The organism is Photorhabdus machadonis, assembly GCF_052657765.1.
Map to the genome: position 1 here is coordinate 3,287,278 of NZ_CP199761.1, position 57,671 is coordinate 3,344,948.

Sequence of the window (57,671 nt, forward strand, 5' to 3'; positions counted from 1 at the left end):
TTGGCGGATTAATGGTAACAATTTTTGCCCTGCTCTATGTCGGCAGTGGCAATGCCTGGCAAGGATTAGTTGAGGTTTACCAGACTAACCCTGATAAATTTAACTCGATCGGCAGTGAGGATTCGCTGGTTCCTTTCTCCACGTTATTTACCGGCTTAATTATTTCCAATATGTTTTTCTGGTGTACTAATCAATCAATCGTTCAGAAAGCCCTTGGTGCAAAAAATCTGGCCGAAGGGCAAAAAGGCGTCATGTTATGCGCTTTCTTTAAACTCATCATTCCATCCATTATTATTCTGCCAGGCATTATTGCGTTCCATATTTTCAAAGGACAAATAGACAACCCGGATAATGCCTATCCACAATTGGTACATCTGGTTCTGCCTGAAATATTAGTGGGCTTTTTTGCGGCTGTCGTTGTCGGTGCCGTATTCTCCACATTCAGTGGCGGACTTAATTCATCTGTGACACTTTTTATCGTTAATATCTACAGACAACGAATCAACCAAAAAGCAACCGAAGCTCAAACAGTCACTGTCAGTAAATATCTGGGACTTGGGTTGGCTTTAACAACCATGATTGTTGCCCCATTAGTTGCTAATGCGCCGGATGGTCTGTTCTATCTTATTCAACAATTGCAGGGAATTTTTAACGCGCCAATTCTTAGTGTGGTACTGGTCGGTTTAATGACTAAACGTGTACCTCCTATTGCCGCTAAACTTGGCTTGTTATTCGGTATGTCCGCTTATATTATCTGTAACTTTATTTTAAAAATTGATCTGCATTTCTTTCATTTGGTCGGTATTTTATTTACCCTCAATGTTATTTTCATGCTGGCTATTGGCTATTTCTTCCCAGCCAAGCCATTTGAAGATGTTTATACCGAACAGGTAGATATTACGCCGTGGTCTATAGTAAAGCCAGTTGCAGGGTTAATTATTCTGGGGTCGATTTCTATGTACGTATTTCTCGCACATAATATTCCCACAATAATAATGATTATTTATTATCTGATGGTTGCATTAATACTGTTTTATGTATTCTATAAAATGGGCAGTGCTCTGTTTAGAAAAAAATAGAAAAATTTCTTCCCTGCAATAAAGGGAAGAGATGACTTAATTAAAGCCACATAATACACTTTCCATATACACCAAAATAAGATGAAATAAAAATTTCATCCATCCACTTATTTTCATCTTTTATCCTTGGATAATGTGCAACTTATTAAAAAATTAACTATATATAACGCTATGTTACCTCAAAAATCCTGATCAGATCACAAATTGAAATTAATATTTCTAATTGTATTGAATTTGAAATAAATATTTCATATAACAATTACGCAACAACAATCAAGGTTAACAAACACTCAGGAACCTACTGCACACAACAAAACGGCTTGTCAGCTTTAATTCGGAGAAACAGTGATGAAAGAGATTCGTATCGGATTAATTGGTACTGGTTACATCGGGCGCACACATGCAATTGCTTATGCACAAGCTCCAACTGTTTTCCCTCTGGCTGGCAGACTCGTTCGTGAAATGGTGGCGGAAGTGACGACTGAACTTGCAGCAAAACGATCTGAAGCATTCGGTTTCCGGCGCTTTACCGATAATTGGCACGAATTGGTGGCAGATCCTAATATTGATGTTGTCGATATCTGCTCACCCAATTTCCTTCATAAAGAGATGGCGCTCGAAGCGATCAAACACGGCAAACATGTTTATTGCGAAAAACCGCTGGCACTCAATTCAACTGATGCAAAATTAATGGCCGAAACAGCCAAAAAAGCCGGAGTGAAAACACTGGTAGGTTTTAACTATATGAAAAACCCCACAGCACAACTGGCTAAAGAGATCATTTCAAATGGTGAAATCGGTGAAGTCGTTCATTTCTACGGCACACATAACGAAGATTATATGGCGGATCCACTCACGCCTATTCACTGGCACTGTTTCAAAGAAAAAGCTGGATTAGGTGCATTGAGTGATCTTGCTGCTCATATCATCAATATGGCGCAATATCTGATCGGTGATATTCAAACTGTTTGCGGGGATATGAAAATCGTCGTTAAAAAACGCCCGGAAGAAACAAGTTCCGACATCATGGTGGCAGTAGAAAACGAAGACCAAGCACATACCATGGTGCGTTTCAACAGCGGAGCAATGGGTATTATTGAAACTTCCCGGGTTGCCTGTGGCCGGAAAATGGGATTGAACTACGTCATCACAGGAACAACAGGTACTTTGAGTTTCACACAGGAAAGAATGGCCGAATTAAAACTTTACCGCCACGATGAACCTGCAAACCGGCAAGGTTTTAAAACTATTCTTGTCGGTCCGGAACACCCTGATTACGCCCCATTCTGCAACAGCGCAGGTCATGGCATCGGCTTCAATGATCAAAAAACAGTGGAAATCAGGGATTTGATTAACGGTATCGCCAACAATCAAGAGATGTGGCCGGATTTCACCGAAGGCTGGAAAGTCTCGCGCATTCTAGATGCTATTGCCCATTCGTATAAAAAACAACGTTGGGTGAATGTCACTGAAATTAATTAATCTTTCTTATTAACTTTCCACTATCGGAGCACACCATAGCAACACTTGATGTTGTACTCAATAAGGAGTTGTTCAATGGATCAGCCAAAAAAGTTTGATGTTATCTGTATGGGAAGAATAGCCGTTGACCTGTATGGTCAGCAAATCGGGGCTCGACTGGAAGACATGGGAAGTTTTGCAAAATATCTTGGTGGATCTTCCGGTAATGTCGCCTATGGTACTGCTCGTCAGGGACTTAAATCTTCCATGCTAGCCAGAGTCGGTGATGAACATATGGGGCGTTTCCTCCGAGAAGAGTTACAACGTGTTGGCTGTGATACCAGCCATCTAATCACTGACAAAGAGCGTCTTACTGCGCTGGTACTGCTGGGGATCAAAGATAAAACAACTTTTCCGCTGATCTTCTATCGTGACAACTGCGCCGATATGGCAATGACTCGCGATGATTTCAGCGAAGAATACATTGCATCAGCCCGTTGCCTGGCAATAACCGGAACACACCTTTCTCATCCAAATACCCGCGATGCAGTCTTGACTGCTCTAAACTACGCCCGCCGTAATGGTGTGAAAACGGTTATCGATATTGATTATCGCCCTGTACTTTGGGGGCTGACTTCTCTGGGAGATGGTGAAACCCGCTATATCGAATCGGAACGAGTAACAGCCCAGTTACAGGAAGTGTTATCTCTGTTTGACCTGATTGTTGGAACGGAAGAAGAGTTCCACATTGCGGGTGATTCCACCAATACCATCGAAGCACTCCGTAATATCCGTCAACACACTTCGGCTGAACTGGTCTGCAAACGTGGAGCTCTGGGATGTTCTGTTTTTACCGCTGAAATCCCTGATAATCTGGATGATGGCATTACCGTACAGGGCGTTCAGATTGATGTTCTCAATGTGCTGGGTGCGGGGGATGCTTTCATGTCCGGCCTGTTGCGGGGCTATCTTAATGACGAAAGCTGGGAAAAAGCCTGTACCTATGCGAATGCCTGTGGTGCATTAGTCGTTTCCCGTCATGGGTGCGCTCCGGCCATGCCAGATAAAAAAGAACTTGATAACTATCTGTCACGAACCAATCAAGTACTACGCCCTGATTTGGATGAAACACTGAATCACCTTCACCGCATTAGCGCCCGTAAAAATCAGTGGGATGAACTGTGCGTGATGGCATTTGACCATCGTATCCAATTTATCGAAATGGCCCGTCAAGCAGATGCCAGTATCAAGCGTATTCCATTATTAAAACAACTTTTACTGCGCGCCAGCCAGAAAGTTGCTAGAGAGGCCGGATTACAAGGGAAAGTTGGCCTGTTGTGTGACAGCACCTTTGGTCAGGATGTTTTAAATGAAATAACTGGACAGCATTGGTGGATAGGCCGTCCAATTGAACTGCCGGGCTCCCGCCCGCTCTGTCTGGAGCATGGCAACATCGGTTCCCAACTTATCGACTGGCCTCTGGAACAGATCGTCAAATGTCTGGTGTTTTTTCATCCAGAAGATACTCACTCACTTCGCCTGGAACAAGAAAAAAAAGTTCAGGAAATTTATGCCGCATGCTGTAAATCTGGCCATGAACTTTTATTGGAAGTGATTTTACCTGCGGAAATGGAACATTCAGATGAATACTATATCCGTGCACTCAAACGCTTTTACAACCTCGGCATTAAACCAGATTGGTGGAAACTTCCTCCTCTCAACGCCGATAGCTGGGACCAGATTAACCATTTAATCCAGCAACGGGACCCATATTGCCGCGGCGTAGTTATTCTTGGTCTTGATGCTTCACAGGAAGAGCTAAAAGCGGGTTTCAATGCCGTCGCCGGAAAATCTATCGTCAAAGGTTTTGCTGTCGGAAGAACTCTATTCGGCCAGCCATCTTTACAGTGGCTAAAAAATGAAATTGATGATAACGAACTGATTCAACAAATAAAAATTAACTATCACAACCTGATTAGTTTGTGGCGTCAGCGTGGATAGGAACATAACAAAATTATTTGATCTTACAGGAGATTCATCATGACTGTGCAACTTGGTATCAACCCTCTAACCTGGACCAATGACGACTTACCCACTCTCGGCGCAGAAACGTCCCTGGAGACCTGCTTAACTGAAGGCCGTCAAGCAGGCTTTACCGGTTTTGAACTGGGCAATAAATTCCCTCGTCAGGCCAGCATATTAGGCCCTATACTTGCCGTACACGATCTAAAACTGGTATCCGGTTGGTACTCCGGCGAATTACTTACCCGTTCGGTAGCAGAAGAGATTGCAGCGGTACACTCTCACCTGACACTGTTACGCGAACTGGGGGCTAATGTGATGGTATTTGCTGAAGTAACACATTGTATTCACGGCGATCAGAGCAAACCGGTTCATCTTCGCCCTCAATTTCCCGCTGATCGCTGGCAAGAATATGGTAAAAAACTGACTGAATTCGCCCGTTACACTCAAGAACAAGGGGTTCAAATTGCTTATCACCATCATATGGGAACCGTAATCGAAACTGCGGAAGATATTAATTATCTGATGGAAAATACCGGAAATGAAGTTGGATTGTTGCTGGATACCGGCCATCTGACATTTGCTGGCGCTGATCCATCGGTGGTCGCAGAACGCTGGGCGAAACGCATCAACCATGTTCACTGTAAAGATATCCGCCTTGATGTACTCAAGGATGTGAAAAACCGCAAAACCAGTTTTCTTGATGCAGTGCTGAGTGGCGTATTTACCGTACCGGGAGACGGTTGTGTTGATTATCCCTCAATTTTTCAGGTACTAAAAAAACACCACTATCAAGGTTGGCTGGTCGTTGAAGCAGAACAAGATCCTGCCGTTGCTCACCCACTTACCTACGCAACTATGGGTTATAACAATTTACACAAATTTGCCGGAGATGCCGGATTGATTTAAGACTTGATTCACGCAAAAGCAATGCTGAGGCAGGTAATATGTCCAAATTATTATCAAAATATCATGCACCGGATTGGAATAAACGAACTCAACATATCACACCGGAATCTGCGAACTGGAAATATGTCCACTTTGATGTTTATGAGTTAACCACAGGTGAGAAAATCACATTACCCGCATCAGAAAATGAGGCTTGTCTGGTGCTGGTGGCAGGAAAAGCCACGGTTATCACACCACATCAGAAATTTGAGCATATTGGTGATCGCATGGAGCCATTTGAACGCCAAAAACCCTATGCCGTCTACATCACCACAGGTGAATCCATTGAGGTTATTGCCGATACGGCTCTCGAACTGGCGGTGTGTCAGGCTCCGGGTAAAGGAAACCACCCGACTCGCCTGATTGCACCACAGGACATTGACGCAGAACAACGCGGGAGCGGCTGCAACCAGCGCTATGTTCACAATATCCTGCCAGATAACAAACCTGCTGATAGCTTATTAGTGGTCGAAGTCTTTACCGATGAAGGCTGCACCAGCTCCTATCCCAGCCATAAACACGATACGGACAATGAACCACAGGAAACCTATCTGGAGGAAACCTATTACCATCGCCTGAATCCATCACAGGGATTCTGTCTGCAACGAGTCTATACCGATGACGGTTCACTGGATGAATCAATAGCGGTTTATAACAAGGATGTGGTAATGGTTCCAAAAGGCTACCACCCAGTGGCAACCATCGCCGGTTATAACAACTACTATCTCAATGTAATGGCAGGACCAACCCGCAAGTGGCTATTTACCTGGGAGAAAGACCATCAATGGGTTAACAATGAAGAATATGCTCACAAGCATAAGAAATAACCAACATCAAGAAAAATTAACTTTTCCCAGCGCGCTCAATTGGGCCCGCTGCTGCCTGTACGGCAGTGAACGCCAGAAGGTGTAGGCGCTCGTCTGGCTAAGTTTTCTAAGCTGCCTGTACGGCAGTGAACCGAGCGCAGGACAATTGTTCGTGGCGAGATTGTTTCTAAGCTGCCTGTACGGCAGTGAACCATTAGATATCGTAGACGGTACCATCGGGTTCTTTCTAAGCTGCCTGTACGGCAGTGAACTCACACTGCAGCTGTCCCGTTTTACCGATAATTTCTAAGCTGCCTGTACGGCAGTGAACCGAACGTAATACAGCCGCGGCATATTCTAGAGTTTCTAAGCTGCCTGTACGGCAGTGAACCTCAGACCCCATTGTTTTCCATGCCAGACCACTTTCTAAGCTGCCTGTACGGCAGTGAACTTCTCTTTGGCTTTGCCCAGCGCTTTCTCTTCTTTCTAAGCTGCCTGTACGGCAGTGAACAGATAGAATTAATTTCTATCGGGGGCTTTGTTTTTCTAAGCTGCCTGTACGGCAGTGAACATCATTCTGTTTTTCAACAAAACATACATGACTTTCTAAGCTGCCTGTACGGCAGTGAACAAAACTAAGTCTAAGGGCGAGCATAAATAACATTTCTAAGCTGCCTGTACGGCAGTGAACAGACAGAGGTGTCCGGACTGACCGTTCATGATTTTCTAAGCTGCCTGTACGGCAGTGAACCGATGATATTAATGTCTGCATCGCGGAAATTGTTTCTAAGCTGCCTGTACGGCAGTGAACAAAAAGATTTTTTAGACAACTTAGCCCGTTATTTTCTAAGCTGCCTGTACGGCAGTGAACTGCGGTAGGCGTCAGCTTCTCTCATGGGGCGAATTTCTAAGCTGCCTGTACGGCAGTGAACGAGGAGCACGGCCACAGAAACTAGGCACACGCTTTCTAAGCTGCCTGTACGGCAGTGAACTAATCGTTTCTGCGAAATATTGGGTGTTCAGGTTTCTAAGCTGCCTGTACGGCAGTGAACTGTTAAATACTAGCTTTAACCTACTGATTATTAAAGAGCATAGTTAAAAAAAGCGGAAAAACCCTTTTTATAAGCAGCGGCTAATCTCTTAAATAAATCAAAAGGTTATAATTAACCGCTAAAAAAGGGTCAAAACCAGGGGATGGTAGCTGATGCACTTAATCCATAAGAACTAAAAGCTCCTGGTGTTGGTCTGTCTTCTATTGGTCCCTGTTCGACAAACAATGGAAAGCTTTGTCCTGATGACAAACTCTTAAGGCTCAGAAACGGTAAATCAGTACGTTGCTCTTTGCTTATTGGGATGCATTGCCGGGCTTGTTCCTCAGTTAACCACCTCTTTTTGATCGAACGACGACGAAGCCGCTCTGCGTTGCTTTTAACCTGTACCCGGCTAACACAACGATATTGCGTGTCTTGAGGTACTGGCTGGCTATCAGTCACCTCAGTATAATCCCTGAGCCCTTTTAACCAGGGTAACGCCTGTAAATCCTGCAACGCTTCGTTTGAGCCGTGAATCCTCAACGTGTTCCCCAACGTTTTTCCCGCACGGGGAAAACTGACACCAATCCGCCCATGGCCCGCCTGCCCCAAGGCTCGATGCAGCTTAGCAAACAGCGCATCCATAAGCGTTTGCGGGCTGAACTCAAGATCAGGAAGGACGCGGATTTCAAGGTAATAATCCATCGTATCCCCTTATTCACCTTTTTCACCAAAAACACCACCACGAATCAGAATCGCCATAACGTAGTGTTGTTGCTCTACTTCTGGCGCTTTTCCTTTGACAACCCAGTTATCCAGCAGAGTATAGAAATCCATTTTTAATTTAGGCTGACGATAAGCCTTACCCCGGCTGGTTACAGAGCCATAGGGTTCAACAGCAATTGGGCCAAGATCCAACTCAGATGCATCAGGATACCAAGTATCAATAGTGCGCAGCGCATTACCTACTTTCTGTGAGTGCAACGCAGCAATCTCATTGACCTGATACAACACTTTGCTTTTCTTACTGTTACTGTCAAGAACTAACTCTTGAGAAGGGAAAACTTCCTGACCATGACCTAAACGAACAAAAGCTTCAACGTTGAAGAATGTTGATCCACCGCCAGCCAACCCTTCTTCAATTCCAGCAGCAAGTTTAGCTAAATTACCTTCTGCCTTACCGAATGCACGTAAACTGAAATCTTCGCAATTAAACTCCCACCATTCGCCACTTTTACCCTTCACACAAACCTTAATTTCTTCTGCGCCAACCCGGTTACGCCACAAAAACCGTCCATTAGCCAGATTTTCTGCATAACGGGCAGCAAGTGTTTTAAAACCATGCTCGGCAATGTAACCGTTGATTACATTTGCCAGTTCAGCCTGATAATCCTGATCATTACATACAGACGGTATAGCAAGATTACCTAATACCCGTAATGTAAAGCTGACTTTCAGGGTATCAGCATCAAAAGGCAGTGCAGCGACATCAACACGTTGCAGGTTTGCTTTTTGAATCTCCGCATCCAGTTTAGCGGGATCACTCGTCAATGCATTTTTCAAGCGGTTAGAAATCGTACCTCTGACTGCTTTTTCCTGAATAGCAATAGGCTTCCATTCGCCACCGTTCTGCTCCCAATTTCCAGCAAACATTATCGCATCAGAATTAGAAAGTTTACGTTCAAACGCCAGTACAGAAGCCGTTTTAATGGTTGATTTAGACATATGAATATCCTTGTTTAAATTAATCAGTCGATTCTTACTTTTTTATTGGGTTTAGATTGACGGGCAACAGCCTGCTGATTGCAGCATCGGTAGATACCCTCTTGGTAATGATGACACCAAAGTAACTGGCGAATATCATTAATACGGTGTGGGCTTCTCCACTCGCCTACCCCATAAATTGCTTCAACAAAACAAAATGGCGTATTGGGATCACGGGTTTTTTCTACTTTCCCAGCGGGATATAACGGCGATATAGCCTGGTAACCTGTCATCAAAGGGACTAGATATCCAGAACCGGGTTTGGGAACATATTCCCAATATGCCGGGTCACCAATTTCAGGTTGCTTATCTTCCTGCTTAGGAATAGCCCGCATTTTAATCGCGGAAAAATCAAGCCAGGCATCAATCATTTCTGCCTGTGGGTTACTTTGCTTTAATGCATCGTAGTGATTGGCTAATAATTCTGAACGATCCAACAAAACAAACCCCGGCAACAGGCGACGCATTAATTTACGGGTTTCCTGTTCTCGCTGCGGAAAAGCAATAACATCTACTTTAGCAATTTCAGTGATAGTCCCACCAGCTAATCTCTGAGTTTGGCAGATCTCCCATAAATGCTTTTCTAAATTTCTAGCGCCTTCGTCACCATTTTCAATTTCACCAAGGCATTCAATTAATAAAGAAACCGTCATATGCATACGGCCTTCTTCATTAAATGCCGCCGTTTTTGCTTCTTTAGTTAACGGGTTTCGGGTTAATGCAAAAACTTTATCTCTAATAGGATCAGATTGATAAGCATGTAATTGATGGTTATGGCAGATAACGCCGCAATTTTCTAGTCTTAAATCATGGCTCTGCTGTAATTTACGTGAAAGTGCATGAGTAAACCCAAGAAAATGAGTAATTGCCGGAAAACCATAGGTTAAACCTGCAATTGCATTCGCGTTTTCCACTTTAATATGGCGCAAAACAATTAGATAACTCATGGCATCACCTCCGGCAATTCATCCTCAAATTCACGTAACCGTTTCTTAAACTCAGAAGCCCACTCACGACGTTCAGGTAATTCCATTTCCAATCGCTCATGTTTCAAACTCTGGTTCAGCCAGTAACTAAAATCTGCGGCTATTTCTTTTTTCCAGTCGCCGCCTTCACGTTCAAATCGGAATTCATTATCCAGTTGGCAACGATAAGGATCAAGCCAAAGCTGTTGAGCACGTTTTAACTCACAATCATCACTGGCACTCCAGCCTTTAAGCTCAACCTGATTCTGTACACTAGCAACATAGTTAAATAAAATATCAATAATTTCTTCAACATATGCCTGACGACTTCGCCGAGTTTCTTCCGTACATTTCTGTGCACTAAATAGAAATTGCCGCATCAACCTGACAGTGGCATAGGACAACAGAGCGAACTGACTACGCTGTTCAAAAATAGATCCGTGCCGTTTCGGAAGCTTAGTGCTACTTTGCCAGTTGGGGGCAGAGCAAGATAAAAGCCAAGTTCGTCCACCTCGTATGCTATTAAGATAAGAGATATTTTGTGGTTTAGTTCCACCTATATTCTGTATAGCAGTATTAGGATAGATAACTCTGGCTTCAGGATGCCAGTATTCTTCTTTCTTCGCCTTATTAATATCTTTAGATGACTCACCAAAACGGGCTTCGATAATATGCTGATGTATTGTATTCGCCAACGATGAAGAAAAAAGCGGGCTTAATACATGATATTCACCGGGGCTGACGGGGAAATAGAGTTGTTTTGCCAGTTTATGTGAAGAAAGTGTTTCATCTAACAAAACTTGTCGGAATCCGTTAATCCACCTCTCAAGTTGTTGCTCGTCTTCCACCAGTTCAGCCAGTGCCGAATAATCACTCCGATTTAGAGACGCCACTAATGAATCTCCTTGGTATTCTGTTTGCAATAATTTTGCAACATCAAGAACCGCAGCATTTCCTACAGCATCTATTGCAGGTTTATTCAAAGTGGTAATAGAAAGATACTCAATATTTTCTTTTCCGCTTGCTGATGTTGCAAAAATACTACTGCCTTTTGCATCGCTATGAGTAAATTTCAAAGCATGCGTTACCAAGCTAATTTGTTTTGCCCGATTTGCGGCATCATCTAGCCAATTTCTTACCTCAAAACGTTCTTCCAATGCTTTGAGCTGTTCGGCAATCTCTTGTTGAGCAACAGAGATCTCCTCTGCTGAGGTTAACTTCGCCAGTTTCTTTTTTGCCTCTTTATCAAAAACCGCCAGCTTTGACTGCTTACGACTTTCGATATAATCGACAATAAATCGACTCAATCCATTTTCATTCATAGGCTTTTACCTACCTTATCAAAATGATTATCCAGGTGCCCGTTAAATTTAGCGCAAAAAAATGCTTTGGTACATCATCAACCAATAGATATCTTCAACCCTGACTATCATCCCATGAGCAGCAAAGTATCCAGACATCCCATCATCAATAGCTATTCATAAGATAGTTTATTTCTTTAAGAGTTCAACTTATTGTTAAAAAAATGCAATCCCACCTTTCCACTAAGTCTATGTATTAACTCCCAACTTCGGTGCAAAATAATATTTAATATAATTACTTTTTAAGGAAAATCTACGATTTTATATAGAATTTAATCCTCTAGACATCTATAATTTAAAAACTGCCGTACAGGTAGCTTAGAAATATTTTTATGTCTATTATCTTAAGACAAAAAACAACTGCCGCGCAGGCAGCTTAGGCAGCGCCACTCAGTGCGCTGCCATACACATTCATTACAAGCTACCAATATCTTCATAAAGCCCCTGTCTATAGCGACAAAATATATACACTTTCCGACCTCTTACCATATTCAACTCATTATGAGAAATATTTGCACAATTTAGCCAGATAACAAAGAATAAAACATACCCCCAAAACCTCCCCATCCCGCTCCCCTTCATTTCATATCTCCTCATTCAAATGTGTTCATGGAACCAAATCAAAGTGATTACTTATTGATCTTTATAGGCATGATAGGTGCCAGAAATCAATGATTTTTTAAAATTTTCACACATAAAAAATTTTAAAATACATATAAATAGGTTAAATTAAATATCAAAGCACCAATGAATAGAATTTTGAAATGCCAAGAGGCACCCATTCTAAGTGCCTCTTATTTTGGACTGCTCTAATGACCTTATGTGTGGGTCTTAACCCACCGTAATCTGAACAGGTTTCCTTATACGGTTTAACATATTAACCAATGCTCAATAGTGAATTTACTTACCTTTTTATTCACAATATCAGATACTCTTGCACGAGAAATGTATAACACCGTTCCTATTTCAGTTTGTTTCATTCATTAACCGTTCTTTACTTTGCAGTGTGTTTTCTATTTCCCATAGAGAGGTTACATGAAGTTGTTGAGCCTCTTGTTCAGTAAACCTAATTCAGAAAATATATTATATCTGGCTGGAGTTACCCTACGAATTCCAGTGTCAATTTTAGTGGTCATTTGATATTTCTCCGTTGCTGGATAACTACGTTGTATCGTACTTAACAGCATATCACCAAATTGGGTTTTAGGTGTTTAGTCCCAACATTTGATTATCAAGTTACTAAAAAACCCATTTAAAAAGAGAGTTGAAGAAGTATTTAAGCGTTAAAAGATCGCAAAAACGGTTTGAAAAGTAACGATATGAGTTGATTTTAATATCAAACCACATTTCATAAACCAGACTGATTAAAATAGCGTAAAAGCAAGTTTAATCTGGCGTATTTAAGGTATTATATTCCGTTAACGCATTCATTTGAAAACTTTCTTATAATCTATTATTTAACTGGCTTATGAAAAAGTTTATTGCCAGTTGAAAACGTTATTAAAACCGGTCCTTTTGGTAAAATAGATTGTCTGATTAAACTATTCATATTCTTATTTATCCTTCTTTCAAAGGGATATGATCCTGGATGAAACCAATTTTTATTTCTCATTTTTCGCTGATAGTTTTATAACAAACAAGCAAGTTTTAAACTGTTATTAAAAGTCATTTTCTTAACCTCTGGTTTTAATCGGTATAAAGTTTTAACCTTTGCTTTTACCACTTTTAACCTCTGATTTTTATTAAGTTTAATCATCATGGGGCATCGTATTTTATGTTTAACCTTCGTAAATCATATCCGCTTTTTATCTTTACTGACGCTATTTTACTGGCAATCATGAGCGGTTTTAACAAGTCATCACCCGCTGTTTTCTCTTCATAAATCAGCCGGTAAATGGCCTTATGATATAAATATACTCCTTTATGTTTTTTCAGATAACCATCCCATTTTTTCCGGATCTAAATCCTGCCAAATTAACTGTTTTACTATTTTTTTATTACATTGTTTTTATGGCTTGTTTCATAAAATAACAGCGAGAAAAAACTTTAATATTAACCCTTTATCTTCGTGCCAATTTATTTTCAACTTTATTTTAATATTTAATTGGATTAGATTAAACGCAGTTTACTATCCATCTGAAAAGTTTATTTATTAAGTTAAATCCGCCTTTTATATAAAAGTGTTGATTTCTTTATATTCACGATTTTATATATTCAAGCTGGTATAAACAAACGTAGAATAACATCGCCGATAAATTAATTAAACGTAACAGAAAATAATCTGTTTTCAGTCACATCGTCTTTTTTTAAAATCGGGTATTAATAGGGGCCTATTTATTTACTATTACCTAACGGATATCTGATTTAATCGCCAAAACAAAGGGTTTTCATTGAGCAGTTTTTTTAATCTAATCGTTTTTCTGTTTCCTGCCTCGTATTCAGACTTTTCCATTCTTATTAAACTGATACTCAGGTTTTCTCTTTTTCCGGTATTTGATTTTTAAGTTTAAAACCAACGAGGGTAAAAGACATACCAATAGGATTAAAATCAAAACCCATTGTTTTAATTGTTTTTAATACGGCTAAACGCTATTTTTTCACTATGCGATTAACCCCATTAAATGTTTTAATATAATCTCATATTTTTGTTATTAGGTTAACTTTACCTCCTGGTTAATCTATTTAAAAATCGTTTTAAAAAAACCTTAATCACGGTTTTCACCTTTGATGATTAAAGCTTTTACCTGTTTTTTTCATGATACGCTTATCCTTATTTACCAGATTTTAAAAACACCGCATATTATTTCAGCCAATTTCGTCAAACACCCCTAAAAACGGATGATAACACCATGCTTCTCCGTCATCTTTTTCCCTAAGACGGATCTCACCAAAACGTAAACTAACATCCTTTAACTCTATCTCATAAGTATCAGCCAAAGGCTGATAAATCGTCTCAGTATCAAGTTCAATCCAGCTACTCACCCCCGGCGCAAACGATAATTCCGATATATAATCAAAAGCTCCATTTGCTTTCATTCCCGCCGGGCCGCTGTCCAGAGCCACAAACTTCGCGGTTTCACCCTCTTCTTCAAGCCATAGATAATGCAACTCATCGGGCTCAGACTGACGAAACGGTTTATGACGCTGTAATTCTGCACACCACGAAGCTTGTTCACGCCACCAGAAAGCAGCACAGTAACGATAATCATCATTAGGATCACCTTGAAGCTCTTCCCACAAACGTTGATGTTCAAGATCGACCAAATTTTCAAAAGGTGAACACTCTCCAGCATTATCGCGTTTCTTTATTCTTGGTAATGCACTGATTAGCTCATACTGGTCATGTTCTAATAACTCCCCTAAATCATGACTGGCAAGGAGGTAATCTTTCGACTCAAATCCCGGCCGACAATAAACCGGATGTTCTAAATTAGTCGCTTTAAGTGCCTTATAGTTTTTCGCCAGAATATGCAGATTGGGTATCTTTGGCTCTTTTTGCCGATGGCGTTGAATACGTCCGGCAAGTTGTATCAGCGAACGCATTGAACTCGGTTCAGCAATACTCCAGTCATAATCGTGATCCCTACCAACCTCTGCAACAGACGTTGCCACCACTACGAAAATATGATGCTTTTCCGGCATCTCCTCCAATGCCTTACGGATTTCTGCCACCTGCCACAACGCCTTTTCATCGTAACGCGTTAATGTGGAATCCAACCGATGTTCAAGATGGGAACGTATCGCCAGTGGATGCTGGCTGTGATAGACACAGTAATGGATATGTACATTTTTAGAAGACGGTATCTGCAATAACCGCTGTGTTACGGCAACGAGTGGATCGATATTTGCCATGCGAATCAAACCGATAGAAACGGTTTTGCCCGATGGGTGGATTTGATGGTGTTCCTTACGTAGTCTCAACATGGAGTGATGCATCACCTTTGCCATGGCTTGAATCACAACCTTGTCTTTATGCTTTTCAGCCGTTATCGGCACTAATTCAGCTGTACGTAATGGCACCTTTTTTTCTAAACAACCAACGCGCTTAACGATAAAAGCATCATGCTGATCTTTAAACTGTTGCGCATTGGTAACATCCAGTTGCGCCACATTATATTCATCAAACCAGGCACAACAGATATTAACCGGGGCACCTGGCTGACCACATGCCAGCAGGTAATCCTGACGTCCAGCCCGATAAGCGTTGAATAATGTCTGAATTAACGCCGGCGGCAATGTGGCCGATGAAAGCAATACCCGCGAGCCCAACAAGCCTGCCCAATTCACCAATCGGCATAAAGCCGGTAAATCGTTAATATCAACATCATCCGGTTCATCCAACACCAGATCAGAAGTGAGTAATCTCAACATAGGTGCAATTTGCTTCCCGCCACGAGTGCCTTCAGTAGCCGGAATTAAATGATCGATGGTCGCCACCAGCACAGGGGCACTAAGCAGTTTATTCAGTTTATTGTCTTTACTCAGCCAGTGGCTTAAGCGACCATCATCCAAGCTACCGTCATAACTGACATATTGGTGCTCAGCAAACAGTGCTTCAGCGGATACACTGCCAGTATCAGGCTCAAGCCCTTTATGACGAAGCTGATGTAGCTCTTTCACTGCCTGCGAGCCAATAAGTACCGCCAAGTCATCTTCTTCCAGATGCAGTTTTTTACGTAACGCATCACCGGTTTGCAGTGTTAACGTCCGTAACCCTAAAGCGACAGAAAAACGGCATCCCTGTTTTTCATCAGCTAGCCCATACATAATCCGAGCATTGGCAAAGGTTTTACCACAACCAGTAGAGGCCATGTTAATGCCAAAAAAGCCCTGTTCTGCTGAACGTTTGCGTAAAGCACATGCGGCATCGAACGCCTGATCCTGCCAGCGGTATTTTTCATCTTTGCTGCGTTGCTTAAATCCTTTATGACGGGTAATCGAGGGTAGCGTTTTACGAAGATGTGGCAAGCTTCTCCCCAATAGCATAGCATTCTGCCCAACACCAATATTGTGTTCATCTAACCGTTGTTTACACTTCCCGGTGGTTCTATCGGTATTGGCAAATGCGCCATAGTTAATATCTTGCCAACCAAGGGTTGCAGGTAATGATGAATAATGATGATCGGCCAGCATTAAGACTAATCGGGACATATGGCTGGTGAAACACTGGTTCAAATCGCCATATTGCAATAATGATGTTGATTGCCGCGCTCTGTTCGCAAATTTCTGTGCTTTCTGGCGCCAAGTCTGACTACGGATAGGTGTACCATTTGGGAATGTCCAGACATCACGTTTATCCTGATTACTCCAGTTTTTAGCCGTCATGTTGACTGAGTTCCATGATGACTCTAGCTGTTTGGTCAGCCAACTCTTAATACACCCTAACTGTGGTTCACTTGTGTATCGCTCATTATCACGAGGATAAACGGGAAGACGATGATGCGAGAGGATCAACCAGGCGACCGTAGTTGCTAATGGCGGTAAGTTAATAAAAGGGTTTACATAGGTATCAATACCATCCTTAATCAAGCGGGAGAGAACGCTATCCTCATCACCAGCATCTATCTGACTTAACGAAGTCAGCCACTCCCTATCATCTTGTTCCGCAACAAATGCCTGAAACAGCCGCAAAGATACCCACTCATGCCGATACGGTTGAAACCGCCCATCTCCCTGTAAACCTTGCTGGAACAACGCATTAGCTTTACCAAAATCATGGAATAGCCCAGCGATAGCGGCCAATAAGCTGATGGCTTCAACACTGTGCCAATGATTTTCATCCTGACTTTTCAGCACATCACGTTGTGTCGTATTAGTAGGTACAACTCCTCGCGGGTTAAAGCGCCGTAAATTCCCGACGATCCATAACAATTCAGTCTGGTTTCCACTCTTTATCCAATGACAGGCAACTGCGGTATTACGGCGCGCGGTTTTACGCAATAACTTGCGCAAAGTATTTAAACCTTCTAATGTAATCGCCGTCTGCCAAGTTCGATCACCTTTTCGTTCAGCAAATTGATCCAATATTCGGCGGGTTTCAGTTAATGCTCGTTTATTGCATTGGGATACTAAAAGAATATTCATCGCGACACCTGACTCAGTTGTTGAGCGGTTGTTTGCAGTGCATCAATCATCGTGTCCAATGCATCAGATTTTTGAAATCCACCGATGCAACGTTGGCGAAACTCCTGTTCATCTTCTCCAGCCATTGCCGCGATAAATGCTTGCGGCAATACCAACGCATCTTTAATCAGATCAGCCACATCGAAAACCAAACCTCCGCGACGGGTTTTTCCATGCAACACAGCCAGACCATGTGGTAAACCAATTACCCAAGTTGCCACAGCCGCTAATCCGTAAGCCAGATAATTACCGTGATCGAGAAAACGGTTTGCTAAATCTACACCACCACCTCGTTTTGCCCGGAGAAAATCGCCATAGCTCACTGCCTCCGCTGCCAGCTTATATAATGCCTTAGTCATCACAGCTTCTTGTGCCATTAGCTCCTGATTATTGCGGCAATTTTCAAGATTCTGCTCATAACGGGTAAGTAATGACAATAAACGCTCACGATTAAGCATAAAAGAGCTGTCCCGAAGCATTCGACTACTCAGCCAATGTTCACGAATTTGTGCAATGCGAACTTTCTGAAAAGCAATCGCGGCTGCTAATCGTTTTTCATCATCAAACCAGAAACTCACCCAAGCTTGTAAATATTCAGTAGGACGATATTCACTTTGTGGCGTAAGCCAAGACACATCAACCTCAACATCGTTAGCCGCGAACAACGGTGTTCCTCCGCCACCACAAAAACCGACTAAAACACCCGCTCTGGCGAATTCACGCATTGCTGCCTGAGTAATAGAAGTCCCCGTCCCCAACATGATAACGGTGGTATTTGCGATTGGAATATTCCAATACAGTGATTGCTTTCCCTCATCAGTGACATATTCAACACGGCCACCATTCACTAATACCCGACAATATTGCAGGTAATAAATATTCGAACGTTTGGAATGTAAAATCGTTTTAAGATCACTCGGAGAGAAGTTGTTATCCATCATTATAAGAATCACCTAAATAATTAATTTTATTTATGGTAAATATTATGCATAAATTTCACACAAGGTAAAATATAGCAAAATACTTCGGTCAAGATAAAGATATCCTTTTGGGTTATCTATTAGTTTAAGAGACCTTCATTACCAGACGAGGGTTTAGGTGCCTTGACAATATCTGCTTCCAAAGGTGTGCAGATGTACCACAGGGAACCTCTAAAAACTTTTCACCGCCACAAAACTGAGTAAAATGTAGGCACGGTACATCTCTGTAAGGTAACGCCATCATGATACCGATTCGTTCCGCGTTAAAAAAAGACAAGCTGGCCGCTGAATATCACCGTCGAAAAATTGATGCATTAGGTGATCCGCTCCTTGTTCTTGATAAGTATGTTGATTTCTCCGCACTGGCAGACACCGTAGACCGTGTCGCGCCACGAACTATTTCTCCCAAAGGCGGGCGCCCACCCTTCCCGACTGAGGTGATGGTTCGCATCATTATCCTGAAACATTTCCATAATCTTTCCGATGAAAAGATGGAATATCAATTACTTGACCGAATGCGCTGGCAACGTTTTTGTCGTCTGACCGATGTCATTAATATTCCAGACCGTAACACGATTTGGTGTTTTGAAAAACGGATTGGGCAAGCCGGTGCCAGTGCATTGTTTGAAGAAGCGAAGCATCAACTTTCGGCACAGGGATTCATTCCCAGAGGGGGACAAATCATTGATGCCACGTTGCTCCCCGTGCCTAAGCAGCACAATAAGAAGGAAGAGAATGAACAAATCCGTCAGGGTAAAACCCCGGATAACTGGACGGCAAACAAGCGATGTCAGAAAGATACCGACGCAACCTGGACGAAAAAGCACGGTAAAAGCTATTTTGTGATGACGCTAAAGGCAACCTGCTATGATTTACAGCGTTTAACTTATTTTGGAAAATCCGGCATTCATGCCTTTTAATCCTTAAAAAAGTCAGAATGCATCACGTTCAATAAGGTCAATTTTATTACGGATGGGGAAAAAATTGATTTTGTTTTTTTGAGGGGTTTTTAGAGGTTCCCCCCTATATATACCCCCTGACTGGGGTACATTGCAATAGATGCCAGTAGACGTTATTAGCGCTTTATTTGGGAATTTTCGTTGATTTTACTGGGGAAAGTAGACTTTAGGCGATGTTGCTAGAAGTGTTAATGGCGGAGGAGGAGAGATTCGAACTCTCGGATGGTTTCCCATCGGCGGTTTTCAAGACCGCTGCCTTAAGCCGCTCGGCCACCCCTCCGCAATGGCGTGCACTATAAACAGCACTAAGACAGATGTAAAGCCCCCTCTTGTTCGATTGCCGTAAATTTACTCTTTTTCACTGTTATTGGCTTATTTTCTCCTCATATACCCGTAATCATTGAAGATGCTTGATTTTATCCGAAATGGAGATCATTATCCTCGCTATGAAAATATTTATTACATCAGAACAAAAAATCAAACTTGAACGTCTTCACGACACCACTCGTGATGGCCAAGTACGAGACAGAATAAAAGCGATCCTTCTGGCTTCTGAAGGGTGGAGTTCTGTGATGATAGCCCAGGCATTGCGACTCCATCAGACCACTGTTGACCGCCATATCAGTGATTATCTTAATCAAGGTAAACTTAAATCTGATAATGGGGGGTCTGATAGTTTGCTTTCTCGAGAGCAAACTGATTTTTTAATCAACCACTTATCTCAACATCTTTTCCATCACACCCATGAAATCGTGGCCTATGTTGCTCAGCTCTGGAATATTACCTTTAGCATTCCCGGCATGAATAAATGGCTACACCGTCAGGGTTTTTCTTATAAAAAACCTTGTGGTGTCCCTCATAAATTCGAGGCAGAAAAACAGATACAATTTATTGAATATTATGAAAATCTTAAAATCACAGCGAAAGATGAACCCATCCTTTTTCTTGACGCTGTTCACCCGACTCAAGGCACCAAACTCGGTTATGGCTGGATGCGAAAAGGCGAGAAAAAAACCGTCAAGACAACAGGAAGCCGAACTCGCCTGAATATATTGGGCGCGCTCAACCTGAATGCCATTGGTCGTACGGTGTTCCAGGAATATCAAACCATCAATGACTACAACATTTGCTGTTTTTTCAACGAAATAAGGAAGTCTTATCCTGACTATCATCAAAAAATTCATCTTATTGTGGATGGGGCGGGTTACAACAAAGCTCATCTTGTGAAGGAGTGGGCTTATGTTAGCAATATTGAGTTACATTATCTTCCTCCCTATAGCCCAAATTTAAACCCGATAGAGCGATTATGGAAGGTCATGAATGAACATGTTCGAAATAACCGTTATTTCGCTGATAAACATGAATTTCGAGACAAAGTCTTCAAATTTTTCACCACAACGCTACCGGATATAGCGGACTCGCTGATGTCTAGAATTAATGACCATTTTCAGGTGCTAAAAACTGCATCTTGAAGTTTCTTGGGTATATATACATACGTCCTTGGGTATAAAAGTGTTTTTTGCTAAATTACTACCCTCTTTTTTTGATGGTTAAACGATTATGTTGGTATTCGAAGGTCGTGAGATCGAAACCGATGCACAGGGTTATCTGAAAAACAGCAGTGATTGGCAGGAAGCAATGGCTTCATTACTCGCCGAACAAGAAAATATTGATTTGAGTGAGCAACATTGGGAAGTCATTCGTTTTGTCCGGGGATTTTATGAAGAATTTAATACATCCCCGGCTATCCGTATGCTGGTAAAAGCAATCGCACAAAAGTATGGAGAAGAGAAAGGAAACAGCCGCTATCTTTACCGCCTGTTTCCCAAAGGGCCAGCAAAACAGGCAACTAAAATTGCCGGGCTACCAAAACCGGTAAAATGTATCTGATAACAATCTGGCTCAGTGGCGGACGCTAAAGTCTGCCACATCCTCCATTGCGCAAGCCTGAGACGAAAAACTATCAATCCGCCCCCCCAGTGGCCCACCCTGTTCTAACCAATGGGTTAAGTTATCCAGTTGCTCACTTTCACCATAAGCGACAATTTTGACACGACCATCATGCAAATTACAGACGTAACCTGTCAGCTTATTGGATTTCGCCCAACGAACAGTTTGATAGCGAAATCCAACCCCTTGGACCCTGCCATAAACATAAATAGTTAACCCATATTTCATCATAATGATCCCTTATCTACCTCAGCCACCTTGCGGTATCGCTCACATATATAGTTAAGCACGCCATTCTCGGTTGTATTTTATATTGACTACAGCTAACCTGAAAATTAGGTGAAGTCGCTCTCGCAATTATTAAAGCAAGAAAATGGCTTCAACTACCGGGTATGCTCTTGTAATTCACCTTACTGCCCTCATATTTCGTATCAATGCAAGGTTTTTTTGGAGGTGGCTATGATTATTGCCAGCAAATTCGGTCTCGGCCAACAAGTACGTCACAAGCTTCTAGGTTATTTGGGCGTTATCGTAGATATTGATGTGGAATATTCTCTGGAACACCCCCAAGAAGATGACATTGCATCCAATGCAGCCTTGCGTTCTGCTCCCTGGTACCATGTTGTGACGGAAGATGACGACGGCCAGCCTGTACATACTTATTTAGCCGAAGCGCAATTATCCTATGAAGCATCCGATGACCATCCAGAACAACCTTCTCTGGATGAGTTAGCAGAATCCATACGTAATCAGTTACTCGCCCCACGACTACGCAATTAACCCATGTTATATTCCTCGAAAGGCAGTTATTGTGCTTTTAAACTGCCTGTACGGCAGTGCACCAAGGGAGGCTTTACAGTGGATGCTAGACGATTTTCTAAGCTGCCTGTACGGCAGTGCACATTTGCTGTTTAGGTGCCGTTTTCCACAGCGGTTTCTAAGCTGCCTGTACGGCAGTGCACTCAGAATAACGGCATCGAAGACGTTTCCGGACTTTCTAAGCTGCCTGTACGGCAGTGCACCGGATTTACGCAAACCTATTCGCCGTCAAATTTTTCTAAGCTGCCTGTACGGCAGTGCACGTTTGTGGGACGATATTGCATAATCATGGCCATTTCTAAGCTGCCTGTACGGCAGTGCACGGGCTGCGATGACCGCCGTCTGGCTAGATGCTTTTCTAAGCTGCCTGTACGGCAGTGCACCTGCACCGATGTGGCAGTGTCAGGCGCAAGATTTTCTAAGCTGCCTGTACGGCAGTGCACGTGATGACTCGCCCCAATTCAATGTAAACTGATTTCTAAGCTGCCTGTACGGCAGTGCACTATAAAATATGTTGTGCGCGTCTCTTCGCTTTTTTCTAAGCTGCCTGTACGGCAGTGCACCGTCATTATTACCGGCATACCGGTGGCCTGATTTTCTAAGCTGCCTGTACGGCAGTGCACCAACTTTCCAAAAATGCTATAGCCCAGCTTGATTTCTAAGCTGCCTGTACGGCAGTGCACTCAATGTACCTGTTAATGTGCCGCCCGATTTTTTTCTAAGCTGCCTGTACGGCAGTGCACTTTTTCACCGGTTATTTTGCAGGGCTCATGGATTTCTAAGCTGCCTGTACGGCAGTGCACAGTTGCATATTACCTCTAACCTGCTGACTATCAAAGAGTATAGTTATAAAAAGTGAAAAAACCCTTTTTATAAGGGCTAATTTATTTTACTTTAAAATCAAACCGTTATTGATTGACGATAAAAAAGGGTCAAAATAAGGGTCCGTAGAAACACGGTATCTTATGGCAATATTTGGAACCTAAGCGCCATTTTGTCATCTAGCGCCTTAAATTCGTGCAACTTAGACATCAGTGCCAGATTCCTTTCACTCATTGATGAACAATAGAACAGAGGTAAACCAAAAGATATTACTTTTCCAGCCCTAATCTTGGGATTTCAATTTTCGGACAGTGATCCATAACAATTTCCAGACCTGCTTCCTCCGCCAACTTTTTCGCTTGTTCGTTAATAACACCACGTTGCAGCCAGAGCACTTTTGCTTTGATATCTATAGCTTCTTGCGCGATTCCATATGCAGCTTCAGCGTTGCGAAATACATCTACCATATCAACAAGCTGGGGAATATCGGCTAATTGCCCATAAACGGGTTGCCCAAGCAATGTTTGCCCGGCAAGTTTTAAATTGACAGGAATAACCTGATAGCCTTGTTCCAATAAATAAGCCATAACTTTATAACTTGGACGATCAATTTTCTCACTGGCCCCTACCAACGCAATAGTTTTCACTCGTCTCAGTATGCCCGCAATTTGCTGGTCACTCATTTATTACTCCTTAACAGAATCCAGTATTTTCACTTTGTCTATTTATTCAGCCAAAACGATACCTTAAGGTTTACGCTGAACAGGTACATTTAACCGCTCTAGTTGATGCACAAACACAGATGGATTTTTCTTGTCCTGCATCAACCAAATCTGCTTCTTCGCCCGGGTTAATGCAACATACAAAAGACGACGTTCTTCCGCATCAGGAAATTCCTCCGGTTGTGGCAATAAAACCAGCTCCATCACCGATTCCCTTGCCGGTGCAGGAAAACCCTCTTTACCCTGATGCAATCCAAGAATAATCACATAATCCGCTTGTTGTCCTTTCGAAGCATGAATAGTCATAAACTCTATTTTAAGCTTAGGCCAGCGAGTCGCTGCTTTTCTTAGTAATTCAGGTTGCAAGTGGTGATAACGTGCCAGCAATAGAATTGTTTCCTGCTCAGTGACATAGCCACTCATTTTATTCAACAAAGGTTCAAGCTGATCTTCTGGCAGGATGACAACAGACTTTTTGTTACCTTTAGTCAAACTGTTTAGTTGCTTCCTCAATTGATTTGGGTTTTGTTGCACAAATGCGTTAGCAACCTCACCAATCCGATCATTAAACCGATAAGAGGTATCCAGTATACATTCAGTACCTTCGCTAAAATAATCAGCAAATGCAGTAGTCAACACTAATTCAGCACCATTGAAACGATAAATTGCCTGACAGTCGTCCCCTACGGCAAACAAGCAACTTTGGCTGTTTTGCGCCCGCAATGCAGCGAGCAATTTGGCCCTTAATGGTGAAATATCCTGAAATTCATCGACCAGAATATGCTTCCACGGGCTGATAAACCGCCCTTTCTCCAAAATATTCACTGACTGGTGAATCAACCCGGAGTAATCAACAGCACCTTCTGTTTTCAATTCAGATTTCCACGCTTTTAATAAAGGCCCCATCAAGCGAATACATTTTTGAAACCGCTCCAGATACTCTTCCTGTGCCTGCTCTGTCATAGCTTTCTGGCTACCACCGTGCATGCGCATTAAACCCAGCCAGCGCTCAAGCCTGTCTGACAAACGGTTAGCAAGCTGTTCATCACGCCAAAATTCACCTTCCGGCACTTGCCATTCAAGCCCCTCAGTCAGCCATTCCCGCCAACCCTTAGCTTGTGCTTTTTTCTCACTGCATTGCTGTTGCCAGTGTTTAATCAGAAAATCTCTTCTTTTTTGCCCGTCAGTTTCTAATATACTGATTTTAGGCGCTTTATTGCTTGCTTGTTGAATGATATACAGCGCCAGCGCATGAAACGTCTTCGCTTTGATATCTTTCACACCAAGACGAGTCTGAATCCGTTCATTCATTTCATCGGCTGCCTGATGACCAAACGCTAACAGTAATATCTGTTCAGAAATCGCCTGTTGACGAAGCAACAGCCACCCTGCTCTCGCCACCAGCACAGATGTTTTTCCACTACCCGCACCAGCAATAACTAGCACTGAATTTTCACCATTCACAACAGCCAGGCTCTGGGAAAGGTTTAAAGGAGATGTTTCTACCCGCTGAAAAAAGTCACGGTGTTGTTCCAACATGCGTTCTGTCCATTGCAGATTGATCTTTTCAACAGCCTTTTCACCATTCTCAAGCCAGCGTAAGCAAATTCGATACCCGTCCCGGCAATTATCAAATTGCTCCAGACGCTGTAATGGCAACGGTAAAGCCTGAAATGCTGCCTGAATCCGCTGCTGTAACTGGAGCAAATCCGCTTTTTTAAACCAATGATCCTGCTGCTCAATTTTATCGATTTCATTAACCTGAACCGCCAGTACATCAGCACTGACATCACTCATTTCCTGGCTCCATTTCTGCCATTCATCAAGCAGATAATGGTAAAAACGCTGAGTCTGCTGCCACTCAGTACCATGAAGGCGAATAGCTTGTCCACCGGGCAGTTCAAATTCCAACTCACCCCAGACAATGCCCCGTTTGCACTGAATATCAATTAGCTGGTTAAATGGGATAAAGTATTGATGCTTCTCACCACTGACTTCGATACCCGCATTCAGCAGACGCACCCGGTTATAAGGATGTTGAGCAAGGCGTTGACCAATTCGTGTTGCTTTAAGTTCCATTATCGTAGCGCCATACCTGAAAAATAGTTGAACTCTGTCCTATAAAGGTTTTTTATCACTAATAAACCTTTTATCATAATGGTTATTTATGACCGTTATCATTACCTCAGAGGTATTTTGTGCTAACTGTTTCCCCCGGTCCGCGCCGTTTTCTTTATAACAGTCATCTTCTCTATTATATCCGCATCCTGATCGCCCTGACTGGAACAACGTTAGTGCCTTGGTTTCTGGAAAAAGAACCTAAAATAACCATACCATTGACCTTGGGCGTTGTTGCCGCAGCACTGGCTGATCTTGATGATCGTCTGATTGGCCGTTTACGCAATCTGGTGATCACGCTGATTTCTTTCTTTGTCGCTTCCGCCTCTATTGAGTTACTGTTCCCTTATCCTTGGCTTTTCACCATCGGGCTGGCGTTATCCACTTGTAGCTTTATCTTACTGGGCGCCCTTGGGCAGCGCTATGCAACTATTGCATTTGGCGCATTGCTGATTGCGATTTATACCATGCTGGGCGCGTCTATTTTCCCACTATGGTATCAGCAGCCGCTATTACTGCTGACAGGGGCAATCTGGTATAACCTGCTCACCCTCACCGGTCATTTATTATTCCCTATCCGGCCGTTACAGGACAATCTGGCGCGTTGTTATCAGCAACTTTCAGCTTACCTTGATGCTAAAGCTAGCCTGTTTGATCCTGATATGGAAGAAGGATACCAGCAATCTGTCGTTAATGTGGCAATGGCAAACGGTGATTTAGTGAACACACTGAATCAAGCCAAAGCCTCCCTGCTAACCCGTCTGAAAGGCGATCGCGGCCAGCGGGAAACTCGCCAAACTCTGCATTATTACTTTATTGCACAAGATATTCATGAACGGGCCAGTTCATCTCATGTGCAATACCAAAGCCTACGGAATATTTTCCGCTATAGCGATGTTCTGTTCCGGTTTCAACGTCTTCTCACCATGCAAGCCCGTGCTTGTGAACAAGTTGCTCAGTCGATACTTTGGCATAAGCAATATCGGCACAATCCGCGCATTGAACGGGCATTTAACTATCTGGAAAGTTCCCTGCAACAACTCAACAAACAACAGAAACATAATCGTAAAATGACTGCATTATATAACCTGCTGAAAAACCTGCGGGCGATTGATGCGCAATTATCAAGCATCAGTTCTGGTCAGTACAATCCTGCCAAAGAAAGAAAAGATGAGACCCAACTATCTGATGAACATTTAACTGGCTGGCGCGATATCCGTCTAAGGATCAGCCGTCATCTGACGCCACAATCAGCTTTATTCCGCCATGCAATCCGTATGTCTGTTCTGTTGTGCAGTGGCTACGCCATGATCCAATTGCTGGATTTGCAACGCGGGTACTGGATTTTACTCACCAGTCTGTTCGTTTGCCAACCCAACTACAGCGCTACCCGCCGCCGTTTGGCACTGAGAATAATCGGCACTGTTGCCGGTGTATTAATCGGCTTACCAATCCTCTATTTTGTGCCATCTATTGAGGGGCAATTGGTACTGATTGTTATCTCTGGGGTGCTATTCTTCGCCTTCCGTAATATCCAATATGCACACGCGACCCTGTTTATCACACTACTGGTATTACTATGCTTCAATTTACTGGGTGAAGGCTTTGAAGTCGCCTTACCAAGGATTGTTGACACATTAATTGGCTGTGGTATCGCTTGGCTGGCAGTAAATTTCATTTGGCCAGACTGGAAATTTCGCCCGCTGCCACAAGTGATAAGCCGGACGATGGACACCAATTGCCGCTACCTTGATGCCATTTTAGTTCAATATTGTCAGGGAAAAGATAATGGCTTGAACTACCGAATTGCCCGCCGGGATGCTCACAATAGTGACGCAGAGCTGGCATCAGTTATTTCAAACATGTCTGCCGAACCGAAAAGTTACCAAACTTCCCAAGAAGAAGCATTCCGGCTACTGTGCCTAAATCACACCATGCTGAGTTATATCTCTGCACTGGGAGCGCATCGGGATAAATTGGATAACAGAGTTATTCTGGATATTCTTAATGATGCTATTTGTTATGTCGATGCAGCATTAAAACCGGTATTAATAAATAGTGATAGAATTGAGCAAATATCTGTCAACATAACGACAAGAATTGAGCAAATCCCGGCGGAAAGAGACAGTAAAGAACAGTTGGTATTGCAACAAACAGGTTTATTAATAGGATTGTTGCCTGAAATTGTCGATCTGATTAAACAAATTAATCAATAATAGCCAGGTTGATATACTGGGGCAGTGAACTGCCCCTTTTATTTAGCTGTTCACGATAAAGATCTAACAAGCCAATTCCTTATGCCAGCGTAATAAATCATTACGAATCTGTACCGGTAAAACGGCTGAATGGCATCCTTCAATTGCACCAGCCAGAGCAAGTAACAAACTAACATTAGATTTTCTTTTATATTGATGCAGTTTTAAATAACTGGCTTTCGCGCCTAACAGCCGTAAATCTTCAACTTTACATATTCCGACTTTCCATAACTGACGCTCAAGAGACATTCCAAGATTAGGCAAATCTTTCAGGCGTGTTGGCATCTTCTTTTTACCCGTCATTTCAATTAATGAGTAGTGATAAGCCAAATACGCATATTGAGATAATAACTCTTGATCTTGCCAAAGTGATTCAACAACCTGGTAATAACGCAAAGTTACCGGCACTCCCTTTTTCGAGTAAATATAGTTTTTCATCCCTCTGGCTTTAAATAATACTTCAGCATGGCCATTTCCCCGTAAATATAATTCGCCATCAGCAATAATAGCGAACATAATCCCGTCAGCCAACAGGCTGTAACCGCCGAACTGTGGCTTCCTTGTCAATCTTCCAAATGAAGAAAAACCATTTTTGAGTTGAGTAAAACGCACTTCAGACAACAACATACAGATCACTCCATGAGTTTTGTGCAAATAAATCTTTTATCCATAGATTTGTCCCAATTATTAGAAAAATAAATAACAGGAACAAGCAATTGAAAACATACGCAATTCAATTTTCCCTGCCAATGGTTAAATGAGTTTCAAGCCATTTATCGTAAATATTTGCGAAGCTCTTTGAAAAAATAGACTTGATCTTAGCCTGACATGAAGATACTGTATATTAATACAGTTACTTGTGGTGGGGTTCATTATGGGCATTCAATCATCCTGGGTTTACCTTCCTAAACATCAGCTAACAGAAAAGCGACTATCACCCTCTTCACCTGCGCAAGATAATTCAGCCGGACGTGGTGGTATCGTGAGTGAATTGATTTATAGTGATAACCAAGCCGTCATTAATCATATATTGCTACCTTTGTTACGCCAGTCAGGAAATGAAGCCCGCTGGTTACTATGGGTTAGCCCACATAAAAAACTGAGCCGCCAATGGCTAATTCGATCAGGATTACCCCTAGATAAGATTGTGCAATTAAATCGCATCAACTCCATTACAACGGTAGATGCAATGGAAAGAGCATTAGCAAGTGGTAATTACAGCGTGGTACTTGGCTGGCTGCCAACGTTATTAGCAAGAGATACGGTAAGATTACAGTCTGCGGCACAAAAAGGTAATGCATTGGCCTTTATTATGCGCCCACAAAATGTAAATAAAGGAGTCCATGGCACTGAATCGCAATCAAATTTACTAAAAATTCATTCCATTTACTACCATTAACCAAAATTCAGAATTATTTCAATATTCATGACATAAAATAACCAACTCAGGTTCAAAATCACTAATCACAAATAAAATCAATTAATTAAGATAGGATTAGTTGTAAAGAATAGTAAAGTTTTTTTAAAATCATACATTATCTTTTAAATTTTTTGCTCTATTAATCAAGGGCCACTTGTAACTTTTTAACTTCGTTGTAGACTTTACACCATTAAAGGTTACTGCCCTTAGTCCCTTATGTATTGTTTGGTCCATTGATTTGATGAAAGTGCAGTATTCCTAACTGAGTTTTTTAATCAATATGGCTAATAACCTATCTCAGTAGATATAATTTAGTGTAAGCCATTCTTATGGATAAATAGTGAACATGGATAGCGTACAAAATTCAAAACGTACATGCAGTAACAGTGCATGAAGAATTTGAACCCTGTTCAGTGATCGCTTTTATTACTAAAGAATGGCGAATGCAATAACCTAATGGGATAGGCAGTAAGTAAAAAGGCTCCTGAAGCCAATTGCCTATTGGGTGATGATAATAACGAGGCGTTAAAATGAAAAAGACAGCTATCGCGGTAGCAGTGGCAGTGGCCGCTTTCACAACTGCAACGCAAGCAGCTCCAAAAGACAATACGTGGTATACCGGTGGTAAATTGGGTTGGTCTCAATACCATGACGTAAACTTCTACGGTAACGGTTATACCAATGAAATCGGTAATGGTCCTACTCACAAAAACCAACTGGGTGCTGGCGCTTTCTTAGGCTACCAAGCTAACCCATATTTTGGTTTTGAAATAGGTTATGACTGGTTAGGCCGTATGCCTTATAAAGGTAACGTCAACACCGGTGCCTTCAAAGCTCATGGTTTCCAACTGGCGACTAAATTGAGTTATCCAATTATGGATGATCTGGACATCTATACTCGTCTGGGTGGTATGGTTTGGCGCGCAGATTCTAAAGCGAATTACGGCGCCACCAACACTCATCTGAAAAATCATGATACCGGTGTTTCCCCACTGGCCGCTATTGGCGTTGAGTATGCTCTGACTAAAGATTGGGCTACCCGCCTGGATTACCAATGGGTTAACAATATCGGCGACGCAGGTTCAGTCGGTGCGCGTCCTGATAACGGCCTGTTGAGCGTAGGCGTTTCTTATCGCTTCGGTCAAGATGAAGCAGCCGTTCCTGTTGTTACCCCAGCTCCCGTTGTCGCTCCAACACCAACCCCAGCGCCAGTTGTTGAGAACAAACGTTTTACTCTGCGTTCTGACGTTTTATTCGCATTCGCCAGCGCGGAGCTGAAAGCAGAAGGCAAGCGTACTCTGGAGCAACTGTATACTGAATTGGCAAACATCGACCCAACTCAGGGTAAGGTGCTGGTTCTGGGTTACACTGACCGTATCGGTAAAAACGAATACAACCAGCCATTGTCTCAAAAACGCGCTCAAAGCGTAGTTGACTATCTGGTAGCTAAAGGTATCCCTGCCGGTAGCATCAGCGCAGAAGGCCGTGGTAAAACAAATCCAGTAACCGGTTCTACTTGCGACAAAATCAAAAAGCCGAACCTAATCAACTGCCTGGCTCCAGATCGTCGTGTAGAGATCGAAATCCAGGGCATTAAAGAAGTTGTTACTCAAGCGCAAAAAGCCGCTCATTAATCGCCTTTATTGATTACATGAGTCATTAAAAGCGCAGAAAGCCCCATTCTCAAATGGGGTTTTCTTTTAGCTATCGATTGAAATCTTATCTCAATTTGCTAAGAATCTCGTTGTAATACCAACCCATAACAACTGAGATTACTCGTTCTTACCCAGAATAGCTTCCAAGTCATGCTTCAAACTGGACATTTGGTTAGCATATTTCTCTTTACGTTCAGCATCTTCAATTAACTGTATGATTGTTTCGGACAGCGTGTTACCCCGCCTCTGAGAAAGTGCAGATAAACGATGCCATACGGGAAAATCTAAATCGATAGATTTCTTGCGTGTATGCTGATGCTCCGCATTAAAATGCCGTTTACGCCGGGCACGGATAGTTTGTTTCATTCGGTTGAATAAATCAGGATTCATATGCTGCTCAATCCATTTAAGTACCCTTAGAGGGTCACTCTCAAGTTTGATGAGTTTATCAACCGCTGCATGAGCTGCGCTGTTTTCTATATATTTAGTAATTGGCTCACCTTCCTGATGTTTTCTGATCAGATAAGCCCATTTCCAGCCACATTCCAGATTTTCCAGTTGTTGATATTTCATCTTACTTTCCCGGTGACAGCGTAACGTAAAAATAAGCATAGCAACTATTTAAGTAAATTGCTTATAACCAAACTGTTTAATGCCTATTTTTCACTCAAAATAATGCTTTACATAAAGCGTCTGAAATAGCAAACATTCAAGCATGTTGGTTTATATCTTAATCTTGTATAATCGGCGCTTTCCTACTTTACAATATATAGCGATCACTTTGACCAATAACAAACTAGACTGGCAGGCATTACTGCCGAATTGCGCACCCTATGAAGCGCTTTTTCATTCTGCTTCCCAACAGACGCCTGCCGGTATGGAAGCCGTTCAATCACGGCTGCATAGTGGTTTGCAGCTTTTCTGCCGGATGGATTCCCGCCAGCCTTTTATGCTGTTGAAAGCCGAAGAATGTGATACTTATTTGTCTGCATTGGCTGAATCTATCCATCCATTACTCCCTAAAGAAATTCCCCAAATTGGTGGCGACTATCAGATAGAGCAACAAAAAATCAGTTGGCAACCCTCAACAGAAGGCCATTTCACACCTGAGTTGCAAGTAGCCTATCGTGAATGGATAGAAGCAGAGCAATTATTTGGCTGCGTCCATTCTCACCACGGAGAAATTCATCTACAACCCGGTCTGGTCCATCAGGTAAATGGCAGCGTACTTATCCTGCCATTACGTACCCTGTTATCTCAGCCATTAATGTGGGTTCGCCTGAAACAGATGATTATTCAGCAACGTTTTGAATGGTTATCTCAGGATAATAATAAACCTTTGCCATTACCAATCCCCTCCATGCCATTAAATCTGCGTTTGATTCTGGTTGGGGATCGTCTGAGCCTTGAAGAGTTTCAGGTTATAGAGCCTGAGTTAGCGAAAAATGTGCTATATGGTGAATTTGAGCTGGATATGCCACTGCATAATGAGCAAGATTTAAGTCTGTGGTGCAGTTATATCAATGGGCTTATTCAGCAGTGGCAATTGCCACCATTGAGCGATAATGCCTGGCCTGAGTTTATCCAACAAGCAATCCGCTATGCAGAAGATCAACACAGCTTGCCTTTGGATATTCTCTGGCTGCAACGGCAACTGACCGCTGCGTCACTCTATCAGCAAGAAAATCAAATTACAGCGCTATCAATTAAACAAGCAGAAGAAAATCGTCGCTGGCGCCACAACTATCTGCCCAAACGTGGTTTAGACGATATTCATCAAGGTCAGATTCTTATCCGCACCCAAGGCATGGTCATCGGTCAGATTAACGGATTATCTGTACTGGAATATCCCGGCCACCCAGATCCCGTCGGCGAACCATCCCGTATTACTTGTGTGGCTCATATGGGAGATGGGGAATTTATTGATGTCGAACGTAAAGTCGAGTTAGGCGGTAATATCCATGCGAAAGGTATGATGATTATGCAAGCCTTTCTGATTTCCGAGCTAAAGCTGGATCAACCACAACCTTTCTCTGCCTCTATTGTATTTGAACAGTCCTATGGTGAAGTTGATGGCGACAGCGCTTCACTTGCTGAATTATGTGCACTGGTAAGTGCGCTTTCCCAGCACCCCATCGATCAACAATTGGCAGTCACAGGCGCAGTGGATCAATTTGGTTATGTTCAACCCATTGGTGGGATTAACGAAAAAATAGAAGGTTTTTTTGACGTATGCCACCGCAGAGGGCTCACCGGCCAGCAAGGCGTTATCCTGCCAACAGCAAATATCCGCCATTTATGTCTTAATCAAGCTGTTGTAGACGCGGTAAAAGAACAAAAATTTCATTTATGGTCAGTAGAGCATGTTTCTGAAGCACTACCTTTATTAACAGGTGTCCCTTATTATGATCAACAAGAAGAACACTTGTTAGCTATGATACAGGAACGTATAACCCAAGCGAATAATCAGGAACGACCTAAATTTCCGTGGTTTCTTCGTTGGTTAGGTTAATTCAGAATGTCTGATCGGAGTTGTTCAGCGTACAAGTGTACACTATTATTTACCCTACATTAAATATAAGGCTATTTTAGAATATGGTTGATAAACGCAAATCCTATACAAAAGAAGATCTTATGGCATCTGGGCAAGGTGAATTGTTCGGAGAAAATGGGCCACCATTACCATCAGGCAATATGCTGATGATGGACCGCATCGTAGAGATGACAGAAAACGGCGGCACCTACGGTAAAGGCTATGCAGAAGCTGAACTGGACATCAATCCTGATTTGTGGTTTTTTGACTGCCACTTTACTAACGATCCGGTAATGCCAGGCTGTCTTGGCCTCGATGCGATGTGGCAATTAGTGGGATTCTTCCTTGGCTGGGTAGGTGGCGAAGGCAAAGGCCGTGCGCTTGGTGTTGGCGAAGTTAAATTTACTGGTCAGGTATTACCAACAGCGAAAAAAATCACTTACCGCATTAATTTCAAACGTGTTATTAACCGTAAATTGATTATGGGTCTGGCTGATGGTGAAGTACTGGTAGATGGCAAAATTATCTATACTGCAACAGATCTGAAAGTAGGGCTGTTTAAAGATACCAGCACTTTCTGACACACTAATCCGTGAAATATCAAAAAGAAAGGTGACTGGCTAATTGCTTTTCACCTTTTTATTAAAAGCGAAACATCAAGTAACACCGTGTCTATATCTGGAGCGACGCTCCCCAGCCTGTCGAGGGTTTACGGCAGCTTTTGCTAACATCTTCTTCCCGAAAAGACCATGCCAATGGCACCTCAAAATCTGGGGTTTGATACCCAATAACGGCAATAGAACGTAAAAATCAAATTAAGCTCTGAATTTTGACCTGCCTACACATACTTCGACATAAAACCAGACCTGATCAATCTGCATCATGGGCACTTATTCTCTTTGGCTGATTAGTATGCAATTGGCAAATTGTGCTATGCTCAAATTGACTTGGCATATCAGATAAGCTCACAAGAGCATACTGATAACAGGCATAAACATTAATAAAATTTATTATTTATAATTATTATTAACAAACACAACCAAGGGTGATTTATATGAACATCAGAAAGATAGTGCTCATAATCGTAGCGTTGACTCTTACACCAACTGCTATAGCAAAAAATCTAGATAGGATTGACGGTACCGTCGAAATGCTAAAAGCACCTAACACTAATGGAGATTGCTATGGAAAAATAGCGACACCCACTCACGCACAAGGATTTAGGTGGGTATGTACTATTAATGGTGGGTCAACGTTATTATCATTGCTTCAAACCGCCTATACAAGCCATGAAATTGTAACCATATCAATCGCTGGGATTGAGGAATATAGCCGTCTCTTTTGGGTTGAATTACATCATAAATGTTTATCAAACCCAGCTTACTGCAATTATTGAATTACTTCATCCCTCGCATTAGTAGGTAGATTATTTAATGGCCGCAACATCAACCATGTTGAACAGGTTAAATAGGATATATCACCTGGCGGCCATTGATTCACATTTTATCAAATTCGCAAATAAAATCTCAAAGGAGCACAACAACATGAAAAAATTGGAATCCTGACATTACTGATACTTACCGATTTATTACACATTGTGCATCAAGACCTTTATCGTACAATGTCTTAAAATAGATATTATTAGTGCCGGGATAAACTTATTTTATGCGATATGACCATTTTTACTTTAATCACCGCAAAGGAAAATCTAAGCAGAAAGAATATCAGCAAGACTTAATCTGACAGATATCTGTATTAATCAGTCACTGTCAGATCAAATTTAGGTTAATATACATTTATAAAAAGTAGAGATTTTGCTCACTTAATTATTACTTAATTTATGGCCTTAGCTTGCCAGACTAAGCCATTGTCACCCTGTCTTCCATAGCCTGACGCCACCCTCCTAACCAATGAGAACGGGCATCTAATGAACAATAGGGGCAATGCTCCCTTGGACGTCCTAAAATGCCAGCCTGATACCCTTTCGACAACGCACGTGCTAAACGATCTCGTTTCTGTCTCTTCATGCCTTATTTACCTCATAAGCTCTATCAGTAGAAAGAAAACAGTGGTCGTCATTTATCCAACCACAATTTAGAAATACCCCTATAAGTTTTGAAAATCAAGTCAAGAAATTCATATTAATGTAATATTTGTTATATCCGTACAAAGGAATCGATAACAGACTAATAATAAAGGGGAATTTTTATCTTGCTGATAATAGTATTTATCTTCTCCGGGCGCAAAAGGCTTCAACACCCGGAGAATGACAGAGGTTAAGATTGGGAGATGAGTTGATTGGCAATAGCCTGCGCTAATTGGCTCCACCCTTTTGCTAATGTGCGAACTAAATCATCGTAACCATCTTCTGCCTGTTTTAGTTCCAGATTAAAAGGCTGTTTAACAACGCTTCCCTGACGGATTAATGTCCAGTCACCTTGCAGAATCACCTTACCATCATAACGACCATGAAAACGGGTCACTGTCACATTCAACGTATCCGGCTTATTAACCAATGGTTGGGCAGAAACCAAACGTCGAGGCAACGCCACGGTTAATTCAGCTACCAGCACTTGTTGTAATTGCTGTTCCAATGGACTTGCCCATAAATGATTCACTGCACTAATATAACTGACATCACTGCTTTGATATACCACACCGGAGGATGATAGATAATCGGATAGCGTAACCCGTTGTACCCATAACTGAAGATCATGCTGCACAGCAACACTCTTTTGTGGTGTTACTTCTACTACCGGCAATTGGTAATACGTTTTTTCCGGCTGACTGCTACAAGCAGAAATAAGAATCACTAAGATTAACGCCAATATTCTCATCATTCTTTAGCCTTCCTCGGTTCTGGATCTTCAATTGGTTTAGCCTCAAAAACTAATGCATTACTCTTATTATTCAGTGTTTTCAGCACGGGACGCAGCTCACTCAATACTTGATCCATTCTCTGCATATTATCCAACATCTTGTTATAAGCCGGTGAGCCAGGCTGGAAACCTTGCATACTGCGGTTAAACTCCTGCAATGTTTTCTGTATATCTTTCGGCAGCTCTTTCGTTTCAGGATTTGCCAACACCTTATTCAATTCATCAAGGGTCTGCTGTGCTTTTCTGATCGCTTTTTGACTCTCTTCCAGAGTACGGATAGCCTGATTAAACATTGGCTCAACCGGCATATTATTAATTTTGTCCAGCGCTGAAATAACTTTATGCTGAATTTGAGCAAGGCCACCACTGATTGTCGGCAATAACGGGTAACCTGCAATTTCATACGGGCCGCTCCACCCTTTTTCATTCGGGTAGAAATCCAAATCAATAAACAGAGCGCCAGTCAGCAAGTTACCTGATTTGAGAGAAGCGCGCAGACCACGTTTAGTGATGCTATTCAGCTCTTTCTCAACATCAAACCCTTCCCCCAACTCTTTCTCAAAACGCCCTGGTTCAATAGAGATAAGTACCGGAATACGGAAATCGTTATCCATACGCTGTATCATCCCTTCCGAATAGAACGGTACCTTTGCCACCGTCCCCAGACGGATCCCACGAAACTCCACTGGTGCCCCCGGCTGCAACCCACGGACTGAATCAGAAAAGAGCAACAGATAATCTTTATGTTCGGTATATAAAGAATCCTGAATACTTTTTTTATTATCAAAGAGTTTGTACGTGGTTTTTGCTTTAACCGGCCCCCCCAGCTCCCAACCTTTAGGTACATCAAAGCTGACACCACCACCAAACAGAGTTGATAGCGAAGCCATGTCAACACGCACCCCCTGGGAAGACAGATCAACCGTAATACCACTTTCTTTCCAAAAACGGACATTGGTTGTCAGCAAACCGTCATAAGGTGCATTAATAAACAACTGGTATCGCATCAGATGGGATTTTGGTTCAAACTCGCTGATTTCAACAGAACCAACCCGATAGCCCCGAAACAGAACTGGATCGCCCGGATTGAGCTGACCCGCTTTATCACTGATCAGTATTACACGGATACCTTTTGCGTCAGGTGAGGCCAATGGCGGTGAATCCAACAAATTAAATTCATCTTTTTCATCACCAAGTGTTCCCGGTTGAAGTTCGATAAAAGCCCCGGACAAAAGAGTACCAAGACCAGAGATGCCATCACGGCCAATCTGCGGTTTCACTACCCAAAAGGCACTATCACTGTGTAATAGGTTTTCCATACCATCATGCAGCCGGGCCTTGACAATAACCTGGCTAAGATTATCACTCAGCATGACCCTCTCAACCACGCCAACATCCACGCTGCGACTCTTAATTTTAGTTTTACCCGCTTCAATTCCTTCTGCATTAGACGTAATCAACGTCACTTCCGGCCCTTGGTGACTGAAATGGTAAAATAATATCCAGGCACCAATAAGTACCGTCACAATCGGTACAATCCAGACTGGCGACCAACTTTTAATTTTATCGATTCTGGCCTGACTCTGGTCTTCAACTTTATCCGTCACTTTGACACTCCTTCATTGCCTTATAACGAATGTTTAACGTTGGCTCTATCCCAAATTAAACGAGGATCAAATGTAATTGCCGCAAACATAGTCAAGATTACAACTAAAGCAAAAATAACCGCCCCCATAGCAGGGTAGACACTCATTAATTTCCCCATACGCACCAGTGATGACAATACTGCAATAACAAAGACATCAATCATTGACCAACGGCCAACAAATTCCACAATTTCATAAATAAAATGCATCTGTGCGGAATCCCGTTTACCATGACCTTTGGCATCCCAACACAGCCAGCCAATTGCCAGCATTTTCAGTGATGGCACCATAATACTAGCGATAAAAATGATTAAGGCTACCGGATATGAACCTACACTCCACAGTAATATCACCCCAGCAATAATCGTGGAATCACTCTGACTACCGAGCGATTCTGTCACCATCATTGGCATGACATTAGCAGGAATATAAAGCATTAAAGCCGTAACCAGCAGCGCCATTGTCCATTGCAGACTGTTACGGCGACGGGCATGTCCACGGGTATGACAACGTGAGCATACCAACTGCTCCGACGGTAAAATAGCCGTACAACACTGACATAACCGGACGCCCTGCACCAAACCCGATTTCCCAGCCTGTAACGGGACATCTACTTTAGGCGCGGGCACAATTTGGTTCCATAGCCAGTGGCGATCCAGACACTGAAATGCCCTCACCTGAAGAAGACAAAACAGACAATATGGCAGAAAACTTAAACCTAACCCAATATCACCATAAGCCATTAATTTGACGAAGCTGACTAATACCCCTGCCAGAAAGATTTCAACCATGCACCAATTTTTCATCTGAAATAGCGCCCGGGCCAGCCAAACTTTTATCTTCTGGGAAATAACCACGCCCTGGCACAACAGGATAACCGCTACCATACAAAACGCAGGCACCAGCTGAACACAGAGCAGAAAAAATGTTCCCATACTGGCGTAATCTTCATTGAACAGCACTTGTGGGATTTGAGATAAGGTAATTTCGCTGCCAATTCCTGCCACATTCATGCGAACAAACGGAAATAAGCAAGCAATCAACAGCATAAATAATGCACTGATTGCATAACCCGTTGGTTGATGTTTAGGTTCCTTCCACCATGTGACTAACGTTGTTTTACAACGAGGACAAGCTGCCTTCGTTCCCTGAACCCATTCTGGTAATGCCACCAGCAAATCACATTGAGGGCACAGTACCATGTCATGGTGATGGCTATTGGAACACAAGATTTTTCTCCTGTAAGGAAATCGGGAATATCCGCAGAACCATACTTAAAGTGATACTACGGTATGATTCTGCTAAGTATGATGATTATTAACCGTTTTTCAATGTTTCCAATTCCTGCCAGCGATCAAAAACAGCTTCTAATGTTTGCTCTTTTTCAGACAGTTCTGTCAATATTTTTTCGGTCACTGCATGAGATTGATTAAAAAACTCCGTATCACTCACTTGAGATTGTAATTGGTCAATCTCTTCTTCCAGTTTCTCCAGCAATGACGGTAATTGATCTAATTCACGCAATAAATGGTAACTCATTTTGTTACCAAGACGTTTTGACGACTCTTTAATCTTCTTCGCTTTAACTTCAGCCTGAAGTTTTTTCTCACTTTGCTGGCACAGTGATACCGTCTGCTCGCGCTGTTGTTGAGCATCGTAATAACCACCAACATAGTTTTTGATCACTCCATTACCTTCAAAAATCCAGCATTCAGTGACTGAGTTATCAACAAATTGACGATCATGGCTGACCAGCAATACTGTACCTTTATAACTGTCTACCAGCTCTTCCAGCAATTCCAGTGTTTCCACATCCAAATCGTTGGTGGGTTCATCAAGTACCAGCAGATTACTGGGTTTCAGGAACAGACGCGCCAGTAACAGCCGGTTCCTTTCACCACCGGAAAGCGCTTTAACCGGCGTCATCGCCCGTTTAGGATGAAACAAAAAATCCTGCAAATAACCCAGAACATGGCGAGAACGGCCATTAACCATCACTTCCTGCTTACCTTCAGCCAAGTTGTCCATTACCGTTTTTTCAGGATCAAGTGCTGTACGATGCTGATCAAAATAAGCAACCTCCAGCTTAGTACCACAATGAACACGGCCGCTATTGGGTTGCAAATCGCCCTGCATCAATTTCAGTAAGGTTGTTTTACCGCAGCCATTTGGCCCCACCAGTGCAATTTTATCCCCTCGCTGAATCTGAGCACTGAAATGACTGACCAGTTTCCTGTCACCAATCTGATAATTAACATTTTCCAGTTCAAATATAATCTTACCGGAACGGCTGGCTTCTTCCATCTGTACTTTGGCTGTTCCCATCACCTCACGACGTTGTGAACGCTCAACACGTAATGCTTTCAACGCCCTGACACGCCCTTCATTGCGGGTACGGCGCGCTTTAATCCCCTGGCGAATCCACACTTCTTCCTGCGCCAATCTGCGATCAAATTCGGCGTTCTGCATTTCTTCCACACGCAACGCTTCTTCTTTGCCTTCAAGAAACTTGTCGTAATTACCCGGCCATGAAATCAATTTACCGCGATCCAAATCGACAATACGGGTTGCCATATTGCGAATAAACGAACGATCATGGGAGATAAAAACAATACTGCCTTGAAAATCTCTCAGGAAATTTTCCAGCCATTCAATGGTATCAATATCCAGATGGTTGGTTGGTTCATCAAGAAACAAGACTTTTGGTGAACTGACCAACGCCCTTCCCAATGCAGCCTTACGCAACCAGCCACCAGAAAGAGCAGAAAGTTTCTCTTCGGCAGGTAAAGAGAGCTGTTTCAACACGTCATTAATACGACTATCCAGTGACCATAATCCACGGATATCCAGCACTTCTTGCAATTCCGCCAAACGGTTGAGGTTCTTCTCACTGGGATCATGCTCCACCAAACAGGAAACCTGATGGAAAGATTTAATGTATTCCGCCTGTTCCTGAACACCTTCGGCAACAAAATCAAAAACAGTCCCTTCCACATCACGGGGAGGATCCTGCTGTAACCGGGAAACAATCAGATCTTGTTCATAAATAACCTGGCCGTCATCCAGCGGTTGTTCTTTCGCTAATACCCGCAACAAAGTCGATTTTCCGGCACCGTTACGGCCAACCAGACAAACCCTTTCATTTTCTTCTATATGCAATTCTGCATTATCAAGTAACGGCGCATCACTGAATGACAACCCTGCACCGGATAAATTGATTAATGACATAGTAATTATTTTTCCTCACCAGCATGACGTAATAGCCAGCAGTTATGAATCTGACGGTTACGGGCAAAATCCTGCGACTGGGTTTTGCTGGTGATCTCTTCTGCCACCAAGCCCATTTTTTCCAGCTCAGAAAAATCCATTTTAAAACCGCGTTTATTGTTGGAGAACATCAGAGTTCCACCACGACGCAACAGACGCTTAAGCTGTTTCATCAGCATGATATGGTCGCGTTGTACATCAAATGTATCTTCCATCCGTTTAGAATTGGAGAAAGTTGGCGGATCGATAAAAATCAGATCAAATTGTTCACAAGTCTGTGCCAGCCAAGCGAGACAATCAGCCTGAATCAAACGGTGTTGGCGTCCGGTCAACCCATTGGCCTGTAAGTTCCGTTCAGCCCACTCAAGATAAGTACGAGACATATCTACTGTCGTCGTTGAACGCGCGCCTCTCAGCCCGGTATGTACCGTCGCTGATCCGGTATAGGCAAATAGATTCAGAAAATCTTTTCCTTCACTCATTTCACCCAGCATTTTCCGGGCAATGCGATGATCAAGGAACAGGCCGGTGTCCAGATAATCAGCCAGGTTGACCCAAAATTTTGCACCATATTCATTTACCAGAAAGAATTCTTGTTTCTCTGCTATTTTCTCATACTGGCTTTTGCCTTTCTGGCGCTGACGAGTTTTAAGCACTAACTGATTTGATGAAAGCCCAAGAACCTGCATTGTTGCACTGATAACATCGAATAAACGCTGACGTGCTTTATTGGCATCAACACTTTTCGGTGGAGCATACTCTTGGATCACCACTTTATCCGCGTAACGATCGACAGCAACGTTATATTCCGGTAAATCGGCATCATACAGACGATAGCAATCAATGCCTTCCTGTTTCGCCCATTTAGTGAATTTCTTTTCATTTTTGCGAAGACGGTTGGCATAATCTTCCGCCATATCCATCGCTGATGAGTGAGGTTTATCTGACAGCTGATAGTTTTTCTGTACGCAATCCAGTGGGCCATTTTTGGCTTTAAATTCACGTTCAGCTCGCAATTGCAGGCAGCTCAACAATTCAGGCGACGCACTGAATAGAGAGAGGTGCCAACCAGGGAAGCGGCTTTTCATCACCCGACCAAACAAACTGTACAGTGCAACCAATGCTGGCTCACTTTCCAGGCGCTCACCATAGGGTGGATTACTCAACACTGTTCCCACCGGCCCTTCCGGTAACGGGTTTTCCAAACGGCTTACATCACCTTGCTGGAAAGTTATCAACGGTGCAACGCCTGCTCTCCGGGCATTTGACCGTGCCATATCCAGCACTCTGCGATCAATATCAGAGCCAACAAAACGGGTATTTGTCTCTTGAAGGCCTTTACGGAAACGGATCTGTGCTTCCGCAGTGACTTCACGCCAAATTTCTTCATCATGTTTCAACCAAGCAGTAAAACCCCAATAATCACGATGCAACCCCGGTGCCCGATCAGTCGCCATCATTGCCGCTTCAATCAATAACGTACCTGAACCACACATAGGATCGACCATCGGAGTATCAGCCTGCCAACCTGAACGCAGAATAATCGCAGCCGCCAGATTTTCTTTCAGTGGGGCCTGACCGGCAAGATCGCGGTAACCGCGGATATGCAGACCTTCACCACTCAAATCCAGCGCAACACTGGCTTTTTCTTTACTCAGGAAAACATTAATACGGATATCCGGCTGCTGCTTTGCCACATTTGGACGCTGATCCAGCTTACGGATAAAGCTATCAACAATGGCGTCTTTAACTCTGAGCGCACCATATTGGGTATTCCGTATCTCTTCATTTGTGCCACTGAAATGCACAGAGAAAGTGCTGTCTACAGAGAAAACCTGGCTCCAATCAATAGACTGAACCCCAAGATAAAGATCTAAATCGCTGTAAACATTAAATTCGTTTAGCGGTAATAAAATACGTGACGCCAGCCTGCTCCATATCAGACTTTGATACATCACTCTGTCATCACCTTGAAAATGAACTCCGCCTTGCACAATTTTGCATGATTGCGCACCCAACATTTCCAGTTCGTTCTTTAAAAGCTCTTCTAATCCGCGCGCCGTACTGGCAAACAAAGAGTTCATATTGCATATCACCAAAAAGAAAATTGTGACGCATTATAGCTAATCCGGGTGACATGTCATAAAGTTGCGCGTGTAAAAAATGTTTCATGGAGATTAATGGATGATAACTCTGTCTCGCCTGTACACCCACCCGGTAAAGTCTATGCGTGGTTTGCAACTTTCCCATGCATTAGTCAGTGAAAGCGGCCTTATATTTGACCGCAATTTTATGATCACTACGACAAACGGAACTTTTATTACCGCACGTAAGTATCCTCAGATGCTGTTATTCACCCCTGCTATGTTAAATAATGGCCTTTATCTGCGTTCGCCTAACGGCGAGAACGCCTCTGTACTTTACAGTGATTTCCTGGCTGAACAGCAACCCACTGAGGTATGGGGTAATCATTTCACCGCTCTCATTGCGCCAGAAACAGTTAATCAGTGGTTAAGCGGTTTTTTCGACATTCCAGTACAATTGCGTTGGTTAAGCCATGAATTAACCCGTAGGGTAAAAAAACATCCTGACATTCCATTATCATTTGCAGATGGTTATCCATTTTTACTTATTAATGAAGCTTCATTTCATTTATTGCAACAACGTTGCCCAGCCAGTATTAGATTAGAACAATTTCGCCCAAATATCGTTATTACCGGTGCAGAAGCATTTGCCGAAGACAGTTGGCAATCAATCCAAATTGGGGATGTTATCTTTGATTTACCCAAACCATGCAGCCGCTGTATTCTGACAACCGTTAGCATTGACAAAGGAATTAAAAATCCAAACGGAGAACCATTAGCAACATTACAATCATTCCGTACAGCAGAAAATGGTGATGTCGATTTTGGTCAGAATTTAATTGCCCGCTCTAGCGGTATTATTCGGATGGGGGACAATGTCACAATATTAGCTAAAAAAGATCCCCGTCAATATAGTCGCGGAGAAAAAGCTGAAGATATTGATGCGCCAAAAACAAATGAACAATCTGTCACTATTGAATATAACGGGCAAACTTTTACAGGTAACAATCAACAAATCATTTTAGAGCAACTGGAACAACAAGGAATAAGAGTCCCCTATTCATGTCGAGCGGGCCTGTGTGGATGCTGTAAAATTTCTTTAGTAAAGGGAGAGGTTTCCCCATTAAAAGCCACAGCAATTAAAAATGATGGCTATATCCTGGCGTGCTGTTGTATTCCAAAGAATGATCTCATTCTTGAAAGTAACCGCGGAAAATAGATCTTAATCCCAAATCAGACCGCCGTGTCATAAGCCAGCGGGCGGGCTGACTCTATAAAACGTCCCGAACGACACGCATAATTCTCTGAAAAAATCTAGCGTGTTAATTATTGCTAAAATGAATTAATTATTACCATAATGAATTTATAACTACTGTCATAAAATGATTACACTCTAACCGGAGCTAACATAACTCAATCAAAACAGTATGAAGGAGCAAGCCATGGCACGTATTGTCATTGCAGCTGTCGCAACACCCGGACATGTCTATCCAATGTTAAAAGTCGCTCAATCACTGATAGCGCAAGGGCATCAGGTAACCGTATTCACCGGTGCGTTATTTCGCCAACAAACAGACGCTTTAAGCGCACAATTTGTCCCTTTTGATGAGCAGATAGACTTTGACTACCGTCATTTAGAACAGCATTTCCCTGACCGTGCGCAACTTCCACCAGGAAATGTACAAATGGCACTGGCATTTAAAAATTTCTTCTCCGCCCCAATCCCACGCCTCGACCGTCAACTACGACAGATTATCCGTGAACAACAGGCGGATCTGCTTATAGCCGAGAACTGCTTTTACGGCATATTGCCACTGCTGCAAGAAAAAAAAACCCATCGTATTCCAGTGATCACAATTGGCATAACGCCTCTGGCTTACTCTTCGAAAGATTCAATTTTCTGGGGACCACGTATCCCACCCGCAGTCCTCCCACCAGAATTGACACATGAACAATTAGTGGATGAAGAAAACCGACAGCTGATAACCGAAGTGCAGGAGAGCTTTAATGCCGCATTAGTTCAGTCTGGATGCGCTACGTTAACCCGATCTTTCAACGATGAAGTCATTTTCGGCTCTGATCGCTTTTTGCAACTGTCAACCCTGGCTTTTGAATACGCGCGCGAAGGATTGCCTGATACAGTCCATTTTATTGGCCCACTCCCCAACCCTGCACAGACAACAGAATCACCTCAATTATGGGAAGAAGAGGATCTACGGCCATTGGTTATAGTCACTCAAGGTACTATCTCCAATACCGATCTAAATCAGTTGATTTTCCCCACATTGCATGCACTGGCTGAATTACCTGTACGTGTACTGGCGACCACCGGTGGCAGATCGGTAGAAACACTGCGTGAGAACATACCTGAAAACGCCCGCATCGAAGAATTCATCTCATTTGAGCACTGGCTACCGAAAGCTTCACTGCTAATATCCAACGGGGGTTATGGCACAATTAACTACGCCCTCAGCCACGGTACGCCGTTGCTCATTGCCGATGCAGGAGAAGGCAAACAAGAAGCCGCTTTTCGTGTCATATGGGCTGGATGCGGAATGAACCTGGATACAGCACATCCCACTGCATCTCAACTTAAACAAACCGTGGAAAATATGCTGAATACAGACTTGTTTAAACAACGTGCACAAATTGTCCAGAAAGATTACGCAAAACATGATGCATTAACAGCAATATCCCGTCACGTAGAACAATTAATTCTTGAACAACGCCGCATTAACTAATGCCCTGGATACCTTCCTCTTTCCTCTCCATTTTGGTGCTAACACAGACTAAAAGGGGGAGGCAATCGGCATACTTCATAACTTCATAACTTCATAACTTCATAACTTCATAACTTCATAACTTCATAACTTCATAACTTCATAACTTCATAAAAAAATAAATCATAGTGATTATTGCATATTGAATTATTATTACTACAATGAATTGATGACCTTAGTCATAAAGTGATCCCCCCTTTTAGTCAGGAGTTATCGTAATTAAATCAAAACAGTATGAAGGAGCAAGTTATGGCACGTATTGTCATTGCAGCGGTTGCAACACCCGGGCATGTCTATCCTATGTTAAAGGTAGCTCAATCACTGATAACACAAGGACATCAGGTAACTGTATTCACTGGCGCATTATTTCGCCAACAGGTAGAAGATTTAAACGCAAAATTTATCCCTTTTGATGATCAAATAGACTTTGATTACCGCCACTTAAAGCAACGTTTTCCTGACCGAGCGCACCTTCCTCCAGGAAATCTGCAAATGGCACTAGCGTTTAAAGATTTCTTCTGTGGTCCAATCCCATTCCTCGATCGCCAGCTACAACACATCATCCATGAACAGCAAGCAGAATTACTTATCGCCGAGAACTGCTTTTATGGCATATTGCCACTGCTGCAAAAAGAAAAAGCTCATCGCCTTCCAGTGATCATAATTGGCATAACGCCTCTGGCTTACTCTTCAAAAGACTCAATTTTCTGGGGGCCACGTATCCCACCCGCATTATTACCATCAGAATTGACACATGAACAACTCGTGGATGAGGAAACCCGACAACTAATAACCGAAGTACAGGATAGCTTCAATGACGCATTAGCTCAGTCAGGATGCGCTACGTTAACCCGATTTTTCAACGATGAAGTTATTTTGGGTTCTGATCGCTTTTTACAACTTTCAACTCTGGCATTTGAATACCCACGAGAAGGATTGCCTGATACAGTCCATTTTATTGGCCCACTCCCCAACCCCGCACCGACAGCAGCAGCACCTCAATTATGGGAAGAAGATGATCCACGACCATTGATTATAGTCACTCAAGGCACCATGTCTAATACCGATCTAAACCAGTTAATTTTCCCCACATTGCGTGCACTGGCTACATTGCCGGTACGTGTATTAGCAACCACCGGTGGCAGATCGGCAAAAATACGGCAAGAGAACATACCTGACAACGCACGTATCGAAGAATTTATCTCATTTGAGCACTGGCTACCAAAAGCTTCATTGCTAATATCCAACGGGGGTTACGGAACGATTAATTACGCCCTCAACCACGGTACACCAGTGCTCATTGCCGATACAGGAGAAGGCAAGCAGGAAACAGCGTTTCGCGTCGTATGGGCTGGATGTGGTATTAATCTGGATACAGCACAACCGGCTGAATCTCAGCTTAAGCAAACAGTGGAAAATATGCTGCGTACAAACTTGTTTAAACAACGCGCGCAAATCGTCCAAAAAGATTACGCCAGTCACGACGCATTAGCAGCAATATCCCATCACGCAGAACAATTAATCTTCGAAAACCGTGCTAATTAACTTCATTATCTCTCCTCCCCATCTCGAAACTAATGTTATCCAAAGGGGAGGATATTACCAAAACGCTTCTTATATATTTTCTCACTCCTGCTTCAAATGAGTGAACTCTAGCGATTACATATAATAGGCAAGTTTCTGTGATAATAGTCAACAGGTGATTTTAGAAGACAAGAAAAAAGTGACTTACTCATAATCAATGGAAAGATATCAGATGGGAAGATGTGAATGCGATAAAATTTCCTCAGATGATACAGAACCATTTTCTCAATTAACAACGATAATTATATTCTGGCTTGTAGTTGTATTCCAAAAAGTGGTTTTACTTCCGGAAATCACAGAGCAAATAGATCTTAAACCCAAATCAAACCGCAGCGCCATAAATTGGCATACAAACAGGTTCCACAAATGGCATCAACCGATCATTCATAATTTTGATTGGATCGCAAAAGCTCATTACGCGATCAGATAACGTTAATTTCGGTTGCGCCAGCAAACAAAGACTCGCACTATCTCCAGCTTCCGCGACCAGAAATATAGCCTCTGTTCCACAATCCTGAAGCCGTACCTGAATTAATTCTCCTTGTACAGGTTTTTCTATCATGGCAAACCGGGAAAAATACCAGCTTCTTGGCATTTGCGGCTTTATAAAGCGAAAAGCAACTAACGCATTAAGAATTAATTCAGCCCTGAATTCATCTGAAATATTAATCCGACGTGTCTGTTCTTCAAAACAATAATAAAGCGCTGCATCTTCTACAGAAAATGAAGTCTCTCCCATGGCATAAGGCGTCAGCATCTTTGCAGGAAAACAGGAACGAAAAACCATACCCTTAGACAGATCGAGCATGACACGGTCATGGTCAGTATCAAAATACCAGCGCCATTGATCATCAGGTTTAAGTTTCATGGGTTATCCTTATTATGCAAAAAAACTAACATCGCTAAATAGATGCACTAAACAGATTGTAAATAACTTGTCCGCTATTCAGTGAAATAAGCCTTGCCATATAGTTAGATATATGAAGGACTGATATAAATTTAGACGATCAGAGCGAATATAGACGAGTTGGGGGCAAAAATAAACCCCCAATGATAAATTAACAGGAAAATTTAGATATGATTGACGATATCTTTGACTAATTTTGGACCATGATAGATAAATCCGGAGAAAATCTGTATTAAAGAAGCCCCTGCGGCTATTTTTTCTCTGGCTGCGGTCAGTGAATCTATTCCCCCAACACCGATAATAGGAATTTCACCTCTTAATTCTTGAGAGAGCCGGCGAATAACTTCTGTACTGCGTAACTGAACCGGCCGGCCACTTAACCCACCAGCGTGTTGGCAATAGTTAAGCCCCTCAACTAATTTCCTGTCTAATGTTGTATTAGTCGCAATAGCACCATCGATATTATGACGAATTAAACTATCTGCAATTTGGACCAACTCTTCTTCAGAAAGATCTGGTGCGATTTTTACCGCAACAGGAACATATTTTTGATATTTTTGCTGAAGCTCACCCTGCTTATCTTTAATCGCAGACAATAAATCATCCAGCGCTTCACCATATTGCAATGTCCTTAAACCTGGCGTATTTGGTGAAGAAATATTAATCGCAATATAGCCGGCATGAGGATAAATTTTATCCATGCAGATTAAATAATCATCTTTCCCATGCTCTACCGGCGTATCTTTATTTTTCCCAATATTGATCCCAATAACCCCACCATATTTTGTCTTTTTGACATTTTCCACCAGATTATCAACACCAAGGTTATTGAAACCCATACGGTTAATGAGCCCTTCAGCTTCAACAATACGGAATAATCTGGGTTTATCGTTTCCTGCCTGGGCTCGTGGGGTTACAGTACCAATTTCAATAAAACCAAATCCCATTGCACTAAATGCATCAATACAATCGCCATCTTTATCAAGACCTGCGGCCAAACCAAGGGGATTCTTAAATGACAGTCCCATACAAGTAACGGGTTTTGTAGCAACTGACTGATGGATAAGAAATTCGAAAGGACTACCAGTAATACGCTTGAGCTGGCGGAAGGTTAACTCGTGTGCCCGTTCCGGATCAAGCTGGAATAACGCCTTCCTGATGAGAGAGTAATACATGCGATCTCCTGAGATCAAGATAACAGGGAGTGACTGCCGTAAATTAAGCGCCGGGCATCTTAATAAGATCTGATCCGAAAGTAAACGGATGGCAAGCAGAAATTTATTATCCAAGAAAATAGGGCAAAAAGAATATCGGGCTAAATAACCATTAGCCCGATAAATAGTTATCAGCTTTCTAACGCCTTAGTGATTTTTTCAAACAGATCACCAGACAGATTTTCCAGCCCTTTCAATTGATTCAATACGTTACACATCATACTTTGGCGTTTTTCGTCATAACGTTTCAGACGAATCAATGGTTCAATCAAACGGGAAGCAATCTGTGGGTTACGGCTGTTAAGATCAGCCAACATTTCCAACAGGAACTGATAACCACTGCCATCTTCAGCATGGAATGCAATCGGGTTGTTAACAAATGCACCAATCAAAGCACGCACTCTGTTTGGGTTACTCATGCTAAATGAACGATGATTCAATAGATTACGCACATTAGCGAGAACATCTGCCGCCGGACTACTTGCTTGTAAACTAAACCATTTATCCATAACCAAGCCATCCTGATGCCACCGTTCATCAAATTCTGCCATCAATTGATCACAGCAAGGCAGCTCCGCTATCACCGCGCTAAATAACGCCGCCAATACATCAGTCATATTGTCAGACTGATGATATTGATTTGATATCAGTTTATCGGCCTGCTCTTGAGAGCCAAAGGCCAGATAATATAAACAGATATTACGTAGAGAACGTTTGGCAATATCCTGATGATCGACGCGGTATGCACCTATATTGATAGCGTTATAAACCACAGCAAACTCATCCGCCATTTCCTGCACCAAAGTACGGGTGATTGTATGCAGAACTTCATGAATCGCCTTTGGATCGATTATCGCAAATAATTCCGCCATCTCACCTTCTGACGGCAAAGTCAGAATATGAGCAGCCAGAGCCGGGTCAATATCACTCTCCAGCAACACCGCGCGGAAAGCATCGACCACATGCATTGGCAGTTCGATCGGTTGCTTCTGCTGGTAACGGATAACATTCCGTTTGATATGGTTTGCCATCAGCGACTGAGCCGCATCCCAGCGGGAAAACGCATTACGGGCATGTTTCATCAAAAATGCCAATTGCTGATCGCTGAATGGATAATCCAGTTTCACTGGCACCGAGAATTCCCGTAATAAAGAAGGAACCGGCAATGACGGCACATCATCAAATACAAACGTCTGTTCTGCATTGGTGACATTCAGCACATGGTGAACTGGCTGACCATCATAACGCAGTGGGATCACATGGCCTTTGCTGTCATAGAGCTCAATATCCAGTGGAATATGCAGAGGTTGTTTCTCTTTTTGATCAGCGGTAGGAGGGGTCATCTGGCTGACATGCAACTTATACTGCCGTTTTTCCGCATTATATTCATCACGAACGGTCAGCACCGGTGTACCAGACTGGCTATACCAGCGACGGAAAAGAGACAGATCGACATTTGATGCATCTTCCATTGCCTGAACAAAATCATCACATGTTGCAGCACTGCCATCATGACGATGAACATAAAGCTGCATCCCTGCCTGGAATTGCTCTTCACCCAGCAGGGTATGCATCATACGGATAACTTCCGCGCCCTTCTCATACACAGTTACTGTATAGAAGTTATTCATCTCAATCACTTTATCAGGGCGAATTGGATGTGCCATTGGGCTGGCATCTTCGGCAAACTGTGCCGCACGCATAACGCGCACGTTATTGATACGATTAACAGAACGAGAACCAAGATCAGAGCTAAACTCCTGATCACGGAATACCGTCAACCCCTCTTTCAGACTCAGCTGAAACCAATCGCGACAAGTGATACGGTTACCGGTCCAGTTATGGAAATATTCATGACCAATCACGGCTTCTATACCAAGATAATCTTTATCCGTCGCCGTTTCAGATTTTGCCAGCACATATTTGGAGTTAAAAACATTCAGGCCCTTATTCTCCATTGCACCCATATTGAAGAAATCCACCGCGACAATCATATAAATATCCAGGTCATACTCAAGACCAAAACGGGTTTCATCCCATCTCATGGCATTTTTCAGGGACGTCATTGCCCAATCAGCCCGGTCGAGATTACCACGGTCAACAAACAACTCCAGTGCAACTTCACGGCCACTACGGGTGATAAAAGTATCGCGCAAAACATCGAAATCACCCGCAACCAGAGCGAACAGATAACTTGGTTTTGGGAATGGATCCTGCCATTTCACCCAATGACGCCCATCATCCGTTTCCCCCTGTTCAACCCGGTTACCATTTGAAAGCAGATACGGATATTTGGCTTTATCAGCTGTAATACGGGTTGTAAAACGAGCCAGTACATCAGGGCGATCAAGATAGTAGGTAATATGACGGAAACCCTCTGCTTCACACTGGGTACAAAGTGCGTCGCCAGAGACATACAAACCTTCCAGAGCGGTGTTTTTCGTTGGGTGGATCTCATTAACAATTTTCAAAGTGAACTGGGCCGGCAACTGCTCAATGACCAGAGTTTCACCCTGCTCACGGTAATGTTCCCACGGTTGACCATCCACATGAAGGCTTTTCAGCGTCAAGTCTTCACCATTCAGCACCAATGGCGTTATTTCATGACTCAGACGTTTTATCTGGCTAATGGCGGTGACTTCTGTGCTATCAGCATCAAGATTAAAATCAAGTTCAATATCAGAAATCGTATAGTCCGGAGCGCGATAATCCCGGCGGTATTTAGCTTGTCGCTGTTGTGTCATAAGAAACCTTTTTGTCGTTTCATACTTATGGAATTCATTCAATCCCAAATCTTACGCTGCCACAGAAAGAGGTTAAAGTTCAAGATTGAAATAACGCACCTTCTGGCATTAAACATGCATTAAGAACGAGTATGATGTTATGTAAAGAATATGTTTACTATTTGGTGCTTGTTATCACTTAATGATCAAATAACATGATAACATTTAACCAAAGACCTTTTTAATTTCGATTTTCTGGTGAACGATATGATGTTATGTGACTTCAATAACAAAATAATCCCGGTATACTCTTCCAACTTTATCGATTTAGCTGACACGAATAGGCTCCGTGAGGATGCATAACGCGCTATGACCCTAGACGCTACCCCGATTATTAAATCACTGCTTGATACTGACGCTTATAAACTTCATATGCAACAAGCCGTGTACCACCGTTACAGCCACATACCTGTCGTTGCAGAGTTTCGCTGCCGCAGTGATGAACTGCTGGGTGAATATGCCAAAGAATTACACCATCAGGTTAATATGATGGCGGATTTGGCATTAACCGATGCTGAGTTTAATTACCTTTCCAGCCTGCCTTTTTTCAAGGCGGATTATCTAAATTGGTTCAAAACCTTTCGTTTTAATCCACAGCAAGTCAATATTTCTGTAACCGGTAGTGGTCAGTTAGCTATCCGTATTTCAGGATTATGGCATGAAGTGATTATGTGGGAAGTACCATTATTGGCCCTGCTCAGTGAGCTGGTTCACCGCCATCACTCGCCGGATAACGCAGCTGAAAATGCAGTCAACCAGCTTCGCAAATTAATTAAATTGTTCTATCAAGACGCGGAAAATGAAGGAATCGATCTCTCCCGTTTCAAACTGATGGATTTCGGCACACGCCGCCGTTTCTCACACGGTGTTCAACATGCCATTGTCAATGAATTGCAACAGAATTTCCCTTACCTGATTGGCACCAGCAACTATCAACTTGCACAACAGCTTGGGATCTCCCCTGTTGGTACACAGGCGCATGAGTGGTTTCAGGCCCACCAGCAAATCAGCCCGGAACTGGCAAACAGTCAACGGGAGGCATTACACAGTTGGTTAAATGAATATCCCAACCAATTAGGTATCGCCCTGACTGACTGCATCACAATGGATGCTTTCCTGCGAGACTTTGATGCTCAGTTTGCCAACAGATACCAGGGCTTACGCCATGATTCAGGTGATCCCGTTGAATGGGGTGAAAAAGCGATCGCCCATTATCAAAAGCTGGGCATCGATCCGATGACAAAAACCCTGGTGTTCTCTGACAGCCTGGATTTCCAGAAAGCACTGGCACTTTATCGCCATTTCCACAACAGAATAAACCTGATTTTCGGGATCGGCACACGGCTGACCTGCAACATTCCAGGCGTTAAGCCACTGAACATCGTTATCAAACTTGTCGAATGTAATGGCAAACCGGTAGCAAAACTGTCAGACAGCCCTGGCAAAACTATCTGTGAGGATAATGAGTTTGTTAACAAGCTACGTGCCGCTTTTGATATACCCGTCAAGCAAGCTTGTTGACACCCTTTTTATAAAACGCAACTGTGCCGCTGGCAAATAAAGCAGCGGCACATCTGGAAAAACCGGTTTCCCTCTTATTCACCATTCAAATTAGTGATTTCCACTTGTTTCCTGAAATATGGCAAGTAACATAGAACAAGTTGCCCCTTGTGTAGGGGTATTCATTTTCACTAACTTGAATTGATAAAAGAAGAGAGAAATTTATGAGCGTAGCGCCTGTAGTCGACGTACTGCAAGGCCGGGTTGCGGTTGATAGTGAAATCACCGTTCGCGGCTGGATCCGTACAAGGAGAGATTCTAAAGCTGGTATCTCTTTCCTCGCCGTCTATGACGGTTCCTGCTTTAATCCATTACAGGCCGTCGTTAATAATAATTTGCCCAATTATCAGAACGACATTCTGTCTTTAACCACCGGCTGTTCTGTCGAAGTCACAGGGACAGTTGTCGCTTCCCTAGGTCAGGGACAGAGTTTTGAACTGCAAGCGACGAAAGTTGTCGTGATCGGTATGGTTGAAGATCCTGATACCTATCCGATGGCTGCCAAACGCCACAGCATTGAATACCTGCGCGAAGTGGCTCACTTACGGCCACGCACCAACCTGATTGGCGCGGTTGCCCGTATGCGTCATACCCTTGCGCAAGCTCTGCACCGTTTCTTCCATGAAAATGGCTACTTCTGGGTTTCAACCCCGCTGATCACGGCGGCGGATACAGAAGGTGCCGGTGAAATGTTCCGTGTCTCCACGCTGGATCTGCAAAACCTGCCTTTAACTGATAAAGGTGCAGTGGATTTCAACCAAGATTTCTTCGGCCGCGAAGCTTTCCTGACCGTATCCGGCCAGTTGAACGGCGAAGCCTATGCCTGTGCATTAAGCAAAGTTTACACATTCGGCCCGACTTTCCGCGCTGAAAACTCTAATACCAGCCGCCATCTGGCAGAATTCTGGATGCTTGAGCCAGAAATTGCCTTCGCTAACCTCAACGATGCCGCCGCACTGGCTGAAAATATGCTGAAATATGTTTTCAAAGCCGCATTAGAAGAACGCGCTGATGATCTGCAATTCTTTGCTGAACGTGTGGATAAAGACGTTATCACCCGTTTGGAGAAATTTATCGATTCTGACTTTGCTCAAATTGATTACACCGACGCCGTTGAAATCCTGCAAAATTGCGGCCAAAAATTTGAAAACCCGGTATTCTGGGGTGTTGATCTCTCATCAGAACATGAGCGTTATCTGGCAGAAAAACACTTTCAGGCTCCAGTGGTAGTGAAAAACTATCCAAAAGACATTAAAGCTTTCTATATGCGAATGAACGACGACGGTAAAACCGTTGCGGCAATGGATGTTCTCGCACCGGGCATTGGTGAAATTATCGGCGGTTCACAACGTGAAGAGCGTCTGGATAGGCTGGATAAGCGTATGGCAGAAATGGGGCTGAATAAAGAAGACTACTGGTGGTACCGTGACCTGCGTCGCTATGGCACTGTTCCTCATTCCGGATTCGGATTAGGCTTCGAGCGTTTGGTCGCTTATGTAACAGGCGTCACAAATGTGCGTGATGTTATCCCATTCCCTCGCACTCCAAGAAGCGCCAATTTTTGATAATTCCATAAAGTAAATATTAAAAAATTATGATGTATATAAAGCCAGCGAAAGCTGGCTTTTTTATTTCTTTAATCCAATTTTCGATCAAAAATCTGCTCGTATTTACATTTTCACACATATTATTTTCACTTTGTTACAAAAATCGTCACTTTGTATCAATTTAATGGTGGATCGAGCTCACTACCAATGAAAGACTGTGCGCCGACACGGACAACACGGTGATCTCATAAATAGTTTCAAAGATTTTCTTAAAGGAATTATTTCTGACAGTAACAAAAGTCCGGGTAACACCAATGATGGTATTTAATGAAGCAATGTAAGGTAACAATTAATGAAAGGTAGTATTTTTGCAGTGGTCATCCCAGCATTATTAGCCGCTGGGGCAACAAACGCCGCTGAAATTTATAACAAAGACGGTAACAAACTCGATCTGTATGGCAAAGTTGATGCACGTCATCAATTCGCAAAAATTACCCAACAATCAGATACAGACCCTACCTATAGTGAGGATGGTGATGCAAGCTACATGCGTCTGGGTTTCAGAGGTGAAACTCAAATCAATAGCCAACTGACGGGTTATGGACGCTGGGAGTACGAGATTCAGGCTAACAACGCTGAATTAGACGGTGCCAAAGGCAACAAAACCCGCCTGGGTTTCGCTGGCCTAAAATTCGCTCAATACGGTTCTGTGGACTACGGTCGTAACTATGGCGTTCTCTATGACATCAACGTCTGGACCGACGTACTACCAGTATTTGGTGCTGATTCCATGTCTCAGGCTGACACCTACATGACGAATCGTGCCACAGGAGTCCTGACTTACCGTAACACGGATTTCTTCGGCCTGGTTGATGGCCTAAACTTTGCCCTGCAATACCAGGGTAAGAATGACGACGACAACAAAAATGGTCGTAATTCACTGCGTAAGCGAGGCGACATCATCAAACCTAATGGTGGCAGTAATGGTGATGGTTTTGGCATCTCCGCAACTTATGATGTTGGGTACGGTATCAGCGTGGGGGGTGCCTACTCTAACGCTGACCGCCCAATAATACATGAAAGACTCGTTACCTCTGTCGCTCGCGGTGAAAGAGCAGAAGCCTGGAACATTGGTGCTAAATACGATGCAAACAACGTATATCTGGCAGCGATGTACGGTGAAACCCACAATATGACATCCTTCGGTTACCAAGATGTTGTCTCGGCAAAAACCCAGAATCTCGAATTAACGGCTCAATATCAGTTCGATTCTGGCCTGCGTCCATCTCTGGCATATGTTCAATCCAAAGGGACAAATTTTTTCTCCAAACAGGACTGGGTAAAATATATCGCCATTGGTTCTTATTATAACTTCAACAAAAATTTGTCTGCCTATATTGATTACAAAATCAATTTGGTAAAAGACAACATATTTACCCAATATTTCGACGTTAACACCAATAACGCGGTTGGCGTAGGTCTGGTATATCAGTTCTAAATTCAACTGAAATAAATACAGAAAACCCAATTAATATGTGATAGCGCTCACTTAAGCGAGCGCTATTCTTTTTTTCAAGAAAAATAATCATCAGTCATCTCATCTGTTGAAAAATAGTACATGGCATAC

General features: G+C 42.8%; 39 protein-coding genes, 1 tRNA gene, 2 pseudogenes and 2 CRISPR repeat arrays (1 of these 44 running past the window's edge). Of the genes and pseudogenes, 20 read left to right on the forward strand and 22 right to left on the reverse strand.

All coding sequences use genetic code 11. From position 1 onward, the window contains the following. The 5 genes from ACUN2T_RS15530 to iolB form a co-directional block, all read left to right on the forward strand. On the forward strand, positions 1-1,079 hold the 3' portion of the coding sequence (locus ACUN2T_RS15530) for a solute:sodium symporter family transporter (RefSeq protein WP_445493916.1). It extends 592 nt beyond the left edge of the window; 1,079 of the gene's 1,671 nt are visible here — the last part of the coding sequence; the start codon falls outside the window, past its left edge; it ends in the stop codon at positions 1,077-1,079. Positions 1,080-1,427: 348 nt separating this feature from the next. Beyond that, the gene (locus tag ACUN2T_RS15535) at positions 1,428-2,561 is read left to right on the forward strand and encodes a Gfo/Idh/MocA family protein (RefSeq protein ID WP_445493917.1); all 1,134 of its coding nucleotides are present in this window, start codon (positions 1,428-1,430) and stop codon (positions 2,559-2,561) included. Positions 2,562-2,636: 75 nt separating this feature from the next. Next, the gene (locus tag ACUN2T_RS15540) at positions 2,637-4,541 is read left to right on the forward strand and encodes a bifunctional 5-dehydro-2-deoxygluconokinase/5-dehydro-2-deoxyphosphogluconate aldolase (RefSeq protein ID WP_445493918.1); all 1,905 of its coding nucleotides are present in this window, start codon (positions 2,637-2,639) and stop codon (positions 4,539-4,541) included. Between the two features lie 39 nt (positions 4,542-4,580). Beyond that, the gene (iolE, locus tag ACUN2T_RS15545) at positions 4,581-5,471 is read left to right on the forward strand and encodes a myo-inosose-2 dehydratase (protein ID WP_445493919.1); all 891 of its coding nucleotides are present in this window, start codon (positions 4,581-4,583) and stop codon (positions 5,469-5,471) included. Between the two features lie 38 nt (positions 5,472-5,509). After that, positions 5,510-6,337 carry a 5-deoxy-glucuronate isomerase gene (iolB, locus tag ACUN2T_RS15550; protein WP_445493920.1) on the forward strand — a complete coding sequence of 276 codons (828 nt, stop codon included), beginning with the start codon at positions 5,510-5,512 and terminating at the stop codon, positions 6,335-6,337. A gap of 103 nt (positions 6,338-6,440) precedes the next feature. Then, positions 6,441-7,368: a CRISPR direct-repeat array (repeat unit 28 nt; unit sequence TTTCTAAGCTGCCTGTACGGCAGTGAAC). Positions 7,369-7,497: 129 nt separating this feature from the next. On the opposite strand, the gene cas6f is transcribed toward iolB, so the two are convergent. The 7 genes and pseudogenes from cas6f to cas1f all read right to left on the reverse strand — a co-directional run bounded on the left by cas6f (position 7,498) and on the right by cas1f (position 18,498). Beyond that, a complete protein-coding gene (cas6f, locus tag ACUN2T_RS15555; RefSeq protein WP_445493921.1) occupies positions 7,498-8,052 on the reverse strand; it encodes a type I-F CRISPR-associated endoribonuclease Cas6/Csy4 in 555 nt (184 codons plus the stop codon). A 9-nt stretch (positions 8,053-8,061) separates the two neighbouring features. Further along, on the reverse strand, positions 8,062-9,072 hold the full coding sequence (csy3, locus tag ACUN2T_RS15560) for a type I-F CRISPR-associated protein Csy3 (RefSeq protein ID WP_445493922.1): 1,011 nt from the start codon (positions 9,070-9,072) through the stop codon (positions 8,062-8,064). A gap of 23 nt (positions 9,073-9,095) precedes the next feature. Continuing rightward, positions 9,096-10,058 (reverse strand): type I-F CRISPR-associated protein Csy2, encoded by a 963-nt coding sequence (gene csy2, locus ACUN2T_RS15565; protein WP_445493923.1) that lies wholly within the window; start codon positions 10,056-10,058, stop codon positions 9,096-9,098. Then, the gene (gene csy1 / locus ACUN2T_RS15570) at positions 10,055-11,398 is read right to left on the reverse strand and encodes a type I-F CRISPR-associated protein Csy1 (protein ID WP_445493924.1); all 1,344 of its coding nucleotides are present in this window, start codon (positions 11,396-11,398) and stop codon (positions 10,055-10,057) included. The genes csy2 and csy1 overlap by 4 nt, the downstream gene beginning before the upstream one ends. An 870-nt stretch (positions 11,399-12,268) precedes the next feature. After that, positions 12,269-12,573: pseudogene (locus ACUN2T_RS15575) on the reverse strand (helix-turn-helix domain-containing protein). A gap of 1,669 nt (positions 12,574-14,242) precedes the next feature. Further along, positions 14,243-17,521, reverse strand: coding sequence for a type I-F CRISPR-associated helicase Cas3f (gene cas3f, locus ACUN2T_RS15580; RefSeq protein WP_445493925.1), 3,279 nt, complete (start codon positions 17,519-17,521; stop codon positions 14,243-14,245). After that, positions 17,518-18,498 (reverse strand): type I-F CRISPR-associated endonuclease Cas1f, encoded by a 981-nt coding sequence (gene cas1f / locus ACUN2T_RS15585; RefSeq protein WP_445497889.1) that lies wholly within the window; start codon positions 18,496-18,498, stop codon positions 17,518-17,520. The genes cas3f and cas1f overlap by 4 nt, the downstream gene beginning before the upstream one ends. A 287-nt stretch (positions 18,499-18,785) precedes the next feature. Between cas1f and ACUN2T_RS15590 the strand changes: the two are divergent. Further along, positions 18,786-19,382, forward strand: a pseudogene (locus ACUN2T_RS15590) (transposase); the annotation flags it as partial. A 309-nt stretch (positions 19,383-19,691) separates the two neighbouring features. On the opposite strand, the gene ACUN2T_RS15595 reads toward ACUN2T_RS15590, so the two are convergent. Beyond that, a tRNA-Ser gene (locus tag ACUN2T_RS15595) sits at positions 19,692-19,779 on the reverse strand. 166 nt (positions 19,780-19,945) lie between these two features. Between ACUN2T_RS15595 and ACUN2T_RS15600 the strand changes: the two genes are divergently transcribed. Beyond that, entirely contained in the window at positions 19,946-20,971 is a 1,026-nt protein-coding gene (locus ACUN2T_RS15600) for an IS630-like element ISPlu3 family transposase (protein WP_445493927.1), read from the forward strand. An 88-nt stretch (positions 20,972-21,059) separates the two neighbouring features. Next, on the forward strand, positions 21,060-21,389 hold the full coding sequence (gene tusE, locus ACUN2T_RS15605; protein WP_021326537.1) for a sulfurtransferase TusE: 330 nt from the start codon (positions 21,060-21,062) through the stop codon (positions 21,387-21,389). Positions 21,390-21,401: 12 nt separating this feature from the next. On the opposite strand, the gene yccX is transcribed toward tusE, so the two are convergent. Further along, entirely contained in the window at positions 21,402-21,680 is a 279-nt protein-coding gene (gene yccX, locus ACUN2T_RS15610) for an acylphosphatase (protein ID WP_445493928.1), read from the reverse strand. Positions 21,681-21,911: 231 nt separating this feature from the next. On the opposite strand from yccX, the gene hspQ reads away from it, so the two are divergent. After that, entirely contained in the window at positions 21,912-22,229 is a 318-nt protein-coding gene (gene hspQ / locus ACUN2T_RS15615; protein WP_445497890.1) for a heat shock protein HspQ, read from the forward strand. Between the two features lie 34 nt (positions 22,230-22,263). Beyond that, positions 22,264-23,071: a CRISPR direct-repeat array (repeat unit 28 nt; unit sequence TTTCTAAGCTGCCTGTACGGCAGTGCAC). A gap of 288 nt (positions 23,072-23,359) precedes the next feature. On the opposite strand, the gene ACUN2T_RS15620 is transcribed toward hspQ, so the two are convergent. Both ACUN2T_RS15620 and helD read right to left on the reverse strand, forming a co-directional pair. Further along, positions 23,360-23,773 carry a CoA-binding protein gene (locus tag ACUN2T_RS15620; RefSeq protein ID WP_445493930.1) on the reverse strand — a complete coding sequence of 138 codons (414 nt, stop codon included), beginning with the start codon at positions 23,771-23,773 and terminating at the stop codon, positions 23,360-23,362. A gap of 63 nt (positions 23,774-23,836) precedes the next feature. Next, complete coding sequence (helD, locus tag ACUN2T_RS15625) at positions 23,837-25,891, reverse strand: DNA helicase IV (RefSeq protein WP_445493931.1); 2,055 nt, start codon at positions 25,889-25,891, stop codon at positions 23,837-23,839. 119 nt (positions 25,892-26,010) lie between these two features. Between helD and yccS the strand changes: the two genes are divergently transcribed. Beyond that, the gene (gene yccS / locus ACUN2T_RS15630; RefSeq protein ID WP_445493932.1) at positions 26,011-28,146 is read left to right on the forward strand and encodes a YccS family putative transporter; all 2,136 of its coding nucleotides are present in this window, start codon (positions 26,011-26,013) and stop codon (positions 28,144-28,146) included. Positions 28,147-28,209: 63 nt separating this feature from the next. Here the strand turns inward: yccS and ACUN2T_RS15635 are convergent, their stop codons facing one another. After that, positions 28,210-28,812, reverse strand: a complete 603-nt coding sequence (locus ACUN2T_RS15635; protein ID WP_046976577.1) for a TfoX/Sxy family DNA transformation protein — start codon at positions 28,810-28,812, stop codon at positions 28,210-28,212. Positions 28,813-29,059: 247 nt separating this feature from the next. Between ACUN2T_RS15635 and sulA the strand changes: the two genes are divergently transcribed. Beyond that, complete coding sequence (gene sulA / locus ACUN2T_RS15640) at positions 29,060-29,584, forward strand: SOS-induced cell division inhibitor SulA (protein WP_445493934.1); 525 nt, start codon at positions 29,060-29,062, stop codon at positions 29,582-29,584. A 551-nt stretch (positions 29,585-30,135) separates the two neighbouring features. Next, on the forward strand, positions 30,136-31,239 hold the full coding sequence (gene ompA, locus ACUN2T_RS15645; protein ID WP_445493935.1) for a porin OmpA: 1,104 nt from the start codon (positions 30,136-30,138) through the stop codon (positions 31,237-31,239). 138 nt (positions 31,240-31,377) lie between these two features. Here ompA and matP read toward each other — a convergent pair whose 3' ends face one another. Then, entirely contained in the window at positions 31,378-31,833 is a 456-nt protein-coding gene (matP, locus tag ACUN2T_RS15650; RefSeq protein WP_445493936.1) for a macrodomain Ter protein MatP, read from the reverse strand. A gap of 208 nt (positions 31,834-32,041) precedes the next feature. Between matP and ACUN2T_RS15655 the strand changes: the two genes are divergently transcribed. Both ACUN2T_RS15655 and fabA read left to right on the forward strand, forming a co-directional pair. Then, entirely contained in the window at positions 32,042-33,772 is a 1,731-nt protein-coding gene (locus ACUN2T_RS15655) for an AAA family ATPase (RefSeq protein ID WP_445493937.1), read from the forward strand. A gap of 83 nt (positions 33,773-33,855) precedes the next feature. Beyond that, complete coding sequence (gene fabA / locus ACUN2T_RS15660) at positions 33,856-34,374, forward strand: bifunctional 3-hydroxydecanoyl-ACP dehydratase/trans-2-decenoyl-ACP isomerase (protein ID WP_445493938.1); 519 nt, start codon at positions 33,856-33,858, stop codon at positions 34,372-34,374. 1,278 nt (positions 34,375-35,652) lie between these two features. Here fabA and rmf read toward each other — a convergent pair. The 6 genes from rmf to rlmKL all read right to left on the reverse strand — a co-directional run bounded on the left by rmf (position 35,653) and on the right by rlmKL (position 43,669). Further along, the gene (gene rmf, locus ACUN2T_RS15665) at positions 35,653-35,820 is read right to left on the reverse strand and encodes a ribosome modulation factor (protein WP_021324913.1); all 168 of its coding nucleotides are present in this window, start codon (positions 35,818-35,820) and stop codon (positions 35,653-35,655) included. A gap of 249 nt (positions 35,821-36,069) precedes the next feature. Beyond that, the gene (gene pqiC, locus ACUN2T_RS15670) at positions 36,070-36,633 is read right to left on the reverse strand and encodes a membrane integrity-associated transporter subunit PqiC (RefSeq protein WP_445493939.1); all 564 of its coding nucleotides are present in this window, start codon (positions 36,631-36,633) and stop codon (positions 36,070-36,072) included. Further along, entirely contained in the window at positions 36,630-38,279 is a 1,650-nt protein-coding gene (gene pqiB / locus ACUN2T_RS15675; protein WP_445493940.1) for an intermembrane transport protein PqiB, read from the reverse strand. Before pqiB ends, pqiC begins: the two co-directional genes overlap by 4 nt. Before the next feature lie 20 nt (positions 38,280-38,299). Further along, positions 38,300-39,520, reverse strand: coding sequence for a membrane integrity-associated transporter subunit PqiA (pqiA, locus tag ACUN2T_RS15680; RefSeq protein WP_445497891.1), 1,221 nt, complete (start codon positions 39,518-39,520; stop codon positions 38,300-38,302). Between the two features lie 115 nt (positions 39,521-39,635). Then, positions 39,636-41,546 carry an ABC transporter ATP-binding protein gene (locus ACUN2T_RS15685; protein ID WP_445493941.1) on the reverse strand — a complete coding sequence of 637 codons (1,911 nt, stop codon included), beginning with the start codon at positions 41,544-41,546 and terminating at the stop codon, positions 39,636-39,638. Between the two features lie 5 nt (positions 41,547-41,551). After that, positions 41,552-43,669, reverse strand: a complete 2,118-nt coding sequence (rlmKL, locus tag ACUN2T_RS15690) for a bifunctional 23S rRNA (guanine(2069)-N(7))-methyltransferase RlmK/23S rRNA (guanine(2445)-N(2))-methyltransferase RlmL (RefSeq protein WP_445493942.1) — start codon at positions 43,667-43,669, stop codon at positions 41,552-41,554. Positions 43,670-43,769: 100 nt separating this feature from the next. Here rlmKL and ACUN2T_RS15695 point away from each other — a divergent pair, with 100 nt between their 5' ends. The 3 genes from ACUN2T_RS15695 (at position 43,770) to ACUN2T_RS15705 (ending at position 47,994) form a co-directional block, all read left to right on the forward strand. Next, the gene (locus ACUN2T_RS15695) at positions 43,770-44,888 is read left to right on the forward strand and encodes a YcbX family protein (protein ID WP_445493943.1); all 1,119 of its coding nucleotides are present in this window, start codon (positions 43,770-43,772) and stop codon (positions 44,886-44,888) included. A 223-nt stretch (positions 44,889-45,111) separates the two neighbouring features. After that, the gene (locus tag ACUN2T_RS15700) at positions 45,112-46,410 is read left to right on the forward strand and encodes a glycosyltransferase (RefSeq protein ID WP_445493944.1); all 1,299 of its coding nucleotides are present in this window, start codon (positions 45,112-45,114) and stop codon (positions 46,408-46,410) included. A gap of 288 nt (positions 46,411-46,698) precedes the next feature. After that, complete coding sequence (locus tag ACUN2T_RS15705; protein ID WP_445493945.1) at positions 46,699-47,994, forward strand: nucleotide disphospho-sugar-binding domain-containing protein; 1,296 nt, start codon at positions 46,699-46,701, stop codon at positions 47,992-47,994. Between the two features lie 361 nt (positions 47,995-48,355). Here ACUN2T_RS15705 and ACUN2T_RS15710 read toward each other — a convergent pair whose 3' ends face one another. From ACUN2T_RS15710 to pepN, 3 genes are all read right to left on the reverse strand, one after another. Then, on the reverse strand, positions 48,356-48,901 hold the full coding sequence (locus ACUN2T_RS15710) for a cell division protein ZapC (protein ID WP_445493946.1): 546 nt from the start codon (positions 48,899-48,901) through the stop codon (positions 48,356-48,358). 203 nt (positions 48,902-49,104) lie between these two features. After that, positions 49,105-50,115 carry a quinone-dependent dihydroorotate dehydrogenase gene (gene pyrD, locus ACUN2T_RS15715; protein ID WP_445493947.1) on the reverse strand — a complete coding sequence of 337 codons (1,011 nt, stop codon included), beginning with the start codon at positions 50,113-50,115 and terminating at the stop codon, positions 49,105-49,107. 170 nt (positions 50,116-50,285) lie between these two features. Continuing rightward, complete coding sequence (gene pepN / locus ACUN2T_RS15720; protein WP_445493948.1) at positions 50,286-52,898, reverse strand: aminopeptidase N; 2,613 nt, start codon at positions 52,896-52,898, stop codon at positions 50,286-50,288. A gap of 348 nt (positions 52,899-53,246) precedes the next feature. Between pepN and pncB the strand changes: the two genes are divergently transcribed. The 3 genes from pncB (at position 53,247) to ACUN2T_RS15735 (ending at position 57,542) form a co-directional block, all read left to right on the forward strand. Next, positions 53,247-54,458, forward strand: a complete 1,212-nt coding sequence (gene pncB / locus ACUN2T_RS15725; RefSeq protein ID WP_445493949.1) for a nicotinate phosphoribosyltransferase — start codon at positions 53,247-53,249, stop codon at positions 54,456-54,458. Between the two features lie 203 nt (positions 54,459-54,661). Then, positions 54,662-56,062, forward strand: coding sequence for an asparagine--tRNA ligase (gene asnS, locus ACUN2T_RS15730; RefSeq protein WP_445493950.1), 1,401 nt, complete (start codon positions 54,662-54,664; stop codon positions 56,060-56,062). Positions 56,063-56,396: 334 nt separating this feature from the next. Beyond that, the gene (locus ACUN2T_RS15735) at positions 56,397-57,542 is read left to right on the forward strand and encodes a porin (RefSeq protein ID WP_445493951.1); all 1,146 of its coding nucleotides are present in this window, start codon (positions 56,397-56,399) and stop codon (positions 57,540-57,542) included. The last annotated feature ends 129 nt before the right edge of the window (positions 57,543-57,671 follow it).

Bases quoted from the DNA above. Each gene is read 5' to 3' on its own strand.
- pncB (WP_445493949.1), top strand. From the start codon at position 53,247: ATGACCCTAGACGCTACCCCGATTATTAAATCACTGCTTGATACTGAC.
- asnS (WP_445493950.1), top strand. From the start codon at position 54,662: ATGAGCGTAGCGCCTGTAGTCGACGTACTGCAAGGCCGGGTTGCGGTT.
- ACUN2T_RS15705 (WP_445493945.1), top strand. From the start codon at position 46,699: ATGGCACGTATTGTCATTGCAGCGGTTGCAACACCCGGGCATGTCTAT.
- ACUN2T_RS15735 (WP_445493951.1), top strand. From the start codon at position 56,397: ATGAAAGGTAGTATTTTTGCAGTGGTCATCCCAGCATTATTAGCCGCT.
- ACUN2T_RS15620 (WP_445493930.1), bottom strand. From the start codon at position 23,773: ATGAGTGACCAGCAAATTGCGGGCATACTGAGACGAGTGAAAACTATT.
- pqiA (WP_445497891.1), bottom strand. From the start codon at position 39,520: ATGGTACTGTGCCCTCAATGTGATTTGCTGGTGGCATTACCAGAATGG.
- cas1f (WP_445497889.1), bottom strand. From the start codon at position 18,498: ATGGATAACAACTTCTCTCCGAGTGATCTTAAAACGATTTTACATTCC.
- cas6f (WP_445493921.1), bottom strand. From the start codon at position 8,052: ATGGATTATTACCTTGAAATCCGCGTCCTTCCTGATCTTGAGTTCAGC.
- sulA (WP_445493934.1), top strand. From the start codon at position 29,060: ATGGGCATTCAATCATCCTGGGTTTACCTTCCTAAACATCAGCTAACA.
- csy2 (WP_445493923.1), bottom strand. From the start codon at position 10,058: ATGAGTTATCTAATTGTTTTGCGCCATATTAAAGTGGAAAACGCGAAT.
- ACUN2T_RS15695 (WP_445493943.1), top strand. From the start codon at position 43,770: ATGATAACTCTGTCTCGCCTGTACACCCACCCGGTAAAGTCTATGCGT.
- ACUN2T_RS15685 (WP_445493941.1), bottom strand. From the start codon at position 41,546: ATGTCATTAATCAATTTATCCGGTGCAGGGTTGTCATTCAGTGATGCG.
- ACUN2T_RS15635 (WP_046976577.1), bottom strand. From the start codon at position 28,812: ATGTTGTTGTCTGAAGTGCGTTTTACTCAACTCAAAAATGGTTTTTCT.
- fabA (WP_445493938.1), top strand. From the start codon at position 33,856: ATGGTTGATAAACGCAAATCCTATACAAAAGAAGATCTTATGGCATCT.
- csy1 (WP_445493924.1), bottom strand. From the start codon at position 11,398: ATGAATGAAAATGGATTGAGTCGATTTATTGTCGATTATATCGAAAGT.
- pqiC (WP_445493939.1), bottom strand. From the start codon at position 36,633: ATGATGAGAATATTGGCGTTAATCTTAGTGATTCTTATTTCTGCTTGT.
- pyrD (WP_445493947.1), bottom strand. From the start codon at position 50,115: ATGTATTACTCTCTCATCAGGAAGGCGTTATTCCAGCTTGATCCGGAA.
- iolE (WP_445493919.1), top strand. From the start codon at position 4,581: ATGACTGTGCAACTTGGTATCAACCCTCTAACCTGGACCAATGACGAC.
- helD (WP_445493931.1), bottom strand. From the start codon at position 25,891: ATGGAACTTAAAGCAACACGAATTGGTCAACGCCTTGCTCAACATCCT.
- yccX (WP_445493928.1), bottom strand. From the start codon at position 21,680: ATGATGAAATATGGGTTAACTATTTATGTTTATGGCAGGGTCCAAGGG.
- csy3 (WP_445493922.1), bottom strand. From the start codon at position 9,072: ATGTCTAAATCAACCATTAAAACGGCTTCTGTACTGGCGTTTGAACGT.
- cas3f (WP_445493925.1), bottom strand. From the start codon at position 17,521: ATGAATATTCTTTTAGTATCCCAATGCAATAAACGAGCATTAACTGAA.
- ACUN2T_RS15710 (WP_445493946.1), bottom strand. From the start codon at position 48,901: ATGAAACTTAAACCTGATGATCAATGGCGCTGGTATTTTGATACTGAC.
- ACUN2T_RS15700 (WP_445493944.1), top strand. From the start codon at position 45,112: ATGGCACGTATTGTCATTGCAGCTGTCGCAACACCCGGACATGTCTAT.
- ACUN2T_RS15540 (WP_445493918.1), top strand. From the start codon at position 2,637: ATGGATCAGCCAAAAAAGTTTGATGTTATCTGTATGGGAAGAATAGCC.
- matP (WP_445493936.1), bottom strand. From the start codon at position 31,833: ATGAAATATCAACAACTGGAAAATCTGGAATGTGGCTGGAAATGGGCT.
- iolB (WP_445493920.1), top strand. From the start codon at position 5,510: ATGTCCAAATTATTATCAAAATATCATGCACCGGATTGGAATAAACGA.
- pepN (WP_445493948.1), bottom strand. From the start codon at position 52,898: ATGACACAACAGCGACAAGCTAAATACCGCCGGGATTATCGCGCTCCG.
- rmf (WP_021324913.1), bottom strand. From the start codon at position 35,820: ATGAAGAGACAGAAACGAGATCGTTTAGCACGTGCGTTGTCGAAAGGG.
- ompA (WP_445493935.1), top strand. From the start codon at position 30,136: ATGAAAAAGACAGCTATCGCGGTAGCAGTGGCAGTGGCCGCTTTCACA.
- tusE (WP_021326537.1), top strand. From the start codon at position 21,060: ATGTTGGTATTCGAAGGTCGTGAGATCGAAACCGATGCACAGGGTTAT.
- ACUN2T_RS15535 (WP_445493917.1), top strand. From the start codon at position 1,428: ATGAAAGAGATTCGTATCGGATTAATTGGTACTGGTTACATCGGGCGC.
- rlmKL (WP_445493942.1), bottom strand. From the start codon at position 43,669: ATGAACTCTTTGTTTGCCAGTACGGCGCGCGGATTAGAAGAGCTTTTA.
- ACUN2T_RS15600 (WP_445493927.1), top strand. From the start codon at position 19,946: ATGAAAATATTTATTACATCAGAACAAAAAATCAAACTTGAACGTCTT.